This window comes from Streptomyces sp. NPDC046881, from assembly GCF_040645015.1.
GTDB lineage: Bacteria > Actinomycetota > Actinomycetes > Streptomycetales > Streptomycetaceae > Streptomyces.
Genome location: NZ_JBEYXJ010000012.1, coordinates 56357 through 113313, shown reverse-complemented (window position 1 = coordinate 113313; position 56957 = coordinate 56357). Strand labels below are relative to the sequence as shown.

Sequence of the window (56957 nt, the reverse complement as noted above, 5' to 3'; positions counted from 1 at the left end):
AAGGGAGGCACGCCGCATGACCGCCATCGACGGCGCCGCGCTGCTCAACGAGGTGGAAGCCTTCCACCGCCGCTTCAACGTCTTCCCCACCGAGGCCGCGTACGTCGCGGTGACCCTGTGGGACGCCCACGCCCACCTCCTGGACGCGTTCGACTCCACCCCGCGGCTCGCGTTCCTCTCCCCCGAGCCGGGGTCGGGCAAGTCCCGGGCGTTGGAGGTGGTGGAAACCCTCGTCCCGCGCTCCATGGCGGCCGTAGACGCGTCCGCCGCCGCCCTGTTCCGGTCCGTGTCCGGCATCGACGGCGGCCGGCCCACGATCCTGTTCGATGAGATCGACACCGTCTTCGGCCCCAAGGCCGGAGAAAACGAGCAGCTCCGGGGATTCATCAACGCCGGCCACACCCGCGGCCGGCCCATGTACCGGTGCGTCGGGGACGGCGCCAACCAGCAAGTGCAGGCCTTCCCCTCCTACTGCGCCCTCGCCGTCGCCGGTCTCGGTAACCTCCCCGACACGATCATGACCCGCTCCGTCATCATCCGCATGCGCCGCCGCGCCCCGAACGAGACGGTGGAACAGTTCCGCACCCGCATCCACGTGCGGGAAGGCAACGCACTGCGTGACCGTCTGGCCAAGTGGGCGGAAGCCATCCAGAAGCAGGTCATGGACGCGTTCCCGGAGATGCCCGACGGGGTCACCGACCGGCCCGCGGACGTGTGGGAACCCCTCCTGGCCGTCGCGGACGCGGCCGGCGACGACTGGCCGAAGCGGGCACGGGAAGCCTGCCTCACCCTGGTTAAAGCCTCCCGGGTCAACGACAAGGGCAGCATCGGAATCCGACTGCTCACCGACCTGCGTGACCACGTCATGAGCGGCATCGACCGCCTGCCCACCGTCGCCATCCTGGACCGGCTCAACGCCATGGACGACGCCCCGTGGGCGGACATGGGCGGCAGGCCGCTCGACTCCCGCCGCCTGTCCCGGATGCTCTCCGAGTACGTCACCGCCGACGGAGACCCGATCACCTCCCGCAACATCAAGACCGGCGGAGGCGTCCTCAAGGGCTACTACGCGACCGATCTGCACGACGCCTGGTCCCGCTACTGCCCCCCGCCCCGGGAAAGTCCGCTACCTCCGCTACCCGGCGCCGAAAACACGGTCTGACCAGCACAGACCCGGTAGCGGATACCGCCCACGCGATCCGCTACCGGGCCGCTACCCATCCGCTACCGCTACCCCATCCGCTACCACCGACAGGCCCCTGACCTGCGCGGTAGCGGAGGTAGCGGAAGTAGCGGACCTCCCGGAAGGGGGCCCAGTGCCCCGATGCGCTGCTGAGGAGAGATCCACGTGAACAGCACCGCCGTCGCCCGCATCGACCGCCTGCTCTACACCCCGGAGGAAGCCGCCGAAGTGCTGAGCTTCGGTCGTTCCACCGTCTACGAACTGATGGCCGCCGGAGAGCTGAAGTTCGTCAAGCGGGGCCGCTCGCGCCGCATCAAGCGGTGCCACCTCGAAGAGTTCGTCAACGCCCTGGAAGCGCAGTCCTGCTGAGCACGCGCGATGTGGCCCCGGACCGTCGGTCCGGGGCCACATCGCGTTCGGAGGAGTACATGAGCCCCCGTAAGGCCAACATGGAGTCGTCCATCTACCTGGGCGCTGACGGCTGGTGGCACGGCCGCGTCACGATGGGCGTCAAGAACGACGGAAGCCCCGACAGACGCCACCGACGCGCGAAGACCCCAGCGGAGGTGCGCCGCAAGGTCCGCGAGCTGGAAGCGCTGCGCGACAAGGGCCGCGCCCCGAAGGCCGGCCGCAAGCCGACCGTCGCGCAGTGGATGGAGACCTACCTGACCGAGATCGCGAGCCTGAAGCTCAAGCCGCGTTCCCTGGACGACTACTGGTCGAAGACCCGCAACGACATCATCCCCGGCGTGGGGCAGCACCGGCTCGACAAGCTCGCCCCGGAGCATCTGGAACGGATGTACCGCGCCATGCTGGACGAGGGACACGCCCCGTCGCACGTCCTCAAGGTGCACCGCATCCTGTCCCGCGCGCTCAAGATCGCCCACCGCCGTCGGATCATCAGCGAGAACGTAGCGACGCTGGTCGACCCGCCGACCGTCGATGAGACCGAGGCGAACCCCTTCACCACCGAGGAAGCCAAAGCGTTCCTGGAAGCCGCGGCGAAGCGGCCCACCTTCATGCGGTGGTGCGTCGGCGTCGGCATGGGGTTCCGGCAGGGCGAGACGCTCGGCCTGCGCTGGTCGTACGTCGACCTGGAGAACGAGCTGTTCCACCCCCAGTGGCAGCTCCAGCGCCTCACCTGGCGGCACGGCTGCAAGGACCCGCACGGCTGCGGTGCTCGCCTGCACCGGTTCGAGCCCTGCCCGCCGAACTGCCAGACGCACAAGGGCTACAAGCGCGGATGCCCGAAGCCTTGCCCGAAGGGGTGCACCCGGCACGCGAGCGCGTGCCCGGAGCGCAAGAACGGCGGACTCGTCTTCACCCGGCCGAAGACGAAGAAGAGCCGGAATCCGGTGCCGATCCCTCCACCGTTCGTCCCGTACCTGGTCGAGCACAAGGAACGGCAGGACGCCCTGCGAGTGGCGGCGGGTGACTCCTGGGAGGAGTGCGGCGCCGTCTTCACGCGGCCGGACGGCCGGCCGATCGACCCACGGGCCGACTGGGAGGAGTTCAAGGAGCTGCTGACGGAAGCCAGGATTGACGACCGCCGGCTGTACGACGGGAGTCGCCACACCGCCGGCACGATCCTCAATGAACTGGGGGTCGACATGCCGACCATCATGGAGATCCTGCGGCACACCCAGATCAGCCAGACCCGGCGATACGTGAAGGGGCGCTCGCACCTCTCGAAGGACGCGATGCGCCGCATGGGTGACGCCTTCATGCCCCGCCAGGAACCCCCGACTGAGACCAGAACTGAGACCGGCGACAGCCGTGCGGCCCGTGCGCGGCGCCGCCGTCGCGTCCGCTGAACGACGAAAGACCAGCTAGGAACGTCCTAGCTGGTCTTTCCAGTGGAGCCGCTTTCGGGATTCGAACCCGAGACCTACGCATTACGAGTGCGTTGCTCTGGCCATCTGAGCTAAAGCGGCGCGCTGCCTGCACCAGGGTGCGATCGGCAACGTCGGTAAGTCTACACAGTTTCCGAGGGTGCTTCGTACCCGCCCGGGAGGGGGTGGTTCCGGGGCGGGTGGGAGGGGTCAGGAGCAGCGTTTTCCGGGGGGTGGCGGGGTGCCGTGGAGGAGGTAGGCGTCGATCGCGGTGTCGATGCAGGCGCTGCCGCGGCCGTACGCCGTGTGGCCGTCGCCGTCGTAGGTCAGGAGGCGGGCCGAGGAGAGCTGGGCGGCCAGGGACCGGGCCCAGCGGTACGGCGTCGCCGGGTCGCGGACCGTGCCGACCACGACGATCGGTGCCGCCCCCTTCGCCGCGATGCGGTGCGGCTCGCCCGTCGCCCGCACCGGCCAGTACGTGCAGTTCAGCGCGGCCCAGGCCAGGCCCGGGCCGAAGACCGGGGACGCCTTCTCGAACGCGGGCAGTGCCTTCTCGACGTCTTCGGGTCCGCTGAAGGCCGGCGGCAGGTCCAGACAGTTCACGGCGGCGTTGGCCATCATCAGATTGCTGTAGCGGCCGTCGGCGTCCCGCTCGTAGTAGCTGTCGGAGAGGGACAGCAGGCCGGAGCCGTCGTTCTCCTTCATCGCCGAGGTCAGCGCCTCGCGCAGCTGCTCCCAGGAGCCCTCGTCGTACATGGACGCGATCACCGCGGTGGTGGCCAGCGCCTCCCCCAGCCTGCGGCCGTCCGCGTCGCCCGCCGGGATCGGGTGGGCGTCCAGCTTGCGGAAGAACGCCTGCAGGTGGTCGCCGACCTGCGCGGGCGTCGTCCCCCTGCCGCCGAGCGGGCAGTCGGAGTGCCGGACGCAGTCCTTCGCGAAGGCCCGGAACGCCGTCTCGAAGCCGGCCGTCTGGTCCAGGTTCAGCCTGCGGGCGTCCAGGGACGGGTCCATCGCCCCGTCCAGCACTATCCGGCCGACCCGCCCGGGGAACAGCCCGGCGTACGTCGCCCCGAGGAGCGTGCCGTACGACGCCCCGACGTAGTTCAGCTTCCGGTCGCCGAGCACCGCCCGCAGGATGTCCATGTCGCGTGCCGCCTCGACGGTGGAGACGTGCCGCAGCAGCCGCGCCGAGCGGGCCCCGCAGCTCTCCGCGAACTTCCGGTCGGCCGCGACCAGCGCGTCCCGTTCCCTCGCGTCGTCGGGGGTCGTGTCCGTCTGCGTGTACGCGTCCATCTGCCGCCCGTCCAGGCATTCGACGGGCTCGCTGCGGGCGACGCCCCGCGGGTCCACCGCCACCATGTCGTAGCGGGCGCGGACCTGCGCCGGGTAGCCGACGCCGGCGTACTGCTGGAGGTACTCGACCGCCGAACCACCCGGGCCACCCGGGTTGACCAGCAGGGAGCCGAGCGGCTCGCCCTTGCCGGTGGCCTTCTTGCGGGCGACGGCGAGCCGGACGTCACCCGCGTCGGGCTTGTCGTAGTCCAGCGGGGCCCGCATCGTCGCGCACTGGAACCCGGGGACACCGCAGTCGCGCCACCGCAGCCGCTGGTCGTAGTACCGCGCCAGCGCCGACGGTGTCGCACGCGGCAGCTCGGCGAGCGCCGCCTCCACCCTCCCGCCCACCGACGGGGACGAGTTCCCGGACGAGCAGGCGGACACGAGCAGGGCGGCGGCCGCGAGGAAGCCGGCCGTCAGGCGGATTGCCGGCCGGGTGCGGGTGCGCCGGTGCCGGGGGGAGCGGGGGGATGGCCTGGTACGCATCGGACGAGCGTAACCCTGAGCGACGACGTGAGTGCGGTGCGTGGAGAAGGGTGGCTCGTACGGGGGACAACGCCGGGTCGGCTCCTACGCGGCGCGGGACCGGGGTCGCCCCTGCGAGTGACATCCCCACGGGTGACATGGTGCGCGGCGCCTCACCCCGCCCGCAACGCCATCGTCATCGCCTCCACCGCCAGCAGCGGAGCCACATTGCGGTCCAGGGCCTCGCGGCACGCGGCGATCGCCTCGATGCGGCGGAGCGTGGACTCGGGGGTGCTGCCGCGGGCCAGCCGCTCCAGGGCGTCCTCGGCGTCGGCGTTGGCGATCGCCACGCGGGTGCCGAGCTGCAGGGCGAGGACGTCGCGGTAGAAGGCGGTGAGGTCGCCGAGGGCGACGTCCAGGCTGTCGCGCTGCGTACGGGTTCTACGGCGCTTCTGCATGTCCTCCAGGTCCTTCATCACCCCCGCCGTGCCGCGCGGCAGCCGGCCGCCCTGGACCGCGCCGAGCGCCGCCTTCAGCTCCTCGGTCTCCTTGCCGTCCATCTCCTCGGCGAGCTGCTTGGCGTCCTCGGCGGCCGCGTCGACCAGTTCCTGCGCGGCCTTGAGGCAGGCACCGACCTCGTCCAGCCGCAGCGGCAGCTTGAGCACGGCGGCACGGCGCTCGCGGGCCGCCGGGTCGGTGGCCAGCCGCCGGGCACGGTCGACATGGCCCTGGGTGGCGCGGGCGGCCGACGCGGCGACCGCGGGCTCGATGCCGTCGCGCCGGACGAGCATGTCGGCGACCGCCTCGACCGACGGGGTGCGCAGGTTCAGGTGGCGGCAGCGGGAGCGGATGGTCGGCAGGACGTCCTCGATGGACGGGGCGCACAGCAGCCAGACCGTGCGGGGGGCGGGCTCCTCGACGGCCTTGAGGACGGCGTTGGCCGACTTCTCGTTCAGCCGCTCGGCGTCCTCGACCAGGATGATCTGCCAGCGGCCGTTCGCCGGGGAGGTGAACGACTTGCGGACCGTGTCCCGCATGTCCTTGACCAGGATCTCGGCGCCGACCGCGGCGACCGTCGTGACGTCCGCGTGGGTGCCGAGCAGCGCGGTGTGGCAGCCGTCGCAGAAGCCGCAGCCGGGGGTGCCGCCGAGAGCGCGGTCGGGGCTCACGCACTGCAGGGCGGCGGCGAAGGCCCGCGCCGCCTGGTTCCGGCCCGCGCCCGGCGGGCCCGTGAACAGCCAGGCGTGGGTCATCTTCGACGCCTCGGGCAGCGGTTCGTCCGCGGCGGCGGCCGTGACGAGGGCGTCGGCGTCCCGCGCGGCCGCGTCGAGCACCGCGCTCACCTTCTCCTGCCCGACGAGGTCGTCCCACACGGTCATGGGTCACGCCGCCCTTCCGTCACATCCCGCATTCCGGACTCCATTGTGCGGGTGGGGACTGACAACGGGTGCGGGCGGAGGGTGCGGGGGCGGTGAGTGCGGGGACGGTGGGACGGGGGTGAGGGCGCGGGTGCGGGCACGTCTGGCCGGTGCGGGGGGCGTCTGTCAGGTGGCGGAGCTCGTGTGCCCGGTGCCGGGGTTACGACTGTCCGGTGGCGGAGCTACGTGTGCCCGGTGCCGGGGTTACGACTGTCCGGTGGCGGAGCTACGTGTGCCCGGTGCGGGGCTACGCCTGCCACGGCGCCCCCGTCCATGGTCAGGGGCGCCTGTGACCGGCCGGCACCGACGGCCCGGCCCGGCGGCGGAGGGGCTGCCGCCGGCGTCGGCGTCCGGCCCCGTTGTCCGCCGCCGGCGTCGGCGGGGAGCTACGGCCGTAGCCGGCGCGCAGAGGCACCGCCCCTCCGATGTCCCGGGCGCCCGGCGTCGCCGGCCGCCCGGGCTCGTGCCGCTCAGCCCCGGCGGCCCCGGCCGCGGCCCTTGCGGCCCTGTTCCTCGCCGGCGCCCTGGTCGCCGTACTCGCCCTCGTCGTAGGAACCCAGCAGCTCGTCGGCCAGCGTCGGCAGGTCGTCGAGCGGGGTCTCCTCGGCCCAGTCGGAGCGCTGTCGGGTGCGGGGCGTGCCGTCGGCGTCGAGCTGCGGCATCTCACGCGTGCGCGGCTCGGAGCCGTCGGGACCCGCGGCGGGCTGCTCGTCCCGGAAGAAACCGGGCGGCACCCGGTCCGACGGGGCGTCGTCCCGTACGGGCGGCAGCACCGCGGTCTCGTCCGCCGCACCCGGAGCCACCGACGGCAGCTCGGCCGTCTCGTCGGCGGGCACCGGCGGCAGCACGGCCGTCTCGTCCGCCGCGGCCGACGGCACCCGCGGCAGCACCGCGGTCTCGTCGGCCGGTCCGGTGGCCACCGGCGGCTGCGGCAGCTGGGTGGTCACCTCGGCGTCGGAGTGGGCGCCCCGGGCGTCACGGGGGACGCGCTCCTCGCGCACCGGACGCAGCACCGTCGTCTCCTCGTCCGTGCCCCGGGTGTCCGTCCCGCGCGCGGCCGCGTCCGGCGACACCACCGGTGTGGGGACCGTCACCGCGTCCGGGACCACGCCCGGTGCCGCGGGCAGGGGCGCGCTGGGCCTGCGGGCCGCCGCGTCGGCGGCCGCCGCGGCCTCGGCGGCCTGCCGGCGGGCCTCCTCGGCCCGCAGCAGCGCCTCCTCCGCCTTGCGCTGCGCCTCCAGGCGCCGGGCCTCCTCCTCGGCGCGCAGACGGGCCTGCCGGGCTTCCTCCTCCGCGCGCAGCCGGGCCTGCCGGGCCTCTTCCTCGGCGCGCCGCCGGGCCTCCTCCTCGGCCTCCTTGCGGCGCCGCTCCTCCTCGGCCCTGCGGCGGGCCTCCTCCTCGGCGCGTGCCTTCTCCTCGGCGAGCAGCCGCTGCCGCTCCTCCTCCGCGCGCCGGCGCGCTTCCTCGGCCCGCTGCCGGGCCTCCTCCGCCTGCCGTTCCGCCTCGCGCCGCTGCGCCTCCTCCAGCTCGCGGCGCTTGCGCTCCTCCTCCTCGGCGCGCAGACGGGCGAGCTGCTCCTGGCGCTCGCGCTCCAGGCGCTCCTCCTCGGCCTTGCGGGCGGCCTCTTCCTCGGCCTTGCGGCGGGCCTCCTCCTCGGCCTTCCTGCGGGCCTCCTCCTGGGCCTTGATCTCGGCCTCGGACAGCGGCAGCACGATGTCCAGGCGGTGCCGGATCACGGTGGTGACGGCCTCGGGCTCCTGCCCGGCGTCCACGACCAGGTAGCGGCCGGGGTCGGAGGCGGCCAGCGTGAGGAAACCGGCCCGCACGCGCGCGTGGAACTCCGCGGGCTCCGACTCCAGCCGGTCCGGCGCCTCGGTGAACCGCTCGCGGGCGGCCTCCGGGGAGACGTCCAGCAGGACGGTGAGGTGCGGGACGAGCCCGTTGGTGGCCCAGCGGTTGATGCGGGCGATCTCGGTCGGGGACAGGTCGCGGCCGGCGCCCTGGTAGGCGACGGACGAGTCGATGTAGCGGTCGGAGATCACCACCGCGCCGCGCTCCAGGGCGGGGCGTACGACCGTGTCGACGTGCTCGGCGCGGTCGGCGGCGTACAGCAGCGCCTCCGCGCGGTGCGACAGGCCTGCCGAGGACACGTCCAGCAGGATCGAGCGGAGCCGCTTGCCCACCGGGGTGGCACCGGGCTCGCGGGTGAGCACGACCTCGTGGCCCTTGGCGCGGATCCACTCGGCGAGGGCCTCGGCCTGGGTGGACTTGCCGGCGCCGTCGCCGCCCTCCAGGGCGATGAAGAAGCCGCTCGCCGCCGGCGCGGTGACCGGGTCGTCGCCGCCGAGCAGCGCGTCCCTGAGGTCGTGGCGCAGCGGCACCCCGGACCGGTCGTCGACCTTGGCGAGCACCAGCGCGGCCACCGGCAGCAGCAGCGCGCCGACCAGCATCAGCGTGAAGGCGGCACCGCCGTGCGCGAAGACGAACTTGCCGTTCTCCAGCCGGTGCGGGCCGATCAGCGCGGCGACCAGGGGCGCGACCAGGGCGCCGAGCGCTATGAAGACGCGGACCACGGCGTGCAGGTGCTCGGTGGTACGCGCCCGGCGGTGGTCCTCGGTCTCCTGGTCGAGCAGGGTGTGCCCGGTGTGGGCGGCCACGCCCGCGCCGACGCCGGCCAGCGTGACGATCAGCAGGACGGTGGTGACGTCCGGGACCAGCCCGGCGGCCAGCAGCGCGATGCCGGTGACGGCGATCGCCAGGGCCAGCAGGCGGCGGCGGGAGAGCGAGGGCAGCAGCGCGGGGGCGGACCGGACACCGATGGCGACACCGCCGGTCAGGCCCAGCACCAGCAGCCCGTAGAGCACCGGGCCGCCGCCGAGGTCCTTGGCGTGCAGCACGCACACCGCGACGGCCGCCGCGATCGCGCCGGCGACCCCGGCACAGGCCGGGACGAGCAGCGGGATGGCGCCCGTGCGGCCCTTGTCGACGCCGGTGCCGGTGCGCGGGCGGCGCAGGCCCTCCAGCGGGGACCGCGCGCGCGGGGTGCGCGTGTCGGGCAGCTCCAGGTAGACCAGCACGGACAGCGAGGCGGCGAACAGGCCCGCCGCCACGTACGACCCGAGGGCCGCGTGGTGCTGGTCGAACCAGGCCACTCCGGTGCCGAGCAGGTTGTTGAGCAGGGCGGCGACGATCAGGGCGGCGGCGGCCAGCGGGATCGCAAGGAAGGTCGTACGCAGCGACAGGCGGCGCAGCGCGTCCAGGTGGTCCGGCAGCGGCCGTACCGTCGCGCCCTCCGGGGGCGGGGCCGGCAGCAGGGCGGGGGCGGCACTCTCCCGGCACACGGTCCACAGCCGCTCGGCGACGCCGGTGACGAAGGCCGTGACCAGCAGCACCGCGAGCGCGTCGTCCGGGGTCCAGTCGATCCACAGGGGGGCGATGATCAGCAGGGCGGCGCGCAGGCCGTCGGCGCCGACCATGGTCCAGCGGCGGTCGAGCGGGCCCTCCTGGGCGGTGAGCGAGGTCAGCGGGCCGAGGAGGACGGCGCCGAAGAGCAGCGCGGCGAGGATGCGGGCCGCGAAGACCGTCGCCACTGCGAACGCCACGCCCCGGTAGCCGCCGCCGAAGGCTCCTTCGGCTATGGCCGCCTGGAGGACCAGGAGGACCAGCACGAAGAGGGAGAGGGCGTCACCGACTCCGCTCACCAGCTGCGCGCTCCACAAGCGCCTCAACTGCGGTCGGCGCAGCAGGGAACGGACGGCGCGCTCGCGGGAGTCCGCGACCAGGGCGTCGTCCGGTGCTGTGGTGTGGGCCGTTGGCTGCTCGGCTCGCGTCATGCGTTCAGCCTATCCGCAGCCGCTGACACCACACCTCGCGTGTCCGCACGAGTGCGCCCCGGTACCGAGACGGTACCGGGGCGTTCGTTTCGCGGACCCGGCCGGCGGGTGCGCCGCCGGGCCGGAGCGAGGTCAGTCCTCCGTGCCCGAAGCCGTCGCCTTGGAAGCCGTCGCCTTCTTCGCGGTGGTCTTCTTGGCGGTCGTCTTCTTCGCGGCAGCCGTCGTCTTCTTCGCGGCCGTCTTCTTGGCGGCGGTCTTCTTCGCCGGTGCGGTCTTCTTCGCCGCCGCCTTCTTCGCGGTCTTCTTGGCCGGAGCCTTCGCCCGCTTCTCGGCGAGCAGCTCGAAACCACGCTCCGGAGTGATCGTTTCGACGCTGTCGCCGGAGCGGAGGGTCGCGTTCGTCTCGCCGTCGGTGACGTACGGGCCGAAGCGGCCGTCCTTGACCACGACCGGCTTGCCGGAGACCGGGTCCTCGCCCAGCTCCTTCAGCGGCGGCTTGGCGGCGGCCCGGCCACGCTGCTTCGGCTGGGCGTAGATCGCCTGCGCCTCCTCCAGCGTGATCGTGAAGATCTGGTCCTCGGCCTGCAGCGAGCGCGAGTCCGTGCCCTTCTTCAGGTACGGGCCGTAGCGGCCGTTCTGCGCGGTGATCTCCTGGCCGTCGGCGTCGGTGCCGACGACGCGCGGCAGCGACATCAGCTTCAGCGCGTCCTCGAGCGTCACCGTGTCGAGTGACATGGACTTGAAGAGCGAGGCCGTCCGCGGCTTGACCGCGTTCTTGCCCGACTTCGGGGTGCCCTCGGGGAGGACCTCCGTGACGTACGGGCCGTAGCGGCCGTCCTTGGCGACGATCGTGTGCCCGGTGGCCGGGTCGGTGCCCAGCTCGAAGTCGCCGCTGGGCTTGGCCAGCAGTTCCTCGGCCAGCTCGACGGTCAGCTCGTCCGGTGCCAGGTCGTCCGGGATGTCGGCGCGCTGGTGCTGCTCGGTGTCCTTCTCGCCGCGCTCGATGTACGGGCCGTAGCGGCCGACGCGGAGGACGATGTCGTTGCCCACCGGGAACGACGACACCTCGCGCGCGTCGATCGCGCCCAGGTCGGTCACCAGTTCCTTGAGGCCGCCGAGGTGGTCCCCGTCGCCGTTGCCGGCGTCGGCCGCGCCGCCCGTGGCCGTGCCCTCACCGAAGTAGAAGCGCTTCAGCCACGGCACGGCCTTGGCCTCGCCGGCCGCGATGCGGTCGAGGTCGTCCTCCATCCTGGCCGTGAAGTCGTAGTCCACGAGCCGCCCGAAGTGCTTCTCGAGCAGGTTCACCACGGCGAAGGACAGGAAGGACGGGACGAGTGCCGTGCCCTTCTTGAAGACGTAGCCGCGGTCGAGGATGGTGCCGATGATCGACGCGTACGTCGACGGGCGGCCGATCTCGCGCTCTTCCAGCTCCTTGACCAGGCTGGCCTCGGTGTAGCGGGCCGGGGGCTTGGTGGCGTGGCCGTCGACCGTGATCTCCTCGGCGGACAGCGCGTCGCCCTCGGAGACCTGCGGCAGCCGGCGCTCGCGGTCGTCCAGCTCGGCGTTCGGGTCGTCGGCACCCTCGACGTAGGCCTTCAGGAAGCCGTGGAAGGTGATCGTCTTGCCGGAGGCGCTGAACTCGACGTCGCGGCCGTCGGCGGCAGCACCGCCGATCTTCACCGTGACGCTGTTGCCGGTCGCGTCTTTCATCTGGGAGGCGACGGTCCGCTTCCAGATCAGCTCGTACAGCTTGAACTGGTCGCCGGTCAGTCCGGTCTCCGCGGGCGTGCGGAAACGATCACCCGAGGGACGGATCGCCTCGTGGGCCTCCTGCGCGTTCTTGACCTTGGCGGCGTAGACGCGCGGGGTGGCCGGCAGGTACTCGGCGCCGTACAGCTGCGTGACCTGGGCGCGGGCCGCGGTGACCGCGGTGTCGCTCAGGGTCGTGGAGTCCGTACGCATGTACGTGATGTAGCCGTTCTCGTACAGCTTCTGGGCGATCTGCATGGTCGCCTTCGCGCCGAAGCCGAGCTTGCGGCTGGCCTCCTGCTGCAGCGTCGTCGTACGGAACGGGGCGTACGGCGAGCGGCGGTACGGCTTGGACTCGACGGACCGCACGGAGAAGCGGGTGTTCTCCAGGGCGGCGGCGAGGGCACGGGCGCTCGCCTCGTCGAGGTGCAGGGTGTTCGCGCTCTTGAGCTGTCCCACGGAGTCGAAGTCGCGGCCCTGCGCGACCCGCCTGCCGTCGACGGTCTGCAGGCGGGCGACCAGCGACGACGGGTCCGACGGGTCTCCCGCGCGGCCGGTCGCGAAGGTGCCCGTCAGGTCCCAGTACTCGGCGGAACGGAACGCGATGCGCTCGCGTTCCCGCTCGACGACGAGTCGTGTGGCGACCGACTGGACACGGCCGGCCGACAGCCGGGGCATGACCTTCTTCCAGAGGACCGGCGAAACCTCGTACCCGTAAAGGCGGTCGAGGATGCGGCGGGTCTCCTGGGCGTCGACCAGCTTCTGGTTGAGCTGGCGCGGGTTGGCGACGGCCTCGCGGATGGCGTCCTTGGTGATCTCGTGGAACACCATGCGCTTGACCGGGATCTTCGGCTTCAGGACCTCCTGGAGGTGCCAGGCGATCGCCTCGCCCTCCCGGTCCTCATCGGTGGCGAGGAAGAGCTCGTCGGAGTCCTTCAGCAGGTCCTTGAGCTTCTTGACCTGGGCCTTCTTGTCCGCGTTGATGACATAGATCGGCTGGAAGTCATGGTCGACGTCCACACCGAGCCGGCGCACCTCGCCGGTGTACTTCTCCGGCACCTCCGCGGCGCCGTTGGGAAGGTCGCGGATGTGCCCGACGCTCGCCTCGACGATGTAGCCGGGGCCGAGGTAGCCCTTGATCGTCTTCGCCTTGGCAGGCGACTCGACGATGACGAGTCGGCGACCGCCCTGTGCGGTCTCGCTGGTCGGGGACAACTTCGCTCTTCTCTCCGGTCGACGCTGGGGGCCTCCCCAGGCCTTGGTCCCGGGGTCGCGGCGTACTGCTGGCTCGTGTGACGCTGCGGAGTGTGACGCTACATCCCGCCCCCGTGTCAAACGGGAAAAGCCCACAACGGCCACTCGAACGGTAACCCGACTACCGCCATTCCTGCCGCCCGGACTGCCAGGCTGCCCCCGCACCCCTGTCCGGAGCGTGACGCTCCCCTCACTCCGTGGACATGGTGCGCGCCCGCCTCAGAGGCGGGTCAGGCAGTACGCGGAGAGGGCCAGCGCGGCCGTGGCGGCCACGCCCGCGACGGTGGCCGAAGCGACGCGGTTCACACCGACGGCCACCGGCTCCCGGCGCCGCACACGTGTCCCGGTCCAGGCCAGCAGACCGGCCCCGAACAGGGCGAACACCACTCCCGCGAAGATCGCCGGACCGCTCTCCATCGTCCGTCCGCCCCTGTCCGCCATCGGTTCCGCCCAGCGCGGGGAGGGTGGCATGCGCGGGCGGCGAACAGGCGACATCGAGGTGAACGGAAGGCCTGCCTGTATTCGAACTCGTGTCCGAATCAAGCTGTGCCGCATCCCGCACCCATATTTTTCCGGCCGTTTTCCGGCAGCGGGTCCGCTCCGGCCACCGTCGGCATGTTCCGAGCGCGCGTGCCCCAGGCATACGACAGTGCCCACGCCCCGATCAGAAGATGATCGGACCGCGCCTACGACGGCTGGGGCACCCGGGGTACCGCAGCTGCCCGGCCCCCTCTCACGGCACCCCGGCGCCCGGTCAGCCCACCGGCTCCAGGAAGCCCTGCTCCACCAGCAGCCGGATCTGCGCGGGCGTGCGGTCGCGGAGCAGCACCGGGTCCTCGCCGACGAGCTGCGCGATGGCGTCCAGGATCCGGCCGGCGCTGAGCGTGCCGTCGCACACGCCCGCGAACCCGGCGCCGACCGTGTCCACCTTCGTCGCCCGGCGCACCCCGCGGTGCTGGCGCAGCACCACGTGCTCCGGGTCCTCGGCGCCGGGCAGCCCGACCTGCTCCTGGACCACCTCGGCGGCGAGCCGGAAGTGGCTGTCCAGCAGCGCCGCGTCGTCGTGCGCCCGGAGGTAGTCGAGCCGGTCGAAGTGCGCCCGGATCGTCTCCCCGAGCGGCTGCTCGACCGGGTGCGGCCACTCCTCCACCGTGACGACGGGGTCGGCGGACCCGGTCCTGCGCAGAGTGATCCAGCCGAAGCCGACCGCCCTGACCTTGCGCGCCTCGAACTCGTCGAGCCAGGCGTCGTACCGCGCCTGGTACTCCGCCGGGTCCCCGCGGTGGTCACCGGCGTCCCTCAGCCACAGCTCGGCGTACTGCGTGACGTCCTGTACCTCGCGCTGCACGATCCAGGCATCGCACCCGCGCGGCACCCACGACCTGAGTCTGTCCTGCCAGTCCTCCCCCGCCACGTGCTGCCAGTTCGCGAGGAACTGCGCGAACCCGCCCTCGTTCAGCCGTTCCCCCGCCTCCTGAACGAGCGAGCGGCACAGATCGTCCCCGCCCATGCCACCGTCCCGGTACGTCAGCCGGGCCCGCGGGGAGATCACGAACGGCGGGTTGGAGACGATCAGGTCGAACGTCTCGTCGCTCCGGACCGGCTCGAACAGCGACCCCTCCCGCAGGTCGGCGGCGGGCGCGCCGGACAGCGCCAGGGTGAGCGCCGTGATGTGCAGCGCGCGCGGGTTGAGGTCGGTCGCCGTCACGCGCGTGGCGTGCTGCGCGGCGTGCAGTGCCTGGATGCCGGAGCCGGTGCCGAGGTCCAGGGCGGAGGTGACGGGCGTGCGGACGGTGATGCCGGCGAGGGTCGTGGAGGCGCCGCCGACGCCCAGCACGACCCGCTCGTCGTGCCGGCCGATGCCGCCGGCCCCGCCGACCGCGCAGCCGAGGTCGGAGACGATGAACCAGTCCTCGCCGCCGGGACCGCCGTACGGCCGTACGTCCACGGCGGCGGCCACCTCGTCGCCGCCCACGCGCGTGAGCCAGCCGGCCTCCAGCGCGTCCTCGACCGGCAGAACGTCCGCCACGCGCGCGTGGGGCACCGGCTGCTGGAGCAGGAACAGCCGTACCAGCGTCTCCAGCGGCGAGTCGCCACGGGTCGCCCGGAGCGCGGGCACGGTCTCGCTGCGGGCCAGCGCCGCGTACGCGGCGGGGCCGAGCAGGTCGAGCAGCCCGTCGGCGGTGAAGGAGGCGGCCAGCAGCGCGTCCCTCAGGCGCGCGGCGCTGTCGGGCCGGTCGGGAGCGGGCAGGGGAGCGAGTCCGGAGTCAGTCACGCCCCCATTGTGGCCCGGGACGGCCGCCCGGGGCCGACTGCGCGCGCGGCCGTCCGCCGACGTCAGCCGGCGGTCGCCGGGGCCTTCGGGGAGGCGGCGGAGGAAGCGGCGACCTTGCAGCTGGGCTGCTTGGCCATCGCCTTCTTGACGTCCTCCTGCTCCAGCCGCTTCAGCGCCTGGGTGCCGCTGTCGCTCTGCTTGCCGATCTCCTTGGACTGGCTGGCGACGTCCTTGAGGCCGCGGGCGAACTTGCCCTGGTCCTTGGTGTCGAGCCCGTCGACCTTCTTCTTCAGCTCGGCGTACGACGAGGAGAGGCCGGCGAGGTTCTTGGCGGCGTCCTTCTGCAGCTTGGCTCCACCGTCGACACCGGGGGGCGCGCCGGCGGTGTCGAGGGCGTCGGCGAGCGCCTTGTAGCCGTCGGCCATGTCCTGGAAGGCCTCGGCGTACGTCTTCTGCGCGCTCTTGGGCGGGAGGTTGCTGTCCGTGGCGATGGCCGCGATCGCGGCGTTGGCCGACCTGATCTTGGCGTTCGGCGCGGGAACCGCGTCGCACACCGTCTTGGCCCAGGACACCAGCTTGGGGTCGGGTCCCTCGTCACCGCCGCTGCTGCCGCTGCATCCCGACACCGCCACTACCAGTACCGCACCGCCGGACAGTGCGGCCGCGAGCTTCTTGTTCACCGGATCGGTCCCTTCCATGGCTCTCGGCCCCCGGAATCTACACGGCGAACACACCCCCACCCCCTGCCGGGCAAGCCATAAGTCGTCTTTTGTGACCTTTCGCACCATGGGAGAGAAGGCTCACGGCGGGACGCGCCGACACGGAAGCGGGCGGCCGGCGCGTCAGTACGCGCCGTCCGCCCGCCCGTTGACCAGGCCGTGCCGACCGGTCCTACGAAGCGACCGCGGCATCCGCCGAGTTGGCGACCCGCTGGGCGCCGTCGTCGTCACCGACGGCGATCCCGCGCCGCTTGGAGATGTACACGGCCACGACGATCACCAGCAGTGCGAGGACCGCGATCCCGATCCGCACGCCGAGGTTCTTGTCGTCGCCGTAGGAGAACTTGATCACCGCCGGTGCGATGAGCAGCGAGACCAGGTTCATGACCTTCAGCAGCGGGTTGATCGCGGGGCCGGCGGTGTCCTTGAAGGGATCGCCGACCGTGTCCCCGATCACCGTGGCCGCGTGCGCCTCGCTGCCCTTGCCGCCGTGGTGGCCGTCCTCCACCAGCTTCTTGGCGTTGTCCCAGGCGCCACCGGAGTTGGCCAGGAACACCGCCATCAGCGTGCCCGCGCCGATCGCGCCGGCGAGGTAGGAGCCGAGCGCGCCGACGCCGAGCGTGAACCCGATGAAGATCGGCGCCATGACGGCGAGCAGACCCGGCGTGGCCAGCTCCCGCAGGGCGTCCCTGGTGCAGATGTCGACGACCTTCCCGTACTCGGGCTTCTCGGTGTAGTCCATGATCCCGGGGTGCTCGCGGAACTGCCGCCGCACCTCGAACACCACCGAACCCGCCGAGCGGGACACCGCGTTGATGGCCAGTCCGGAGAAGAGGAAGACGACCGCCGCGCCCGCGACCAGGCCGACGAGGTTGTTGGGCTGCGAGATGTCCAGCGACAGGCTGAGCGGCGAGCCCGGACCGGTCAGCTTCACGCCGACGTCGTGCACGTTGGTGGTGATCGCGTCGCGGTACGACCCGAACAGCGCCGACGCGGCGAGGACGGCGGTGGCGATGGCGATGCCCTTGGTGATGGCCTTGGTGGTGTTGCCGACCGCGTCCAGGTTGGTGAGCACCTGCGCGCCCGCGCCCTCGACGTCGCCGGACATCTCGGCGATGCCCTGGGCGTTGTCGGAGACCGGCCCGAAGGTGTCCATGGCGACGATCACGCCGACCGTGGTGAGCAGGCCGGTGCCGGCCAGCGCCACCGCGAACAGCGCCAGCATGATCGACGTACCGCCGAGCAGGAACGCGCCGTACACGCCGAGCCCGATGAGCAGCGCGGTGTAGACGGCCGACTCCAGGCCCACCGAGATGCCGGAGAGGACGACGGTGGCGGGTCCGGTGAGGGAGGTCTTGCCGATGTCCCGTACCGGGCGGCGGTTGGTCTCGGTGAAGTAGCCGGTCAGCTGCTGGATGACGGCGGCGAGCAGGATGCCGATGGCCACCGCGACCAGCGCGAGGATGCGCGGGTCGCCGTCCTTGCCCTTGATCGCCGCGTCGGTGACCCCGTTGAGGGCGGAGTACTTCGACGGCAGATAGACGAAGACCGCGATCGCGACCAGCGCGAGAGAGATCACCGCGGAGATGAAGAAGCCGCGGTTGATCGCCGTCATGCCGCTGCGGTCGGCGCGGCGCGGGGCGACCGCGAAGATGCCGATCATCGCGGTGAGCACGCCGATGGCGGGCACCAGCAGCGGGAAGGCCAGTCCGGAGTCGCCGAAGGCGGCCTTGCCCAGGATCAGCGCGGCCACCAGGGTCACGGCGTACGACTCGAAGAGGTCGGCCGCCATGCCCGCGCAGTCGCCGACGTTGTCGCCCACGTTGTCGGCGATGGTCGCGGCATTGCGCGGGTCGTCCTCCGGAATGCCCTGTTCGACCTTGCCGACCAGGTCGGCGCCGACGTCGGCGGCCTTGGTGAAGATGCCGCCGCCCACCCGCATGAACATCGCGATCAGGGCGGCGCCGAGGCCGAAGCCCTCCAGCACCTTCGGCGCGTCGGCGGCGTACACCAGCACGACACAGGAGGCGCCCAGCAGGCCGAGCCCCACCGTGAACATGCCGACGACGCCGCCCGTGCGAAATGCGATCTTCATCGCGGTGTGCGAGACGGTGGTGAGATCCTTTTCCGGTTCGCCTTCCGCCGGGGTTGCTTCCCGGGCCGCCGCGGCGACCCGCACATTGCTGCGCACGGCGAGCCACATGCCGATATAGCCGGTGGCCGCCGAGAACAACGCTCCGATCAGGAAGAACACCGAGCGGCCGGCCCGCTGATTCCAGTCGTCCGCGGGCAGCAGCATGAGCAGGAAGAAGACGACGACGGCGAATACGCCGAGCGTGCGCAACTGCCGGGCGAGATACGCCTTGGCACCTTCCTGGACCGCCTCGGCGATCCGTTTCATGCTGTCGGTGCCCTCGCCGGCCGCCAGCACCTGGCGGACCAGGATCCCCGCGACCACCAGCGCGGCCACGGCGACCGCCGCGATGACGGCCACGATGATCCGGTTGTCGTCGGTCAGGACCGCGGCTGCGAGAGAAGAGGGGTGACCCAACTGACGTGGGGTAGAAAGCCCCGCCATTCGTCCTCCTTGACGCTTGGGCTGAGCTCAAGATGTGGACGGATTGTAGGTACCGCCGGGTGATCTAAACAGGGGACGGTAAACGGAATTGGCCTGCATGCACCTACAGCGAACCCGAAAGAAGTAATGCCCCTGAGGCATTGACGGCCAGTTGGTTGCTTGATCAAATTATCGGGATTTTTGATCGTGAATTCCTTCACGAATTCCCGGGGGCATCCGGAAAACGCGACAGGGGCCCTGCTCAGCAGGGCCCCTGTGCGATTGCTCGGGTCCGGACCGGTCCGGCCGGCCGGACGGGTCAGGCGAGTGCGGCGGCCGGCGGTGCGGTCGGCCAGGTCATGCGGATCAGGCCGCCGTTGCGCCCGGTGCTGACCTCCACGTCGTCGACGAGGCCGCTGATGACCGCGAGGCCCATCTCGTCCTCCTCGACCTCCGCGTCGCCGTCCTGCGCGGCACCGGGCGTGTCGCCGCCCGGAGCGGCGTGCGGCGCCTCGTCGCCGACCTCGATGGAGAACTGTTTCTCCTCTTCGATCAGCGCCACCTTCACCGGTGCCGTGACGCCGCTGTTCTGGTGCAGTCCGACGGCACGGGAGCAGGCCTCGCCCACGGCGAGCCGCACCTCGTCCAGGACGGCCTCGTCCACCCCGGCCCTGCGCGCCACCGCTGCCGCCACCAGCCGGGCGGTCCTGACGTGCTCGGGCAGCGCGCTGAAGCGGAGTTCGACGGTGGCCATGCATCCCCCTCGCGACTACGGGCGTGCGGTCGGGGGCGGGGCCGCCGGGCGCCCGCACCCCAGGTGTACTTCTGTGCCCCGGCCCGCCTCCTGCGCATCCTCTGCGTCGGTCCGGGACGGGACCGGCCGGACGGGACCGGCCGGCGTCCGGGCCCCGCAGGAGCCCGTCGCCGGCAAGTGGTCCGGATCGGTCGTGACCGATCAGTCGGTGACCGATCAGTCGGTGGCCGCCACCGCTTCCTCGACCGAGGTGTGGATCGGGAACACCTTGGTGAGGCCGGTGATCCGGAAGATCTTGAGAATGCGCTCCTGGTTGCAGACCAGGCGCAGCGAGCCCTCATGGGCCCGAACCCGCTTCAGGCCGCCGACCAGCACGCCGAGCCCGGTGGAGTCGAGGAAGTCCACGCCCTCCATGTCGACGACGAGGTGGAAATTCCCGTCGTTCACCAGCTCGACCAGCTGCTCGCGCAGCTTGGGCGCGGTATATACGTCGATTTCGCCACCGACCTCGACGACCGTACGATCGCCGACGGTACGGGTCGACAGGGACAGGTCCACGGATCCTCCAGCACCTTGCTATCGAGCGGTTCGCCCCTCGGGCACCTCGGCTTGCGGCCCCCGGGACGCTACGCCAGCCGCGATGGCATTCAATCACTTACCGGCAGGCGTGCACGACGCCTTGACTCCATTGTCCGTCACGCCAGTGACACACTCGGTGCCGATGGCCAAGAATCACCGATCCGATCGACCCCAGGCCCACGCGGCCTCCCGCCCGTCTCCGGGCACAGTCCTGGACCGGCTCGCCTCCGGGCCGAGCCGGGCTGCGCGCATCACTCATACGGAGCACTTGCCCCCGCGCGCGGGTCGCCATGCCGTCTGGCCTGAGCGGATTCGGTCCGAGGTGATCGCGGCCGTCCAGGCGTGCGGCATCCAGCACCCGTGGGCGCACCAGGCGCTGGCCGCGGAGCACGCCCTGGACGGCGACTCGGTGGTCGTCGCCACCGGCACCGCCTCCGGCAAGTCCCTCGCCTACCTCGTGCCCGTCCTGTCCACCCTTCTGGGCGGTGCCGAGGCGCCGAACGGCCGCGGCGCGACCGCCCTCTACCTGTCCCCCACCAAGGCGCTCGCGGCGGACCAGTGCCGGTCGGTGAAGGAACTTTCACAACCTCTCGGCACCTCGGTACGCCCGGCCGTGTACGACGGCGACACACCGGTCGAGGAACGGGAGTGGATCCGCCAGTACGCCAACTACGTCCTGACCAACCCGGACATGCTGCACCGCGGGATACTCCCCGCCCACCCGCGCTGGTCCTCCTTCCTGAAGTCGCTCAAGTACGTCGTCATCGACGAGTGCCACACCTACCGGGGCGTCTTCGGCTCGCACGTCGCCCAGGTGCTGCGCCGGCTGCGCCGCCTGTGCGCCCGCTACGGCTCCTCTCCCGTGTTCCTGCTGGCCTCGGCGACCGCCGCCGAGCCCGCCGTCGCCGCCCGGCGGCTGACCGGCCTGCCGGTCGTGGAGGTCGCCGACGACGCCTCCCCGCGCGGGGAGCTGGTCTTCGCCCTCTGGGAACCCCCGCTGACCGAACTCCAGGGCGAGCGGGGTGCACCCGTACGGCGTACCGCCACCGCCGAGACGGCCGATCTGCTGACCGACCTGACCGTCCAGGGCGTGCGCTCGGTCGCCTTCGTGCGTTCCCGGCGCGGCGCCGAGCTGATCTCGGTGATCGCCCAGGAGCGGCTCGCCGAGGTGGACCGCTCCCTGGTCCGGCGTGTCGCGGCCTACCGGGGCGGCTACCTCCCCGAAGAGCGCCGCGCGCTGGAACGCGCGCTGCACTCCGGCGAGCTCCTCGGCCTCGCCGCCACGACGGCCCTGGAGCTGGGCGTGGACGTCTCGGGCCTGGACGCGGTGGTGATCGCCGGCTACCCGGGCACACGCGCCTCCCTGTGGCAGCAGGCGGGCCGCGCCGGCCGCTCCGGCCAGGGCGCCCTCGCGGTCCTCGTCGCCCGCGACGACCCGCTGGACACCTTCCTGGTCCACCACCCCGAGGCCCTGTTCGACCGGCCGGTGGAATCGACCGTCCTCGACCCCGACAACCCCTACGTCCTCGCCCCGCACCTGTGCGCCGCCGCCGCGGAGCTGCCGCTGACCGAGGAGGACCTGGACCTCTTCGGCCCCGCCTGCGCGGACGTGCTGCCGCAGCTGGAGGCCGCGAAGCTGCTCCGGCGCCGGACCAAGTCCTGGCACTGGACCCGGCGGGAGCGGGCCGCCGATCTCACCGATATCCGCGGCGCCGGCGGCCGTCCGGTGCAGGTCGTCGAGTCCGGCACGGGCCGTCTGCTCGGCACGGTCGACGCGGGCGCCGCGCACTCCACGGTCCACGAGGGCGCCGTCCACCTGCACCAGGGCCGCACCTACCTGGTGCGCTCCCTGGACCTGGAGGACTCCGTCGCCCTCGTCGAGCAGGCCGACCCGCCATACTCGACGGTCGCCCGCGACACCACGTCCATCTCCATCCTGGAGACGGACACCGAGGTCCCGTGGGGCGCCGGCCGCCTCTGCTACGGCTCCGTGGAGGTCACCAACCAGGTGGTCTCCTACCTCCGCAGACGCCTGATCACCGGCGAAGTGCTGGGCGAGACGAAACTCGACCTCCCTCCTCGTACGCTGCGCACGCGCGCGGTGTGGTGGACGGTCACCGAGGACCAGCTGGACGAGGCCCGGATCACCCCGGAGATCCTCGGCGGCTCCCTGCACGCCGCCGAGCACGCCTCCATCGGCATGCTGCCCCTCTTCGCGACCTGCGACCGCTGGGACATCGGCGGCGTCTCGATCCCGCTGCACCCCGACACGCTGCTCCCGACGGTCTTCGTCTACGACGGCCACCCCGGCGGCGCGGGCTTCGCCGAGCGCGCCTTCCACACCGCCCGCGCCTGGCTCTCGGCCACCCGCGAGGCCATCGCCTCCTGCGAGTGCGAGGCCGGCTGCCCGTCCTGCATCCAGTCCCCCAAGTGCGGCAACGGCAACGACCCACTGCACAAGAGGGGCGCGGTCCGCCTGCTCACGGTGCTGTTGCGGGGGGCACCGGAGGAGAAGCCGACGGGGGATGGGGAGCTGCTGGGTTAGGGGTTGGGTCCAGGGCCCGGGGGGCGGGGGGCTCGGTCTACGGGTGGCGATGGTTAGGGCTGGGTCCGTGGGCCGGGGGATGGCTTAGGGCGGGGTCCACGGGCCGGGGCTGGCGACTCGCGGGCTCGGTGGCTCGGCGGCTCGCGGGCTGAACGGCTGACGGCTCACGGCTCACGGCTCACGGCTCACGGCTCACGGCTCACGGCTCACGGCTCACGGCTCACGGCTCACGGCTACCAGCCTCCGGGCTGCTCGGCGTCTCCCGGCACCGGGGTGTCAGGCGCGCGCGGCAGGGCGGGCGGTGCGACGCGGGGTCCGCCCGGTGCGCTGGGCGGCAGCGGAGCCGGCGGTCCCGGCGGTCCCGCTCTCGCCCTGACCTCCGCAGTGAACGGCCCCCGTCCCGCGGTCGCCGTCACCTCCGAGGTGTCGCCCACGATCGCGCAGCGCACCAGCCGCACCTCCTGGGCCGCCACCAGCCGCTCGGCCCGGGCGCAGGCCGCCGTGCCGCCCTCGGCCCAGTGGTCCGCCGCCGCGAGCGCGGCCAGGTCGGCGCCGCCGGCCGCCCGGTGCCGTTCGACGACGGCCTGCCCGAGCGCGAGCACGGCACCGAACACCACGCACAGCACGGCGATCGCCCCCAGACTCCAGACGGTGGCGGACCCGCGATCGGAGTCGTGCCCCTGCCCCATGTCCCCAGCGCTGCTGCGTGGCGCCTCAGCGCCGCCCCGCCGGCCGTTCCACCGCCGGTGCAGGCATCCGACCCGCCCCCGGCCATCGGCGCGTCCGTGCCCCCGGCCCGCTTCACCCCCACGCGTCACGGCCCCGCCTCCCCCGCTCCCGGCGCCGCCCCCACCGTGTCCTCGGCGAGCGCCACGGCCTCCTCCCGTACCTCGAACGGCAGCCCGCTCAGCACCGGTGGTCTGGCCACCACCGTCACGCGGACCCGGTCGCCCTCGCGGGCGACGGTCACCCGTGCTCCCCGCGGTGCCGCTTCCCGGGTCACCGTCACCACCGCGTCGGCCGGGTCCTGACGGGCGGCGGCCCGGGCGCCCGCGCGGGCCGCGTCCACGCACTCGATCTGCGCCGCCACCACGAGCAGCCCCCAGACCAACGCCATCGTGAACGCCACCAGCACGGACAGCACCACGGCCGCCTCCGCGGTCACGAACCCCCGGTCACCGCCCCGCTCACATCCGCGCACTGAGCGCCTTCTTCACGATGTCCTGCAGCTCCGCCTGGACCTGACCGCTGTTGACGACCTTGTAGAGCACGAACGCGAACGCGACGGCCGCGATGATGCCCATGGCGTACTCGGACGTCACCATTCCGGTGTCCTTGCGGCCCGCCCCGCGCAACCGGAGCACCGCTTTCCTGATCTTTCCGAACATTCCAACCCCCGTGAGGCTTCGATCCGTTGCCGTTTCGGCGCTTACCTGATGTCCGTGTGCTGGTCCGCTCCCGTCCTCCTCAGCTGCCTCCCATCACCCCGCCCGCCAGTCCGATCACGACCGGCAGCACCCCGACCGCGATGAACGCGGGCAGGAAGCACAGGCCGACCGGCGCCGAGATCAGTACGGCCGCCCGGCGTGCCCGGGCCGTCGCCGTCCGGGCCCACTCCGCGCGCGCGTCCGACGCGAGGCGGGAGACCGGGCCGACCGCGGGCAGCCCCGACTGACCGGCCCGCTCCAGCAACCGCGCCAGCACGTCCGCACCGGGCAGCGCCGCCAAGCTCCGCCAGGCGTCCGCCGGTTCACCGCCGAGCCGGACCTCCGCCGCGCCGCGCGCCAGCGCCTGGCCGACGGGGCCACCGAGGGCCTCGCCCACCGCCTGGGCGGCGATCACCGGACCGGCACCGGCCGCGATGCAGGCGGCCAGCAGGTCGGCGGCGAGCGGAAGTTGGCGCGCCGCCCCGGCGGTGTCGATCACCTCCTGCTGACCGGAGGAGGTCTGCCGGCCCCGCCACCGCCACAGCGCTGCCCCCACGCCCAGCCCGAGCAGGCCCCCGGTGACCCCGCCGACCAGCACCCACACACCGCACGCCGCACCGGCCGCCGAAAGCCACCGCCGTACCGCACCGGGGATCACGAACGGCCTTCTGGCCGTGGGGACTCCGTGCCCCAGCAGCTCAGCCGCCCGGCGCCGCGCCCGACGCCGACGCCGCGCCAGCTCCAGCCATCGGGCGGCCCAGCCGAGGGCCAGCGCGGCGGCCACCGCCGTCCCCAGCCTGTGGACGACTTCCCCGCTCATACCGTCCGCCCTTCCCCCGCCACCCGGGCCTCCGGACCGCTCGCCGCATCGCCCACCAGCCGCCTCCCCCTGTCTCCACCCGCCGCCTCGCGCACCGCCCGCCTCATACCGACCGCCCTTCCGTCGCCCACACCCGCACCTAGCGCCACCTCTCACACCGCCGTCTCACACCACCCGCCTCACACCGCCTCCGCCCCCCGCACGATCCGCACCGCCCACCACATCCCGGCCACCTCGAACACCGCCCCGGCCGTCAGGCAGCCGAGGCCGGCCCCGCTGTGCAGCAGGATCCGCAGGGGGTCCGCGCCCATGGCCGTACCGAGGAGCAGGCCGAGGGCGGGCAGTGCGGCGAGCAGCACCGCGGTGGCGCGGGCGCCCGACAGCTGGGCGTGCAGGTCGGCGCGTTGGTCGCGCTCGGCACGCAGCGCCCCGTCCAGCCGGTCCAGGCCGGCCGCCAGCCCGGCACCCCGGTCCACAGCCACCCGCCAGCACGCGGCGAGTCCGAGCAGGCCTTCCGCGCCCGGCTGCCGCGCCGCCGCCGCCAGCGCGCCGGGCACGTCCCCGCCGAACCGTGCCGCCGCCACCACGGCGGCCTGTGCGTCGCCGAGCCCGCCGGAATCCCGCGCGGCCCGCAGCAGCGCCTCCCCCGGCTGCCGGCCCGCCCGCACCTCCCCGGCGAGCGCCCCGCACAGGGCGATCACCGTGTCGGCCCGCTGCTCCCGTGTACGCCGGGCCTGCCGGGCCAGCCGCATCCGGCGGAGCACCGGGACCCCGGCCGCCCCCGCGACGACCGGAATCACCGAGGAACCCAGCAGGGCGAGCACGAGCCCGGCGACGAGCGCCCACCACTCGGCTCCCCACCGGCCGCACCGGCGCCGCAGTTCCGCGAGGGCCTGCTCCCAGGCGGGCGGCCCCGTCGCCACCACCCCGCCGCCGGCCAGCAGCAGCCGTGCCCGCCGCATCCCGTAGTGCCGCCCGCCCAGCAGCCAGGCCAACGCACCGAAGCAGACCAGCGCGGCCCCCATGGACGTCTCACCGATCATTCCGGTCACCTCTCCCGCGCTCCACGAACCTCGTCCGTCATCCCGGACTCACCGGTCGCTCCCGGACCCGCGAAGGCTCCCTCCAAAGCCGCGGAACCCCCCAGGAGTTGCCGCAGCCGCTCCCATCCCCGCTCCCGTACGAACGCCCGCTCGCCCCATCGCAGGGCCGGTACCGTCCGCACCAGCCCGGTGCCGTCCCGCTCCAGCACATGCACCTCGGCGATCCGGCGCCGCCCGGACCGGTCCCGTACGAGGTGCACCACCACCGAGAGGGCGGCCGCCAACTGGCTGTGGAGCGCGGCCCGGTCCAGTCCGGCGGCCGTGGCCAGCGCCTCCAGCCGGGCCGGCACATCGGCGGCGGCGTTGGCATGGACCGTGCAGCAGCCGCCCTCGTGACCGGTGTTGAGGGCCGCGAGCAGGTGCACGACCTCCGGTCCGCGTACCTCGCCGACGACCAGCCGGTCCGGCCGCATCCGCAGCGCCTGCCGCACCAGGTCCTCCAGGCTGACCAGGCCGGCGCCCTCCTGGTTGGCGGGCCGGGTCTCCAGCCGGACGACGTGCGGGTGCTCCGGCCTCAGCTCGGCCGAGTCCTCGGCGAGCACGATCCGCTCACCCGGTCCGACGAGCCCGAGCAGGGCGCTCAGCAAGGTCGTCTTGCCACCTCCGGTGCCACCGCTGACCAGGAAGGACAGTCGTGCCTTGATCAGCGCTCGCAGGATCCGGTCGCCGCCGGGCGGCACCGTGCCGGCCGCGACGAGCTCCTCGACGGTGAAGGCCCGGGGCCGCACGACCCGCAGGGCCAGGCAGGTGCAGCCGACGGCCACCGGGGGCAGCACCGCGTGCAGCCGGGTGCCGTCGGGGAGCCGGGCGTCCGCCCAGGGCCGGGCGTCGTCCAGCCGGCGTCCGGCCACGGCGGCCAGCCGCTGCGCGAGACGTCGTACGGCCGCCGCGTCGGGGAAGGTCACCGTCGTCAGCTCCAGACCGCCGCCGCGGTCCACCCACACCCGGTCGGGAGCGGAGACCAGGACGTCGGTGACGTCGGGGTCGGCGAGGAGCGGCTCCAGGGGACCGGTGCCGACGAGTTCGGAGCGCAGGTGTTCGGCCGCGCCGAGCACCTCCGCGTCGCCGAGCACGCGGCCTTGTTCGCGCAGTGCCTGGGCCACGCGCGCGGGGGTGGGTTCGGCGCCGCTCTCGGCGAGCCAGCGGCGGACGCCGTCGAGCAGGGCCGCGCCGTCGGCCCGGTCGAGTCCCGGCAGGGTCATCGGGTGCCTCCCGCCTCGACCAGGGCGCGTTCCCAGAAGTGCGCGCAGAAGCGGGCGAGCGGGCCGCGTCCGGTCGCGCCCGGGGGTTTCGCGCCGCCCCGTGGACGCAGCAGCGCCGGTTCGACGGGCACCTCACCGGCCAGCGGCAGGGAGAGCAGCCGGGCCACCTCGTGGTCGTCCAGGCCGGGGGCGTACGGCCCGCGGACCGCCACCCGCAGGTCGCGCACGACCATGCCGACGGCGGAGGCGACGCGGCCGGCCGCCGCGACCGCCCGCAGTTCGGCCGGGACGACGAGGAGGGCGAGGTCGAGCTGGGCGAGGGCTTCGGCGACCCCGTCGTCGAGACGGCGGGGCAGGTCGACCACGACCGTGCCGCCGCGCCGCCGCGCGGCGGCCAGCACCGCACGGACCGCGGGCGGCGGAACGGCGACGCAGTCACCGCGGTCCCAGCTGAGCACGCGCAGGGAGTGCAGTTCGGGCAGCGACTCCTCAAGCGCGCCGCCGCCGACCCGGCCGCGGGAGGCGGCGAAGGCGGGCCAGCGCAGTCCTTCGGTGCTCTCGCCGCCGAGGAGTACGTCGAGTCCGCCGCCGAGCGGATCGGCGTCCACCAGGAGTGTGCGCAGTCCCTCACGCGCGGAGGTGACGGCGAGCGCGCACGCGAGCGTGGACGCGCCGGCCCCGCCCCGGCCGCCGATCACCCCGACGGTGAGGGCCGGACGGCCGATGCCCTCGGCGACGTCGGCGATGCGGTCGACCAGCCACGGCTCGCCGTCGGGAAGCATCAGGACATGGTCGGCGCCGATCTGGACGGCTCGTTTCCACACCCCCGAGTCGTCCTGATCGCGGCCCACCAGCACCACGCCGGGCCGCCGCGCGGCCCCGCGCACCCGGCGGGCTGCGTCGTCGCCGACGAGCACGAGCGGCGCGGTCGCCCAGCGGTCGTCGGATTCCGGTACGCCGTGGTGGACCTCGGGTGTGGCGCCTGCCGCCGCGCACAGGCGCAGCAGATCGTCCAGGAGAGCGGCGTCCTCGGTGACGATGAGCGGCCGTCCGGGCCTGGCTGCGGGGCCGGGCGGCGGATCGTGTGTGACGGTTCCGGTCACGGGTGTTCCCCCTTCGCTGCACGGGCCGCGCAGCCTCCGCGACCGCGCGATTCCCAAAGGTGTGAAGAACCGGCAAGCGGCCTCCATATGAACGGCCGACAGAAACCGGCCATACGCGCTCCGGCAATCGGAACCGGCCATGAACTCGCCGCGGCCGGAGTGCGCTGGAATCACGGTGCAGCGATCCGCGAAATGATGTGGATCTTGCTCGAAAACTGTGGACAGGCCGGGGCCTGTGAATATCTTCGTCACCCATACCGGTGACCCCTGTACTGATCCGTGTGCGACTTCCACAGAGCAGTCTTTCGATTACGGTGCGTGACCGAACGTGGGCATGACGAAGGGGCGGCCGCAACGGCGCGCCGCCGGCCGTACAGCCGCGTGAGGAAAGGGGAGGAGCGAGAAAACGCGTCCGGACATGCGACGACCCCCGCCGGGGGGGAGAGCGGGGGTCGTCCCCACGGCCGACTCGGGGGGGGAGGAGTCGGACCGGGTTAGCACGGTCGCGAACGATCCGTGACTTCCATGGTGTACCCGAGAGCCCTCTCAGGCAAACCCACGCGCCCCACCTTACGCCGAATGGTGGGCGCCTATGCTCAGGGGCGTGGAAAACCACTCCTTGCCCCGCGCAGCGGCCTTCTTTGACCTGGACAAGACGGTCATTGCGAAGTCCAGCACGCTCACCTTCAGCAAGTCCTTCTACCAAGGCGGGCTGATCAACCGCAGGGCCGCGCTGCGTACCGCATATGCCCAGTTCGTCTTCCTCGCCGGCGGCCTGGACCACGACCAGATGGAGCGCATGCGCGAGTATCTCTCCGCACTGTGCCGCGGCTGGAACGTCCAGCAGGTGCGGGAGATCGTCGCCGAGACCCTGCACGATCTGATCGACCCGATCATCTACGACGAGGCCGCCTCCCTCATCGAGGAGCACCACGCGGCCGGCCGGGACGTGGTGATCGTGTCCACCTCGGGCGCCGAGGTGGTCGAGCCGATCGGCGAGCTGCTGGGCGCGGACCGGGTGGTCGCCACCCGCATGGTCGTCGGCGAGGACGGGTGCTTCACCGGCGAGGTGGAGTACTACGCCTACGGCCCGACCAAGGCCGAGGCCATCAGGGAGCTGGCCGCGTCCGAGGGCTACGACCTCGACCGCTGCTACGCCTACAGCGACTCGGCGACCGACCTGCCGATGCTCCGGGAGGTCGGACACGCGCACGCCGTGAACCCGGATCGCGCGCTGCGCCGCGAGGCACTCGCCCGCGGGTGGCCGGTTCTGGAGTTCCGCCACCCGGTCCCGCTCAAGAAGCGGCTGCCCGGGTTCTCCGTCCCGCCCCGCCCGGCACTGGTCGCGGCGGCGGCGATAGGCGCGGCGGCGGCGACCGCCGGCCTTGTCTGGTACGCCAACCGGCGACGCGGACCGGCGTGAACGGACGACCGTTTCGCCCTGTTTGAACCTGGAAGTAAAGAAGTGCGGGCTGGGGTTCCGCTTCCTCCCGGCTCGCGGTACAAAGAAGGTAGGCCCGCGAGACCAAAGGACATCCGCGAGGATCCCCTACCACTACGCACTTGGCCCCACGGACCCCGCATGAACACCGGGCACCCACGCGACGTCGACCCGTCGATTACGGGCCAGCCGCACCAGGTACGGGCAAAGCACCCCGACCTGATGGGCGACATATCGAGGACGCTTGGTAACCCGGTGAGCATGCCAGCGGCGGTACGAGAACTCGTACCGCCGCAACCCTTTTCCGCAGTCCTGCGGCCTCCTCAGGCCGCGCCGCGCTGCAGCGCCTCGCACACCGCGGTCGACTCGCGCACACCCAGCTCGACGGCCCGGCCGCAGTGGGCGATCCAGGCCGCCATGCCCTCGGGGGTGCCGGAGGTGTACCCGTCCAGGGCGGCCAGGTAGGAGGCGCGGCCCAGTTCGGCGTGGCCGACCTCGGCCGGACAGACCGCCTTCGGGTCCAGGCCGCTGCCGATCAGCACGATCCGCTCGGCCGCGCGCGCGACCAGGCCGTTGTGGGACGTGAAGGGGCGCAGCGCGAGCAGTTCGCCGTGGACCACGGCGGCCGTCACCAGCGCGGGCGCGGAGGTGCCCGCGATGATCAGGTCCGCCAGCCCCTCCAGCCGGCCCGACACCTCCTCGGCGCCCGGCAGCGGCAGCTCGACCAGTGGCTCGTCCACCGGCTCGCCGGCCTGGCGCGGCCTGCCGACCTGGTCGCCCCCGCTCGCCGCGGCCACCAGGTGCAGCCGGGCCAGCACCCGCAGGGGCGACTGGCGCCAGATGGACAGCAGCTGCCCCGCCTCGGCGGTGAGCCGCAGCGCCGCGCCCATGACGCGGGCCTCGGGGTCGACGCCGAAGTCGGTGCGCCGGCGCACCTCCTCCAGGGCCCAGTCCGCGCCGGAGAGCGCCGCCGAGCCGCGGGCACCGCGCAGGGCCGCCTCGGAGGTGATCTCGTTGCTGCGGCGCCGCATGACCCGGTGTCCGTAGACCCGGTCCACGGCCTTGCGCACGGTCTCCACGGACTCGGCCACACCGGGCAGTGCGCCCAGGGCCGCGAGCGGGTCGGCGGTCGCGCCTGTCGTACTCATGAGTACGACACTACGCATCCCACCGGCCCGCCCCACGAAGGAGTGGTCTTCTTCACTTTCTCGTGACACGTACAGCTATCGCCCGACTACCCTTGGTGAACATGAAAATTGCTTTCGTCGGGAAGGGCGGCAGTGGCAAGACCACGCTCTCCTCCCTCTTCATCCGGCACGTCGTGGCCACGGGCGCCCCCGTGGTCGCCATCGACGCGGACATCAACCAGCACCTCGGCCCCGCGCTCGGCCTCGGCGAGCGGGAGGCGGCCGCACTGCCCGCCATGGGCGAACAGCTTCCGCTGATCAAGGACTACCTGCGCGGCCACAACCCGCGCATCGCCTCGGCCGCGACGATGATCAAGACGACCCCGCCCGGCGAGGGCTCACGCCTGGTCCGGGTGCGCGAGCCCAACCCGGTCTACGACGCCTGTGCGCGTCCGGTGGAACTCGACGGCGGCGCCGTCCGTTTGATGGTCACGGGCCCCTTCACGGACGCCGACCTGGGGGTCTCCTGCTACCACTCCAAGACGGGAGCGGTGGAGCTGTTCCTGAACCACCTCGTCGACGGCCCCGACGAGTACGTCGTGGTCGACATGACGGCCGGTTCGGACTCCTTCGCCTCCGGCATGTTCACCCGCTTCGACATGACGTTCCTCGTCGCCGAGCCGACCCGGAAGGGGGTCTCCGTCTACCGCCAGTACAAGGAGTACGCCCGCGACTTCGGCGTCGCCCTGAAGGTCGTCGGCAACAAGATCCAGGAGCCGGACGACATCGACTTCCTGCGCGCGGAGGTCGGCGACGACCTGCTGGTGACGGTCGGGCGCTCGGACTGGGTGCGTGCCATGGAGAAGGGCCGGCCGCCCCGGTTCGACCTCCTGGAGGAGCCCAACGCCCGCGCCCTGGAGACGCTCCGGGCCACGGCGGACGCCACCTACGAACGGCGTGACTGGGAGCGCTACACCCGCCAGATGGTGCACTTCCACCTGAAGAACGCCGAGTCCTGGGGGAACGAACGCACCGGGGTCGACCTGGCGGCGCAGGTCGACCCCCACTTCGTGCTCGGCGAAAGCGTGGCGACGCCGGCCTGACGTCTACAGCTTGTCCGCCGGCGCCCCGGGCACGCCCTTGGGCGCCGGGGCCGGGCGGCCGGACAGGAAGGACGCCCAACCCTGCCGGGGCGCCTCGCCGACCTCCAGGGTGCGCAGTTTCGCCAGGGTCTGCGGGTCCTGGGCGTCCAGCCAGTCGGCCAGCTGGTGGAAGGAGACACAGCGCACCTCTGGCTTGGTGCACACCTCCTTCACCACGTCCTCGACGGCGCGCATGTAGGTGCCGCCGTTCCAGGACTCGAAGTGGTTGCCGATGATCAGCGGCGCTCGGTTGCCGTCGTAGGCGCGGTAGAAGCCCTTGAGGAGGCCGTCGCGCATCTGGTCGCCCCAGTAGTCGAACTTGTCGGGGTCGCCCTGGGTGTCGGTGCCGGACTGGTTGACCATGAAGTTGTAGTCCATGGTCAGCTGCTCATAGGTGTGGCCGGGGAAGGGGACCAGCTGCATGGACAGGTCCCACAGGCCCTGCTTCTTCTTGGGCCACAGCTGGTTGTTCACTCCGCTGGAGTCGTAGCGGAAGCCCAGCCGGCGGGCGGCCTTCATGAAGTTCTTCCGGCCTTCCAGGCAGGGGGTGCGGGCGCCGATCAGCTCCTTGTCGTAGTCGAAGGGGAGCGGGGCCGCCTGCTTCATGCCGTTGTTGGTCCGCCAGGACTTCACGAACTTCTTGGCCTGGGCGACCTCGCTCTCCCACTCCTCCACCGACCAGGTGCCGACCCCGCCGTCGGGGCCGCAGAAGTGGCCGTTGAAGTGGGTGCCGATCTCGTTGCCCTCCAGCCAGGCCAGCCGTACCTGCTCCAGGGTGTCGGCGATGCCCTGCTCGTCGTTGAACCCGATGTCGGAGCTGCCCGGTGCGTGCTGGGGCGGCTTGTAGAGCTCGCGTTTCTCCTTGGGCAGCAGGTACACGCCGCTCAGGAAGTAGGTCATCGTCGCGTTGTTCTCCTTGGAGACCTCGCGGAAGTGCGAGAACAGCTTCTGGCTGTCCTCGCCCGCGCCGTCCCACGAGAACACGACGAACTGCGGCGGCTTCTGACCGGGGCTCAGGCGCTCGGCTCGGGGCAGATTCGGTTGGGACCCGGTGTACGCGGTGGATCCGTCACCGATCGGCCGCAGGACGCTGCCCGGCGCCGGCGCCCCCTGCCCCGGGCCGGGCGCCCCTTCCTTCGTGCCGCTGGAGTCGGTCGCGCAACCGGCGAACGACGCCGCACAGGCCGCGGCGACCATGGCGCCGACGGCGATCCTCTGGGTGGCGGCCATCTTCCGCCCACCTTCTTCCTTCTCTCAGGCACACGCTGGCGAGGGCCGTTTTCTGGGGATATGCCGGGCTTGCACCGGCAGCGCCGCCAAGGTCGCACGTGATCGAGAAGGAATTAGTACGACAAGCCGATCAACTGCTCACTTCACTCCAGCGAGCGATCATCTGCCCCGTTTGCCCCTAAAAGCTATGCTCTGGCTTTACGTGCCATTACGGTTCTTTTACCGAGCGTTGAACCATCCCGCCGCTGCACGCCGTGACCCACGGCCGCGACCGAGCCCGCCCATCGCCGCGGGTCCCACCCAGTCCGCGACCGCGCCGCCCCGGAGGAGACGGGAACATGCCAGCCTGCGCACCCCCTCACACCCAGCACCCCCACCCGCCGCACAGCCCCGCACCCGCACCCCGCCGCTTCCGCGTGGCGGGCCCCGACCTGTCCGCGGCCGTCGCGGTCTTTCTGATCGCCCTGCCGCTCTCCCTCGGCATCGCCCTGGCCACCGGCGCCCCGCTCCAGGCCGGCCTCGTCGCCGCCGCGGTCGGCGGGATCGTCGTCGGCCGGCTGGGCGGCTGCCCCCTGCAGGTCAGCGGCCCCGCCGCCGGACTCACCGTGGTCACCGCCGACCTGATCCACCGTTACGGCTGGCGGGCGACCTGCGGCATCACCGTCCTCGCCGGCCTGGCCCAGCTCGGCCTCGGCTGCCTGCGGGTGGCCCGCGGCGCGCTCGCCGTCAGCCCGGCCGTGGTGCACGGCATGCTCGCCGGCATCGGCATCACCATCGCCGTCGCCCAGCTGCACATCGTCCTCGGCGGCAGCCCGGACAGCTCCGTCCTCGCCAACCTGCGGCAACTGCCCGCCCAGTTGGCCGACCTGGATCCGGCCGCCGTGTCGATGAGCGCCCTGACCCTGGCCCTGCTCATGGCCTGGCCGCGACTGCCCGGCCGGGCGGGCCGGTTGCTACGCCGGGTGCCGGCCGCCCTCGTCGCGGTCACCGGAGCCTCCGCGACCGCCGCCCTCGCCGGACTGGCCCTGCCCCGGGTGGAGCTGCCGTCCTGGCACAGCCACGCCCTGGCCGGACTGCCCGAGGGCCCGGCGCTCGGGATCGCGGCCGCCGTGCTCACCACCACCCTGGTGTGCAGCGTGCAGTCGCTGCTCGGCGCCGTGGCCGTGGACAAGCTGGTCGCCGCCCGGCCCGGCCCGCAGCCCCTCGTCGGCCGCTCCGACCTGGACCGCGAACTGCTCGGCCAGGGTGCCGCCAACATCGTCTCCGGGGCCCTCGGCGGACTGCCGATCGCGGGCGTGGCCGTGCGCAGTACCGCGAACGTGAAATCGGGTGCGGTCAGCCGGAACTCCACGATGCTGCACGGCGTTCTCGTAGTAGTCGCCGCGCTGCTGATGGTCCCGGTCCTGGAGGAGATCCCGCTCGCCTCCCTCGCCGCCCTGGTGATGGCCGTCGGCATCCAGATGGTGTCCCTGCACCACATCCGCACGGTGACACGCCACCGCGAAGTGCCGGTCTACGCCGCGACCACCCTCGGCGTGGTGGCCCTCGGCGTCCTGCAGGGCGTGCTCCTCGGGGTCGCCGTGGCGGTCGCCCTCGCCCTGCACCGCCTCGCCCGCACCCGTATCACCCACGAAGAGAAGGAAGGAGTCCACCACGTACAGATCCGAGGCCAGCTGACCTTCCTCGCGGTGCCCCGGCTCAGCCGAGCCCTGCATCTCGTACCCCAAGGCGCCCACGCCGTCGTGGAGTTGGACGGTTCGTTCATGGACCACGCGGCGTACGAGTCACTGCAGGACTGGCGCAGTGCCCACACCGCGCGGGGAGGCACGGCCGACCTGGCGGGCCGGCGCGGCGGGATCCGGACCGCCGAGCGGGCCCCGGCAACCGAGTGCCGGTGCCGTCCCTGGACCCCCTGGCGCAACCACCAGTCCTGCTTCGCCGCGGCAGCCGCCGCCCCGGCCGGGCAGGAGGCCGGCCGGGAACTGGCCCGTGGGATCAGCTCGTTCCAGCGCAACACCGCCCCGCTGGTGCGCGAGGAGCTGGCGCGGCTCGCCCGGGAGGGCCAGCGACCGTCCCAGCTCTTCCTCACCTGCGCCGACTCCCGCCTCGTCACGTCGATGATCACCGCCAGTGGTCCCGGCGACCTGTTCGTCGTCCGCAACGTCGGCAACCTGGTGCCGCCGCCGGGCGAGGAGCACGGCGACGACTCGGTGGCCGCCGCCATCGAGTACGCCGTGGAGGTGCTCGGGGTGCGCTCCATCACGGTGTGCGGCCACTCGGGGTGCGGGGCGATGCAGGCGCTGCTGGCCAGCGGGACCGACCAGGCGGACGGCCCGCTGCGGCGGTGGCTGCGGCACGGGGTGCCGAGCCTGGCGCGGACGGCCGGCGATCTCCGCGACCGGCCCCGGCTGGCCGGGCGGGCCCCCGCGGACGCGGTGGAGCTGCTGTGCCTGACCAACGTCGTCCAGCAGCTGGCGCACCTGCGGGCGCACGCACCGGTCGCCCGGGCGCTCGCGAGGGGGGAGCTGGAGCTGCACGGCATGTATTTCCACGTGGGCGAGGCACAGGCGTACCTGCTCGCGCGAACGGAAGGAGGAACGGTGTTCGAGGACGTCACCGAAGGCGTCGGCGGAGGTGAGGAGGCATCCGGAGGCCTCCGGGCCACCACTCCCGGATAGGTCTAAACCAATTTTTCCGCCGACCCTTGTCACCGACCCCCGGCGTCTGATGAGCTGTGGCCTGGGACACAACGGACACCCTTGGAAAGGGAGATGTCGTGAGCAACGAGAGCCTGGCCAACCTGCTCAAGGAAGAACGCAGGTTCGCGCCGCCCGCCGACCTGGCAGCGCACGCCAACGTCACCGCGGAGGCGTACGAACAGGCCAAGGCTGACAGGCTCGGCTTCTGGGCCGAGCAGGCCCGCCGGCTGACCTGGGCCAAGGAACCGACCGAGACGCTGGACTGGTCGAACCCGCCGTTCGCGAAGTGGTTCAAGGACGGCGAGCTGAACGTCGCGTACAACTGCGTGGACCGGCACGTGGAGGCCGGGCACGGGGACCGCGTCGCCATCCACTTCGAGGGCGAGCCCGGCGACAGCCGCGCGATCACGTACGCGGAGCTGAAGGACGAGGTCTCCCGGGCCGCCAACGCCCTGCTGGAGCTGGGCGTACGCAAGGGCGACCGGGTCGCCATCTACATGCCGATGATCCCGGAGACCGCGATCGCGATGCTGGCCTCGGCCCGGATCGGCGCGGCCCACTCGGTCGTCTTCGGCGGCTTCTCGGCGGACGCGCTCGCGACGCGGATCAAGGACGCGGACGCCAAGGTCGTCATCACCGCCGACGGCGGCTACCGGCGCGGCAAGCCGTCCGCGCTCAAGCCGGCCGTGGACGAGGCGATCGGCAAGGTCGACAACGTCGAGCACGTGCTGGTGGTGCGCCGCACCGGCCAGGAGGTCGCCTGGGACGGCGAGCGGGACGTGTGGTGGCACGAGCTGGTGGGCCGGCAGTCCGCCGAGCACACCCCGGAGGGGTTCGAGGCGGAGCACCCGCTGTTCATCCTCTACACCTCGGGCACGACGGGTAAGCCGAAGGGCATCCTGCACACGTCCGGCGGCTACCTCACCCAGGCGGCCTACACCCACTGGGCGGTCTTCGACCTCAAGCCGGAGACGGACGTGTACTGGTGCACGGCCGACGTCGGCTGGGTGACCGGGCACTCCTACATCGTGTACGGCCCGCTGGCCAACGGCGCGACGCAGGTGATGTACGAGGGCACCCCGGACACCCCGCACCAGGGCCGGTTCTGGGAGATCGTGCAGAAGTACAAGGTCACGATCCTCTACACCGCGCCGACGGCGATCCGGACGTTCATGAAGTGGGGCGACGACATCCCCGCCAAGTTCGACCTGTCCTCCCTGCGCGTCCTCGGCTCGGTGGGCGAGCCCATCAACCCCGAGGCGTGGGTCTGGTACCGCAAGCACATCGGTGCCGACAGGACGCCGGTCGTGGACACCTGGTGGCAGACCGAGACCGGCGCCATGATGATCTCGCCGCTGCCCGGCGTCACCGAGGCCAAGCCGGGTTCCGCGCAGCGTCCGCTGCCCGGCATCAACGCCACCGTCGTCGACGACGAGGCGAACGAGGTGCCGAACGGTGGCGGCGGTTACCTGGTGCTGACCGAGCCGTGGCCGTCGATGCTGCGCACCATCTGGGGCGACGACCAGCGGTTCATCGACACCTACTGGTCCCGCTTCGAGGGCACGTACTTCGCCGGGGACGGCGCGAAGAAGGACGACGACGGCGACATCTGGCTGCTGGGCCGGGTGGACGACGTGATGCTCGTCTCCGGGCACAACATCTCCACCACCGAGGTGGAGTCCGCGCTCGTCTCGCACCCGTCGGTCGCCGAGGCCGCCGTCGTGGGCGCCGCGGACGAGACCACCGGCCAGGCCATCGTCGCGTTCGTGATCCTGCGCGGCACGGCCTCGGAGACCGAGGCGCTGCTCGGCGAGCTGCGCGACCACGTCGGCGCCACGCTCGGCCCGATCGCCAAGCCCAAGCGGATCCTGCCGGTGGCGGAGCTGCCGAAGACCCGCTCCGGCAAGATCATGCGCCGGCTGCTGCGGGACGTCGCCGAGAACCGCCAGCTCGGTGACGTGACCACGCTGACGGACTCCTCGGTCATGGACCTCATCCAGACCAAGCTGCCCGCGGCACCCAGCGAGGACTGAACGGCACCTCGGGGGGCACCCGGCCGGCGAACGTGCCGGGTGGCCCCCGGGCGTCTACGGTGAAGATCACCGGACCCGGCGCGCGGCACTTTAGGTAAACTAAGCAAAGTGTCGTAGGACGCGGCACGCCAGGTGCGCCGGGAAGTCTGGTCGGCATGTGAATTCCGCCTGCCCGGAGGTCTCCCGTGACCGCGCCCCGCACCAGCCCCCGCAAGGTCCTCGGCCGTCTGTCCCTGCCCGAGCGGACCTTCGTCGCGGACGCGCTGCGCACCGAGACGCTCGGCGGTGTCCTGCTCCTCCTCGCCGCCGTGGCCGCGCTGCTCTGGGCGAACATCCCCGGCCTGCACCACAGCTACGAGACGGTCGGCGACTTCCACCTCGGCCCCGGCGCACTCGGCCTCCACCTCTCGATCGCCCACTGGGCCGCCGACGGCCTGCTCGCCGTGTTCTTCTTCGTCGCCGGCATCGAGCTGAAGCGCGAGCTGGTCGCCGGGGACCTGCGCGACCCCAAGGCGGCCGTGCTGCCCGTGGTGGCCGCGCTGTGCGGGATGGCCGTACCGGCGCTCGTCTACACGCTCAGCACCCTCGCCGGGGGCGGTTCCACGCAGGGCTGGGCCGTGCCCACCGCCACCGACATCGCCTTCGCGCTCGCCGTCCTCGCGGTCATCGGCACCTCCCTGCCCAGCGCCCTGCGCGCCTTCCTGCTCACCCTCGCGGTGGTCGACGACCTCTTCGCGATCCTGATCATCGCGGTGTTCTTCACCGACCGGCTGAACTTCGCCGCGCTCGGCGGGGCCGCCGCCGGCCTCGCCGTCTTCTGGGTGCTGCTGCGCAAGGGCGTACGCGGCTGGTACGTGTACGTGCCGCTCGGGGTCGTCGTCTGGGCGCTGATGTACAACAGCGGCGTGCACGCCACCATCGCCGGCGTGGCGATGGGCCTGATGCTGCGCTGCACCACCCGGGACGGTGAGGAGCGCTCGCCGGGCGAGCACGTCGAGCATCTGGTGCGGCCCCTGTCGGCCGGGCTCGCCGTACCGCTGTTCGCGCTGTTCAGCGCCGGTGTGTCGATATCCGGCGGGGCGCTCGCGGACGTGTTCACCAGGCCCGAGACGCTCGGCGTCGTCCTCGGCCTGGTCGTGGGCAAGACCGTCGGCATCTTCGGCGGCACCTGGCTGACCGCCCGCTTCACCCGGGCGGAGCTGAGCGAGGACCTGGAGTGGGCCGATCTGTTCGCGGTGGCGTCCCTCGCCGGCATCGGGTTCACGGTCTCGCTGCTCATCGGCGAGCTGGCCTTCGAGGGCGACGCCGTACTGACCGACGAGGTGAAGGCGGCCGTCCTCACCGGCTCGCTGATCGCGGCGGCGTGCGCCACCGTGCTGCTGAAGCTGCGCAACGCCAAGTACCGCAGGCTGTGCGAGGACGAGGAGCGCGACGAGGACCGCGACGGCATCCCGGACGTGTACGAGCAGGACGACCCGGCGTACCACCTGCGCATGGCCGAGATCCACGAGCGCAAGGCGGCCGAACACCGGCGTCTGGCGGCCGAGCGGGCAGCCGAGACGCGCCACGGTCTTGCGGAAGTGCCGGGCGGGGCAGGCGATGAGGACGACCGTCCGGCATGATCTGACGAGACGGTACAAATCAAGACGGTACGCAAGACGGTTACGAGAGACCTCAGAGGGAGAACGCGATGAGCGCACCCGACGGCAGCCCGGTCGGCGCCGAACGCAGCATCGGCCAGCTGTTCGCCTCGGCGACGACCGAATTGTCGGCGCTGGTGCACGACGAGATCGCACTGGCCAAGGCCCAGCTCAAGCAGGACGTGAAGCGCGGCGCGGTGAGCGGCGGGGCGTTCTCCGTCGCCGGCGCGGTGCTGGTCTTCTCCCTGCCGATGCTCAACTTCGCCCTGGCGTACGGCATCAGGACCTGGAGCGGCTGGAACCTGGCCGTCTGCTTCCTGCTGTCCTTCGCGGCCAACGTGCTCGTCGCCGGATTCCTCGCGCTGCTCGGCGTGATGTTCGCGAAGAAGGCCAAGAAGGGCCGCGGCCCGCAGAAGGTGGCCGCCTCGATGAAGCAGTCCGCGGGCGTGCTGCAGAACGCCAAGCCGCATCCGCGGCGCCCGGAGCTGACCGGGGAGCCGACTCCCGCGGCCATCGAGGCTGTGGCACGCTCGTCGTCATGACGGAACCCGCCGCCCCCTCGGCCGTACGGATCGAAGGTCCCTGGACCCACAGGGACGTCGCCGCGAACGGCGCGCGTTTCCACATCGCCGAACTCGGCGACGGGCCCCTGGTCCTGCTCCTGCACGGCTTCCCGCAGTTCTGGTGGACCTGGCGGCACCAGCTGACCGCGCTCGCCGACGCGGGCTACCGGGCGGTGGCGATGGACCTGCGGGGCGTCGGCGGCAGCGACCGCACACCCCGCGGGTACGACCCCGCCAACCTCGCGCTGGACGTCACCGGCGTCATCCGCTCGCTCGGCGAGCCGGACGCCGCGCTGGTCGGCCACGACCTCGGCGGCTACCTGGCGTGGACGGCGGCGGCCATGCGGCCCAAGCTGGTCCGGCGCCTGGCCGTGGTCTCCATGCCCCATCCGCGGCGCTGGCGCGCGGCGATGCTGCGTGACGCCCGGCAGACGGCCGCCAACTCCTACATCTGGGGGTTCCAGCGGCCGTGGCTGCCCGAGCGCCAACTGACCGCGGACGACGGCGCGCTGGCGGGCCGGCTGATCCGGGACTGGTCCGGGCCGCGGCTGCCGGAGGACGCGGTGGTGGAGACGTACCGGCGGGCGATGTGCATCCCCTCCACCGCGCACTGCTCGATCGAGCCGTACCGCTGGCTGGTGCGCTCCCTGGCCCGCCCGGACGGCGTGCAGTTCTACCGCCGCATGAAGCGGCCCGTGCGGGTGCCGACGCTGCATCTGCACGGCTCGCTGGACCCGGTGACGCGCACGCGCAGCGCGGCCGGTTCGGGCGAGTACGTCGAAGCGCCGTACCGCTGGCGGCTGTTCGACGGCCTCGGTCACTTCCCGCACGAGGAGGACCCGGTGGCGTTCTCCACCGAGCTGGTCAACTGGCTGAAGGACCCCGAGCCCGACCGGTGACGGTGCGGTGACGATCCGGTGCGCGGAGTATCCGATTCCTGAACGCTTGTCCCCCGAACGGCCACATGCCCGCCGCATAGGCCAATTGGGGGGCGCGCGGGCGGTTATCGACCTTCGGGCGGGGGCACACGTCCGGGTATGGGCTGGACGCACGACTACAGTGACGCACCCCGCAACCGCCGCTCGGCCACGGGCCTGAGCACGCCTCAGCGAGGCACCCCGCAACTCGCGGAAGCGGACCCCCGGGTGGGGATCCCGCGCATCCTGCGCCGCCGGGCCCGCTGGGTCTCGGTGCGCCTGCGTCACCCGCGGGGCTGAGCGCCACCGCCCTCACAGGGCGCAGCTGTCGGTACCCACCTGCTCGTTCGCCGCACGTCCCCGCTGCACGTCGGGCTTGATCTCGTCCGCCGTCAGGGCGTAGCCGGTGTCCGCGTCGTCGAGGGACTTGGCGAACACCACGCCGTACACCTTGCCGTCCGGTGTGAGCAGGGGGCCGCCGGAGTTGCCCTGGCGGACGGTGGCGTACAGGGAGTAGACGTCGCGGCGGACCGTGCCGCGGTGGTAGATGTCCGGGCCGTTGGCCGTGATGCGCCCGCGTACGCGCGCGGCGCGCACGTCGTACGAGCCGTTCTCGGGGAAGCCCGCCACGATCGCGCCGTCACCGCCGGCCGCGTCCTGGTTGGTGAACCGCAGCGCGGTGGCCTTCAGGTCCGGTACGTCGAGTACCGCGATGTCGCGCTTCCAGTCGTACAGCACGACCTTCGCGTCGTACTTGCGGCCCTCTCCGCCGATCTGCACGCGCGGCGCGTCCACGCCGCCGACGACGTGCGCGTTGGTCATGACGCGGCGGTCGGCGAAGACGAAGCCGGTGCCCTCCAGTACCTTGCCGCAGCTCTGGGCGGTGCCGGTGACCTTGACGATGGAGCGCTGGGCGTGGAAGGCCACCGGGCTGTTGGCGAGGGCCGGGTCGGGCGGCTGCACGTCCTTGATCGGCTCGTTGGAGAACGGGCTGAAGACCTGCGGGAAGCCGTTCTGCGCGAGGACGGCGGAGAAGTCCGCGAACCAGGTGTCGGCCTGCGCGGGCAGCGCCCGGGAGACACCGAGGAGCACCTTGGAGCCGCGGACCTCCTTGCCGAGCGTGGGCAGAGTCGTACCCGCCAGGGCGGAGCCGATCAGCCAGGCGACCAGGAGCATGGCGATGACGTTGACCAGCGCGCCGCCGGTGGCGTCCAGGGCGCGGGCCGGGGACCAGGTGATGTACCGGCGCAGTTTGCCGCCGAGGTGGGTGGTCAGGGCCTGGCCGACGGAGGCGCAGACGATCACCACGACGACGGCCACGACGGCGGCGGTGGTGCCGACCTCCGCCTTGCCGGTCACGGCGTCCCAGATGACGGGCAGCGTGTAGACGGCGACGAGACCGCCGCCCAGGAACCCGATCACCGACAGGATGCCGACGACGAAGCCCTGGCGGTACCCCACCACCGCGAACCACACGGCCGCGACCAGCAACAGGATGTCCAGCACGTTCACGTACGACACCCTGTCATGCGTGCCAGTCGAGCGGGACCTGCTTCCCCCGGTCCCAGGGGCGCTCCCAGCCCGCGTAGTGCAGCAGGCGGTCGATCACTCCGGCCGTGAAACCCCACACCAGGGCCGATTCGACCAGGAATGCCGGACCGCTGTGGCCTCTGGGGTGGACGGCGGTGGCGCGGTTGGCGGGATCCGTGAGATCCGCCACGGGAACGGTGAAGACCCGTGCCGTCTCGTTCGGGTCGACCACGCCGACCGGGCTGGGCTTGCGCCACCAGCCGAGCACGGGCGTGACGACGAAGCCGCTGACCGGGATGTACAGCCTCGGCAGCACGCCGAAGAGCTGCACGCCGGACGGGTCGAGCCCGGTCTCCTCCTCCGCTTCGCGCAGCGCGGCCCGCAGCGGCCCCTCGCCCTGCGGATCGCCGTCCTCCGGGTCCAGCGCGCCGCCGGGGAAGGACGGCTGGCCGGCGTGCGAGCGCAGCGAGCCCGCGCGCTCCATGAGCAGCAGCTCCGGGCCGCGCTCGCCCTCGCCGAACAGGATCAGCACGGCCGACTGCCGTCCCGAGCCGTTCTCCGGCGGCAGGAAGCGGCTCAGCTGGAGCGGCTGGACCGTGTCGGCGGCGTGCACGACGGGCTCCAGCCAGTCCGGCAGCCCTTCCCTGCTGAACGTCACCGGACCGCCCTGTGTGTCGCTTGCCCTCGTCATCGCCACCCCCGCCGCTCTGCCCTCTCCAACGCCCGAGGCCCCCGAGATCGTTCCGTCACGCGGCGCCCAGGGGCGGCGCCGGTTTGCCGCCCGCGTCGAGGTAGGCCTGCGGGGGCTTGAGCCGCTGGCCGGGGAAGCCGCCCTTCTCGTACTTCAGCAGCTTCCCGGCCTTCTCGGGGTCGGTCTCGCCCTCGCCGTAGGCCGGGCAGAGCGGAGCGATGGGGCAGGCGCCGCAGGCGGGCTTGCGGGCGTGGCAGATGCGGCGGCCGTGCCAGATCACGTGGTGGGACAGGTCGGTCCAGTCGCTCTTCGGGAAGAGCGCGCCGACGGCGGCCTCGATCTTGTCGGGGTCGGTCTCGTCGGTCCACTGCCAGCGCCGGACCAGCCGCTGGAAGTGGGTGTCCACGGTGATCCCGGGCCGGCCGAAGGCGTTGCCGAGGACGACGAAGGCGGTCTTGCGGCCGACGCCGGGCAGCGTGACCAGGTCCTCCAGCTTCCCGGGCACCTCGCCGCCGAAGTTGTCGACGAGCGCCTTGGAGAGCCCTATGACCGACTTGGTCTTGGCCCGGAAGAAGCCGCAGGGCCGCAGGATCTCCTCGACCTCCTCCGGGTCGGCGGCGGCGAGGTCCTCGGGGGTGGGGTACCTGGCGAAGAGCGCCGGGGTGGTCTGGTTGACGCGCAGGTCGGTGGTCTGGGCCGACAGCACGGTGGCGACGACCAGCTGGAAGGGGTTCTCGAAGTCCAGCTCGGGGTGGGCGTACGGGTAGACCTCGGCCAGTTCGCGGTTGATGCGGCGGGCGCGGCGGACCAGCGCGGTGGGGGACTCGCCGGACGGCGGCCTGACGGCGGTCTTCCTGACGGGCGCGGCCTTCTTGGCGGGCTTTTCGACGGACGCGGCCTTCTTCACGACGGCGGGTGCCTTTTTGGTCGATTTGCCTTTTTTATTACTTCCTCCGGGGCTCTGTTCGCCCACAGCGGAATCGCGACGTGCAACCACCCGCCCAGCCCCCTTGTCCTGTGCTCTCACCGGCGATTTGGACACCCGGCCAGCCTAAAGCCCGGCACCGACATCCGCCCCGGACCCCGCGCAGCGGCGCCCGATCGGACCCCTGACGCTTACCCCGGGACACCTGTGCGGCATCCTTGTGACAGATCACACTGTTTGGACCGTCCGGCAAAATGGGGAACACGGTCCCCTGGCACATGGGGGAGCAAGATCCCCTGAGCAGGTCGACAAGGAGAGAACTCGTGGACGACGTTCTGCGGCGCAACCCGCTCTTCGCGGCTCTCGACGACGAGCAGGCCGCGGAGCTTCGCGCCTCCATGAGTGAGGTGACCCTCGCACGCGGCGACTCCCTGTTCCACGAGGGAGACCCCGGGGACCGGCTGTACGTCGTCACCGAGGGCAAGGTCAAGCTGCACCGCACCTCCCCCGACGGCCGCGAGAACATGCTCGCCGTCGTCGGCCCCGGCGAGTTGATCGGCGAGCTGTCGCTGTTCGACCCGGGCCCCCGTACGGCCACCGCGACCGCGCTGACCGAGGTCAAGCTGCTCGGCCTCGGCCACGGCGACCTCCAGCCCTGGCTGAACGCCCGCCCCGAGGTGGCCGGCGCTCTGCTGCGCGCCGTCGCCCGCCGCCTGCGCAAGACCAACGACGCCATGTCCGACCTGGTCTTCTCCGACGTCCCCGGCCGCGTGGCACGCGCCCTGCTGGACCTCTCGCGCCGCTTCGGCGTGCAGTCCGAGGAGGGCATCCACGTCGTCCACGACCTCACCCAGGAGGAGCTGGCCCAGCTGGTCGGCGCCTCCCGCGAGACCGTGAACAAGGCGCTCGCGGACTTCGCCCAGCGCGGCTGGCTCCGCCTGGAGGCGCGGGCCGTGATCCTGCTCGACGTGGAGCGGCTCGCCAAGCGCTCGCGCTGACACCGGTCCCGGCCGTACGACACGGGGGCCCGCTTCCCGGAAGCCGGCCCCCGTCGTCATGCCCGCCGAGGCCGCCCGCGCCGAAAGTCGGCTGCCCAGGGCCGCGGCGGACGGCACAGTGGGCCCATGACCGTGCTCCCCGCCCCCACAGGCCTCGACGCCCAGGGCCTGCTGGCCCGCGAAGGCTCCCTCGCGCGCGTGCAGCCCGCTTTCCGCCCGGTCGTGGCCGCCGTCCGCGACCGGCTGCCGGCCGTCTTCGGCGCCCGTCTGCACAGCGCCTACCTCTACGGGTCGATCCCGCGCGGCACCGCGCGCGTGGGGCGCAGCGACCTGGACCTGCTGATCGCCCTGCGCGAGGAACCGGCCGACGCCGACCGGGCCGCCGTACAGGCCCTCGGCGAGGCGCTCGACCAGGAGTTCCGGCAGATCGACGGCGTCGGCACGCTGCTCTGCGGCCGGGAGCGGCTGCTGAGCGACCTGGAGCGGTACGACCTGGGCTGGTTCGTCGCCTGCCTGTGCACCCCGCTGCTCGGCGAGGACCTCGCCGCCCACCTGCCCCGCTACCGCCCCGACTCCCTGCTGGCCCGCGAGACCAACGGCGACCTCGGGCGGTGGCTGCCCCGCTGGCGCGAGCGGATCGCGCGGGCCGAGGACACCGAGGAGGCCCGCCGGCCGCTCGTGCGGTTCATGTCCCGCCACCTCGTCCGCACGGCCTTCACGCTCGTCATGCCCCGCTGGCAGGGCTGGACCAGCGACCTGCGCGAGATGGCCGAGGTGTTCGGCGCCTACTACCCCGAACGGGCCGCGAAGCTGCGTACGGCGGCCGCGTACGGCTACGAGCCCGTCGGCGACCCGCAGGTGCTGCGGTCGTACGTCGACGACCTGGGCCCCTGGCTCGCCGCCGAGTACGCGCGCGTGCACGGCGTGAAGGCACCCCGCCCGGACTAGAGCCTTTCGCTAGATCAGCCCGTGCTCGCTCAGGTAGTCCATCTGCGCGCGTACCGACAGTTCCGCCGCCGGCCACAGCGAGCGGTCCACGTCGGCGTACACGTGGGCGACGACCTGGGCCGCCGTGCGGTAGCCGTCCTCGACCGCGGTCTCCACCTGGGCGAGCCGGTGGGCGCGGTGGGCGAGGTAGAACTCGACGGCGCCCTGCGCGTCCTCCAGGACCGGCCCGTGGCCCGGCAGGACGGTGTGCACGCCGTCGTCCACCGTCAGGGACCTCAGCCGCCGCAGCGAGTCCAGATAGTCGCCGAGCCGGCCGTCGGGGTGCGCCACGACCGTCGTACCGCGCCCCAGGACGGTGTCGCCGGTCAGCACGGCCCGGTCGGCCGGCAGATGGAAGGACAGCGAGTCCGCGGTGTGCCCGGGGGTCGGTACGACCCTCAGCTCCAGGCCGCCGACGGTGATCACGTCACCGGCGGCCAGGCCCTCGTCGCCGAGCCGCAGCGCCGGGTCGAGGGCACGCACGCGCGTGGCGGTCAGCTCGGCGAACCGGGCGGCGCCCTCGGCGTGGTCGGGGTGGCCGTGGGTGAGCAGGGTCAGGGCTATGCGTTTGCCGGCCTTCTCGGCCGTGTCCACGACGTTGCGCAGATGGCCGTCGTCCAGCGGGCCCGGGTCGATCACGACGGCCAGGTCGGAGTCGGGCTCGGCGACGATCCAGGTGTTGGTGCCGTCCAGGGTCATCGCGGAGGCGTTCGGCGCGAGGACGTTGACCGCGCGCGCGGTGGCCGGGCCGGAGATGACGTCGCCCCGGGGCTGGCCCGGCAGCGCGCTTGCATCGGTCATGCGGGGCCTCCACCGGTGGTCTGAGCGGGTGTCGGGGCGGTCGGTACGTGTTTGGTGAACTCGTCGTGCCCGGGCCAGGACAGGACGATCTCGCCGTTTTCGAGGCGGGCCCGGGCCAGCACCGGGGTCATGTCGCGCGCGGGCGCGGCGGCCAGCGCCTCGGCGGCGCTGCCGTAGGGCAGCAGCTGGCGCAGGGTGGCGACGGTGGGCGGCATCATCAGCAGCTCGCCCTTGTCGTAGCCGGCGGCGGCCTCCTCGGGGCGGATCCACACCGTGCGGTCGGCCTCCGTGGAGGCGTTCCGGGTGCGCTGCCCCTCGGGGAGGGCCGCCACGAAGAACCAGGTGTCGTAGCGGCGAGCCTCGAACTCCGGGGTGATCCAGCGGGTCCAGGCGCCCAGCAGGTCCGAGCGCAGCACCAGGCCGCGCCGGTCGAGGAACTCGGCGAAGGACAGCTCGCGCGCCACCAGGGCGGCGCGGTCGGCCTCCCAGTCGTCGCCGGTGGTGTCGCCGACGACCGAGTCCGGGTCGGGCCCGGCGAGCAGGACGCCGGCCTCCTCGTACGTCTCGCGTACGGCAGCGCAGACGATCGCCTGGGCGCCCGCCTCGTCGACGCCGAGCCGCTCGGCCCACCACGCGCGCGCGGGGCCCGCCCAGCGGACCCGGCGGTCGTCGTCACGCGGGTCGACACCGCCTCCCGGGTACGCGTACGCGCCTCCGGCGAAGGCCATGGAGGCGCGTCTGCGCAGCATGTGGACGACCGGTCCGGCGGGGGTGTCCTTCAGCAGCAGCACCGTGGCCGCGCGCCTGGGGGTCACCGGGGTGAGCGTGCCTGCCGCGAGCGCGCGGATGCGGTCGGGCCACTCCGGGGGATACCACTGACCGTTCGCCATGGCCGGAGGCTATCCCGTGTAGGGCGAATGTTCGAGAGGTACCCGAGGTCAGTGGGGTTACTGCGCGAGTTCCACCTGGATCTCGACCTCGACCGGCGCGTCCAGCGGCAGCACCGCGACGCCGACCGCGCTGCGGGCGTGCACGCCCTTGTCGCCCAGGACCTCGCCGAGCAGTTCGCTGGCGCCGTTGACGACACCCGGCTGCCCGGTGAAGTCGGACGCCGAGGCGACGAAGCCGACGACCTTCACCACGCGCGCGATGCGGTCCAGGTCACCGACGACGGACTTCACGGCGGCCAGTGCGTTCAGCGCGCAGGTGCGGGCCAGCTCCTTGGCCTCCTCCGGCGTGACCTCGGCGCCCACCTTGCCGGTGACCGGCAGCTTGCCCTCCACCATCGGCAGCTGGCCGGCGGTGTAGACGTATGCGCCGGACTGCACGGCCGGCTGGTAGGCGGCCAGCGGCGGTACGACGGCCGGCAGGGTCAGGCCCAGTTCGGCCAGCTTGGTCTCGACCGCGCTCACGCCGGGTTCTCCTGCTTCTCGCGCTTGAGGTAGGCCACGAGCGACTCCGGGTTCGGACCCGGCACGACCTGCACGAGCTCATAGCCCTGATCGCCCCAGCTGTCCAGGATCTGCTTGGTGGCGTGGATGAGCAGCGGCACGGTCTGGTATTCCCACTTCTTGGTCATGGGGGCGACTGTAGCCGCTGTGACCCGGGGGGCCGGCGGCCCACCACGGCCCCCGTTATCCACAGCCTCCCGCGTGAGTGTCGGCCGGACTGGTTAGGCTCGAAGACGTGAGCAGGCTCCAGGTCGTCAGCGGCAAGGGCGGGACCGGAAAGACGACGGTCGCCGCCGCACTCGCGCTGGCCCTCGCGACCGAGGGGAAGCGGACGCTTCTCGTGGAGGTCGAGGGCCGGCAGGGCATCGCACAGCTCTTCGAGACGGAAGCGCTTCCCTACGAGGAGCGGAAGATCGCGGTCGCTCCGGGCGGAGGCGAGGTGTACGCCCTCGCGATCGACCCCGAACTGGCCCTTCTGGACTATCTCCAGATGTTCTACAAGCTCGGCGGTGCGGGCCGGGCGCTGAAGAAGCTCGGCGCGATCGACTTCGCCACCACCGTCGCGCCCGGGCTCAGAGACGTCCTGCTGACCGGCAAGGCGTGCGAGGCCGTGCGCCGCAAGGACAGGTCCGGACGGTTCGTGTACGACTACGTCGTCATGGACGCCCCGCCGACGGGCCGCATCACCCGCTTCCTGAACGTCAACGACGAGGTGGCGGGCCTCGCGAAGATCGGCCCGATACACAATCAGGCGCAGGCCGTCATGCGGGTGCTGAAGTCGCCGGAGACGGCGGTGCACCTGGTGACGCTGCTGGAGGAGATGCCGGTCCAGGAGACCGCCGACGGCATCGCCGAACTCCGCGCGGCCCGGCTCCCGGTGGGCCGGGTCATCGTGAACATGGTCCGGCCGGAGGTGTTGGACGCGGCCGATCTGGAACTCGTACGGACCGTGGAGCGTTCATCGGTCGCACAGGCGCTCTCGGCGGCCGGTCTGGGCGGGGCCCGGCGCGGCGGGAACGCCGAGAAGCTGGTGGACCCGCTGCTGGCTCAGGCCGCGGAGTACGCCGAGCGGTACGCACTGGAGCAGGAGCAGCGCGCGGTCCTGGCCGAGCTGGGCCTGCCGCTGCACGAACTGCCGCTGCTCGCTGAGGGCATGGACCTCGCGGGCCTGTACGAACTCGCCACCGAGCTGCGGAAGCAGGGGTTGTCATGAGTCCGGACCCGGCCGAGGCACCCGAGACGGCCGCGGGGCCCGAGCAGGGCCGCCGCCTCACCCCCGCGCGCGTGCTGGACGTGGACCCGCTGCTGGACGACCCGAAGACCCGGATCGTGGTGTGCTGCGGCGCGGGCGGGGTCGGCAAGACGACGACCGCGGCGGCCCTGGGGCTGCGGGCGGCCGAGCGGGGCCGCAAGGTGGTCGTGCTGACCATCGACCCGGCCAAGCGGCTGGCCCAGTCGATGGGCATCGACTCCCTCGACAACGTGCCGCGCCGGGTGAAGGGCACCGAGGGCGGCGGCGAGCTGCACGCCATGATGCTCGACATGAAGCGCACCTTCGACGAGGTCGTGGAGGCGCACGCGGACCCCGAGCGGGCCGCCGTGATCCTGGCGAACCCCTTCTACCAGTCGCTCTCGGCGGGCTTCGCGGGCACGCAGGAGTACATGGCGATGGAGAAGCTGGGCCAGCTGCGGGCGAAGGACGAGTGGGACCTGATCGTGGTCGACACCCCGCCCTCCCGCTCCGCGCTGGACTTCCTGGACGCGCCCAAGCGGCTCGGCTCCTTCCTGGACGGCCGGCTCATCCGTCTGCTGACCGCTCCGGCGAAGCTCGGCGGCCGCGCGGGGATGGCGTTCCTCAACGTCGGCATGTCGATGATGACCGGCACGCTGGGCAAGCTGCTGGGCGGCCAGCTGCTGAAGGACGTCCAGACGTTCGTGGCCGCGATGGACACCACCTTCGGCGGTTTCCGTACGCGCGCGGACGCCACCTACAAGCTCCTGCAGGCGCCCGGCACGGCGTTCCTGGTGGTGGCGGCGCCGGAGCGGGACGCGCTGCGCGAGGCGGCGTACTTCGTGGAGCGGCTGGCCGCGGAGAACATGCCGCTGATGGGCCTGGTGCTCAACCGGGTCCACGGCAGCGGCGCCGGCCGGCTGTCGGCCGAGCGGGCCCTGGCCGCCGCGGAAAATCTTGAGGACCCCCGCATTGTCGATCAGGGGGACGGGAAAGCTGGACTTCGTAACTCTCCCGACACGTACGGCAGTTCACAATCTCCCGCACCCGAGACCGCAGACACCGCTTCCGAGGAAGGCTCCCCCGCCGACGCGGAACACTCCGTCGACCGGCTCACCGCGGGTCTGCTCCGGCTGCACGCCGACCGCATGCAGCTGCTCTCGCGTGAGCAGCGCACGCGGGACCGTTTCACCGCCCGCCACCCCGAGGTGGCGGTGGTCGAAGTACCCGCGCTGCCCGGCGACGTCCACGACCTCGCGGGCCTGCGCGACATCGGGCACCGACTGGCTGCCGGGCGCCCGGAGGACCCGTAGGCCGCAGGTGAGCACGACGGCACACACGGGCGGGCGGCCGGTCGCCGCGCCCTGCACGGCCCACGCGGGCGACACGCGACGAGGGTCGCGGGCGCGCGAGTGGCGGCCGAGGCGCACGAACGGCGGTCGCGGGCGCGCGTGGCCTGCGGCGCAGGAAGCTCCGCACAGCATGACCGTCGCGGACGCGTCCCACACGAGGGGCGCGACGTCCGCACACGGCGGTCACAAGTACGACGTGAACGGCGGTCGCGACTCCGCACACGGCGGTCACTGGCACGCCGTATGCAGCAGTCCTGACTCCGCGCACGGCGGGCACAGGCACGCCGTGAACGGCGCTCGCGGAGGTGGCGGTTGCCGGTGGCGGGCTTGCCCGGACCATGTGCCCGGGGTATGCCCCAGGTGGGTGGCCGAGGGGGGTGCCCTCAGCTCACCGCCGCGTAGTTCTCGTACACCTCGTCGCTGTCGAGGGGCACGATCCCGACGCCCCGCTCGTACTCCAAGCGGGCGGTTTCCAGCAGTCTGCGCCACGAGGTGACGGTGGGCCGGCGGCGCAGCAGCGCGCGGCGCTCCCGCTCCGTCATGCCTCCCCACACGCCGAACTCGACGCGGTTGTCCAGCGCGTCCGCCAGGCACTCGGTGCGTACCGGACATCCGGTGCACACCGCCTTGGCCCTGTTCTGCGCTGCTCCCTGAACGAACAGTTCATCCGGATCGGTAGTGCGGCAGGCAGCCTGCGCACTCCAGTCGGTTACCCAGCCCATACCGGCGCCGTCCTCTCCCGAATCGAGGCTCCCCCACGGCGGCAGCGGCATATTCACCGCCGCCAGTTGAGGACGTTACGGAAGGTGGGCACAGCGCAACACCCCCTGCGGGCCCAATCTTGAATGGCCCGAACGGACTATGGGTAAGCGGCAGATCACCCGCGGGAGTGAGCTGGCGACATGCGTGATCATCCCGGCAAACCGGGACAGTCGTGGTACGTCATACCGGGGCGCCAGGCGACACACGCGGCGGAATCGGGCTCGCCCCCGGGGGAAGCGGGACGCTCCCTGCGGATCTCCGGCTGGGTCCGGAACGATTCGGGGTCGCCGGACGTATAGCTACATGACCGCACTGCTGTGACAGTTGAGAGCAGCTTAGGCCAAGGCCTGGGCGTGTGTCCGGCGAATGGGAACGCAGACCCCCCGCTTTGCCGTGCCGTGATGCGGTCGCTCCTTCGGAACGCTCAACAGTACGGATTAGGCTGCCCCCATGCCAAAGAAGCGCCCGGGCGGCGGTCTGTCGCCCATGCAGCAGGCCGCCAAGTTCCTCGGTGTCAGTGTGCTCGCCGGAGCCGTGATGGCCGGCATCGCGCTGCCCGCGGCCGGCGCGCTGGGCCTCGCGGCCAAGGGCTCGGTCAAGAGCTTCGACGAGATCCCGGCCAACCTGAAGAGTCCCCAGCTGAGCCAGCGCACCACGATCCTGGACAACCGGGGCAAACAGATCGCGACCGTCTACTCCCGCGACCGTACGGTGGTCGACCTCAAGGACATCTCGCCGTACATGCAGAAGGCGATCGTCGCGATCGAGGACTCGCGCTTCTACAAGCACGGCGCCGTCGACCTCAAGGGCGTGCTGCGCGCCCTGAACAAGAACGCCCGGGAGGGCGGGGTCGCCCAGGGCGCCTCCACGCTCACCCAGCAGCTGGTGAAGAACTACTTCATCGAGGAAGCCGGCGACGACCCGACCAAGGTCGCCGAGGCCACCCAGCAGACGCTGGGCCGCAAGATCCGCGAGCTGAAGTACGCGATCCAGATCGAGGACAAGCTCGGCAAGAAGAAGATCCTCGAGAACTACCTGAACATCACCTTCTTCGGCGAGCAGGCCTACGGCGTCGAGGCCGCCTCCCAGCGGTACTTCTCCAAGCACGCCAAGGACCTGAACCTGCAGGAGTCGGCGCTGCTGGCCGGCATCGTGCAGTCCCCGAGCCGGTACGACCCGGTGAACGACGAGGCGGAGGCCACCAAGCGGCGCAACACCGTCCTGCAGCGCATGGCGGAACTGGGCGACATCTCCCAGAAGGAGGCCGACCAGGCCAAGGAGAAGCCGCTCGGCCTGCACACCAGCCGTCCCAAGAACGGCTGCATCACCGCCGCGAAGAGCGCCGGCTTCTTCTGTGACTACGTCCGCCAGATCGTCCTCACGGACCCGGTCTTCGGCAAGACCAGGGAGCAGCGGGCCAAGCTGTGGAACCAGGGCGGCCTGACCATCCGCACCACGCTCGACCCGCAGGCCCAGAAGTCCGCGCAGGCGTCCATCAAGGACCACGTCTACAAGAGCGACGCCGTGGCCACCGCCGCGACCATCGTCGAGCCCGGCACCGGCAAGATCCTCGCGATGGGCCAGTCCCGCCCGTACGGCGTCAACGTCAAGAACGACGAGACGACGATCAACCTGTCCGTCAACTCGGACATGGGCGGCGGCGCCGGGTACCAGCCCGGTTCCACGTTCAAGCCGATCGTCGCCGCGGCGGCCGTCGAGGGCGGCAAGCCCCCGACGCAGGAGTACTCGTCGCCGTACGAGATGCCGTACCCGAGCCCGGTGTCCGCGTGCAACGGCAAGATGTGGCGCGACGACCCGTACAAGCCGACCAAGCTGACCAACGAGAACGAGTCGGAGCGCGGCCCGTACGGCATGAAGGAGGCGACCGCGAAGTCGGTCAACACCTACTACGTGCAGCTGATCAGCGACATCGGCATCTGCCCGGTCGTCGACATGGCCAAGAAGATGGGCGTGCAGCGCGCGGACGGCCGCAAGATCCAGCAGGCGCCGTCCATCGCGCTCGGCACCCAGGAGGTCTCGCCGCTGACCATGGCGAACGCGTACGCCACCTTCGCCGCGCGCGGGATGTACTGCACCCCGGTCGCCATCGAGTCGATCACCCAGAAGGTCGGCAGCGACCAGAAGTCCCTGGAGGTGCCGAAGTCGACCTGCTCGCGGGCGATGTCGGAGAACACCGCGGACACGGTCAGCACGCTCCTCAAGGGCGTGGTCGAGGACGGCACCGGCCAGGAGGCCGGTCTCGGCAGCCGCCCGAGCGCGGGCAAGACGGGTACGACGGACGAGCGCTTCGCGGCCTGGTTCGTCGGCTACACCCCCAACATGGCCGGCGCGGTCTGGGTCGGCGACCCGCAGCACAAGCGCAAGATGACCAACATCACCATCGGCGGCGTCCCGCACGACAAGGTCTACGGCGGTGAGGTCCCGGGCCCGATCTGGCGCGACATGATGAGCGGCGCCCTGGAGGGCAAGTCCGTGGAGGAATTCCACCTGGTCGACATCCCCGACGCCACCCACGAGGGTGATGATCAGGGAAAAGGCCGAAGGGGGACGGAGGACGGCAACAACGGGGACACGGCGGGACAACTGATCGGCGGACTGATCGGCGGCCCGACGGACGGGGGAACGCCGGGCACGGCCGCAACGGGTGACACCACCGCCGGCGCCCTCGGCGGCACCTTCCCGACGCCGACGTTCTCCATCCCCGAGAACTTCATCCAGGGCCAAGGGAACGGCGGGAACAACGGCAACGGGTTCGGTGGCGGCCGGGGATAACCGGTCGACGGTACGACCGCGGGGCCGCACCCTGTATCGGGTGCGGCCCCGCCGTCGTGGTCGTGGCGCTCCGGCTCCGCGGTCGTACTCGGCGCGGCGGGTGCGCTTGAGCAGCCGCTCAGCCGTGGGTCCGCTGCCGGGCCATGGGTTCGCTGGTCAGCCCCGGATGCGCTGATAATCCACGGATCCGCTGGTCACCCCATGGATCCGCCGGTCAGCCCTGGAGCAGCTTCTTCACCGCAGCGGCGACGCGGCCGCCCTCGGCCTGGCCGGCCACCTTCGGGTTCACGATCTTCATGACGGCGCCCATGGCCCGCGGCCCCTCGGCACCGGCCGCCTTCGCCTCCTCCACGGCCTGGGTGACGATCGCGGTCAGCTCCTCGTCGGACAGCTGCTTGGGCAGGTACTCGGCGAGCAGCTCGCCCTCCGCCTTCTCCCGCTCGGCCTGCTCGGGCCGGCCACCCTGTGCGAAGGCCTCGGCCGCCTCGCGGCGCTTCTTCGCCTCGCGGGTGATCACCTTGAGGACCTCGTCGTCGGAGAGCTCCCGCTTCTCCTTGCCCGCGACCTCCTCCTTGGTGATCGCGGTGAGCGTCAGCCGGAGCGTCGAGGAGCGGAGCTCGTCGCGCTCCTTGATCGCGGCGTTGAGGTCGTCCTGCAGCTTCGACTTGAGCGTGGTGGTCATGACCCGATTGTCGCAGGTACACGGCCGCTCACGCCCGCGCATTTAACCGGGCGGCCGGTCTCGCCGCACCCAACCGGTCTGACACGATGGGCACATGCGCGCGCGATACGGAATCCCCCTTGGCATCGTGGCGGCCGGCGCCGCCGGCCTGGTGTATGCGGCGGGCTTCGAGGCCCGTTCCTTCCGACTCCGACGGGTCACCGTCCCCGTCCTGCCCCCGGGCATGCGTCCGCTGCGTGTGCTGCAGGTCTCCGACATCCACATGGTGAGCGGCCAGCGCAAGAAGCAGCGCTGGCTGCAGTCGCTGGCCGGGCTGCGCCCCGACTTCGTGATCAACACGGGCGACAACCTGTCGGACCCCGAGGGCGTCCCCGAGGTCCTGGACGCGCTCGGCCCGCTGATGGAGTTCCCGGGCGCGTACGTCTTCGGCTCCAACGACTACTACGGCCCCAGGCTCCGCAACCCGGCCCGCTACCTGCTGGAGAAGACAAGCGGACGGCACGGCCTGAACGGCAACCCGCCGGTGGTCGGCGCGATCCACAACCCGTGGGAGGACCTGCGGGACGGCTTTGACGCGGCGGGCTGGCTGAACCTGACGAACACGCGGGGGGTCCTCAAGATCGAGGGCGCCTCCATCGAGCTGACCGGCCTGGACGACCCGCACATCAAGCGCGACCGGTACGCCCAGGTGGCGGGCGGCCCGTCCGGTACGTACGACTTCTCGCTCGGCGTGGTCCACGCGCCGTACCTGCGGGTGCTGGACGCGTTCACGGCGGACGCCTATCCCCTGGTCCTGGCCGGCCACACCCACGGCGGCCAGCTGTGCATCCCCTTCTACGGCGCCCTGGTCACCAACTGCGACCTGGACACGGACCGCGTGAAGGGCCTCTCCACGCACACGGCGGAGGGCCACACCTCCTACCTCCACGTCTCCGCAGGCTGCGGCACCAGCCGCTACACCCCGGTCCGCTTCGCCTGCCCCCCGGAGGCGACGCTGCTGACGCTGGTGGGGCGGGAGTAACGGGACGCCGGGAGGCGTGGGCAAGGCCTGCCTGGGGGGCGGAGCGGCTTGACGGCTGGGCTGGCCGCGCTGGGCGAGGGGGACCGCCGGAGCGCCGCGGTGGGCCGGACGGCCGAGGGTCAGCCGGACCGCCGCGGGGTTGAGCCGGACGACCGAGGGTCAGCCGAAACACCGCGGGGTGAGCCGGACGACCGAAGGCGTACCGGACAGCCGCGGTATGTGCCGGACGACGGCCGAGACTGAGCCGAACAGCCGAGGGGGTGGGCCAGCCGGCCGTAACCCACCCGGACTAGTCCACCTGGCCGCACCCCTCCCCCGCTCCTAGCGTGAGGGCATGACCGCCCCGATACCCAGGGAGATCCCGGAACTGCCCGCGGTCCCGGGTCCGCCCCTGCTGCTCCCCGCCCCGGTCCCGGCCACGGCGGTGGTGGCGCCGGTCCGCCGCCCCCGGGCCGCGGTGTTCCGCCTCCTGACCGCCGTGGCGGCGGCAGTCGGTGTCGCCCTGGAACTCCTGCTGGGCCCGCCGGCCCGCGTCCTGAGCTACTTCAGCGTCCAGACCAACGTCCTGCTGGCGGTGGTCATGTTCCTGTCGGCCAGACGGGCCTGGCACGCCCGTCGCCCGCTCCCCTCGGCGGTGACAGGCGCCACACTCCTGTACGCCCTGACCACCGCCCTCGTCTACCACCTGCTCCTGGGCCACACGACGCCCCCGTTCTCCATGACGGGCGCGACGACGGCACCGGAGCGCTGGCACGCCCAGTGGGCGGCCCTCCAGATCCTCCACACGC

The 56957-nt window shown here is 72.2% G+C and carries 48 protein-coding genes and 1 tRNA gene (2 of these 49 running past the window's edge); 20 read left to right on the top strand and 29 right to left on the bottom strand.

The annotated features are described in order from the left end of the window. The 4 genes from ABZ923_RS09150 to ABZ923_RS09135 all read left to right on the top strand — a co-directional run. Positions 1-20, top strand: partial view of a hypothetical protein gene (locus tag ABZ923_RS09150; protein ID WP_361468761.1) — the final stretch only. The gene continues 394 nt to the left of window position 1, outside the view; the window shows 20 of its 414 coding nt (coding positions 395-414); its start codon lies off the left edge, out of view; it ends in the stop codon at positions 18-20. Continuing rightward, the gene (locus ABZ923_RS09145) at positions 17-1162 is read left to right on the top strand and encodes a DUF3631 domain-containing protein (protein WP_361468759.1); all 1146 of its coding nucleotides are present in this window, start codon (positions 17-19) and stop codon (positions 1160-1162) included. Before ABZ923_RS09150 ends, ABZ923_RS09145 begins: the two co-directional genes overlap by 4 nt. Positions 1163-1348: 186 nt before the next feature. Further along, positions 1349-1552, top strand: a complete 204-nt coding sequence (locus tag ABZ923_RS09140) for a helix-turn-helix domain-containing protein (RefSeq protein ID WP_361468756.1) — start codon at positions 1349-1351, stop codon at positions 1550-1552. A gap of 59 nt (positions 1553-1611) precedes the next feature. Continuing rightward, positions 1612-2997: a tyrosine-type recombinase/integrase gene (locus tag ABZ923_RS09135; protein ID WP_361468753.1), complete on the top strand. Its 1386-nt coding sequence runs from the start codon at positions 1612-1614 to the stop codon at positions 2995-2997. 43 nt (positions 2998-3040) lie between these two features. Here ABZ923_RS09135 and ABZ923_RS09130 read toward each other — a convergent pair. From ABZ923_RS09130 to bldG, 11 genes are all read right to left on the bottom strand, one after another. Next, positions 3041-3117, bottom strand: a tRNA-Thr gene (locus ABZ923_RS09130). A 108-nt stretch (positions 3118-3225) separates the two neighbouring features. Continuing rightward, positions 3226-4836: an alpha/beta hydrolase gene (locus ABZ923_RS09125; protein WP_361468750.1), complete on the bottom strand. Its 1611-nt coding sequence runs from the start codon at positions 4834-4836 to the stop codon at positions 3226-3228. 152 nt (positions 4837-4988) lie between these two features. Next, positions 4989-6194 (bottom strand): DNA polymerase III subunit delta', encoded by a 1206-nt coding sequence (locus ABZ923_RS09120; protein WP_361468748.1) that lies wholly within the window; start codon positions 6192-6194, stop codon positions 4989-4991. Between the two features lie 509 nt (positions 6195-6703). Further along, on the bottom strand, positions 6704-10066 hold the full coding sequence (tmk, locus tag ABZ923_RS09115) for a dTMP kinase (protein WP_361468745.1): 3363 nt from the start codon (positions 10064-10066) through the stop codon (positions 6704-6706). A 132-nt stretch (positions 10067-10198) separates the two neighbouring features. After that, positions 10199-13030 carry a type I DNA topoisomerase gene (gene topA, locus ABZ923_RS09110; RefSeq protein ID WP_361468742.1) on the bottom strand — a complete coding sequence of 944 codons (2832 nt, stop codon included), beginning with the start codon at positions 13028-13030 and terminating at the stop codon, positions 10199-10201. Positions 13031-13288: 258 nt separating this feature from the next. Beyond that, positions 13289-13486, bottom strand: a complete 198-nt coding sequence (locus ABZ923_RS09105) for a hypothetical protein (RefSeq protein ID WP_361468741.1) — start codon at positions 13484-13486, stop codon at positions 13289-13291. Positions 13487-13823: 337 nt separating this feature from the next. Further along, positions 13824-15344: a class I SAM-dependent methyltransferase gene (locus tag ABZ923_RS09100; protein ID WP_361468739.1), complete on the bottom strand. Its 1521-nt coding sequence runs from the start codon at positions 15342-15344 to the stop codon at positions 13824-13826. Positions 15345-15406: 62 nt separating this feature from the next. Next, on the bottom strand, positions 15407-16024 hold the full coding sequence (locus ABZ923_RS09095; protein WP_361468737.1) for a small secreted protein: 618 nt from the start codon (positions 16022-16024) through the stop codon (positions 15407-15409). Between the two features lie 211 nt (positions 16025-16235). After that, a complete protein-coding gene (locus tag ABZ923_RS09090; RefSeq protein ID WP_361468734.1) occupies positions 16236-18641 on the bottom strand; it encodes a sodium-translocating pyrophosphatase in 2406 nt (801 codons plus the stop codon). Between the two features lie 298 nt (positions 18642-18939). Continuing rightward, positions 18940-19374, bottom strand: a complete 435-nt coding sequence (locus tag ABZ923_RS09085; RefSeq protein ID WP_361468732.1) for an ATP-binding protein — start codon at positions 19372-19374, stop codon at positions 18940-18942. A gap of 216 nt (positions 19375-19590) precedes the next feature. Then, positions 19591-19932 (bottom strand): anti-sigma factor antagonist BldG, encoded by a 342-nt coding sequence (gene bldG, locus ABZ923_RS09080; protein WP_010986038.1) that lies wholly within the window; start codon positions 19930-19932, stop codon positions 19591-19593. Between the two features lie 82 nt (positions 19933-20014). Between bldG and ABZ923_RS09075 the strand changes: the two genes are divergently transcribed. Continuing rightward, positions 20015-22498, top strand: coding sequence for a DEAD/DEAH box helicase (locus ABZ923_RS09075; RefSeq protein ID WP_361468730.1), 2484 nt, complete (start codon positions 20015-20017; stop codon positions 22496-22498). A gap of 233 nt (positions 22499-22731) precedes the next feature. Here ABZ923_RS09075 and ABZ923_RS09070 read toward each other — a convergent pair whose 3' ends face one another. The 7 genes from ABZ923_RS09070 to ssd form a co-directional block, all read right to left on the bottom strand. Beyond that, entirely contained in the window at positions 22732-23187 is a 456-nt protein-coding gene (locus tag ABZ923_RS09070) for an Rv3654c family TadE-like protein (protein ID WP_361468727.1), read from the bottom strand. 125 nt (positions 23188-23312) lie between these two features. Continuing rightward, entirely contained in the window at positions 23313-23663 is a 351-nt protein-coding gene (locus ABZ923_RS09065; RefSeq protein ID WP_361468789.1) for a TadE family type IV pilus minor pilin, read from the bottom strand. Between the two features lie 22 nt (positions 23664-23685). After that, entirely contained in the window at positions 23686-23886 is a 201-nt protein-coding gene (locus ABZ923_RS09060) for a DUF4244 domain-containing protein (RefSeq protein ID WP_361468724.1), read from the bottom strand. A 79-nt stretch (positions 23887-23965) separates the two neighbouring features. Further along, positions 23966-24745 (bottom strand): type II secretion system F family protein, encoded by a 780-nt coding sequence (locus ABZ923_RS09055; protein ID WP_361468722.1) that lies wholly within the window; start codon positions 24743-24745, stop codon positions 23966-23968. Positions 24746-24924: 179 nt separating this feature from the next. After that, positions 24925-25788 carry a type II secretion system F family protein gene (locus tag ABZ923_RS09050; RefSeq protein ID WP_361468719.1) on the bottom strand — a complete coding sequence of 288 codons (864 nt, stop codon included), beginning with the start codon at positions 25786-25788 and terminating at the stop codon, positions 24925-24927. 5 nt (positions 25789-25793) lie between these two features. Then, complete coding sequence (locus ABZ923_RS09045; protein WP_361468716.1) at positions 25794-27050, bottom strand: TadA family conjugal transfer-associated ATPase; 1257 nt, start codon at positions 27048-27050, stop codon at positions 25794-25796. Then, the gene (ssd, locus tag ABZ923_RS09040; RefSeq protein ID WP_361468713.1) at positions 27047-28153 is read right to left on the bottom strand and encodes a septum site-determining protein Ssd; all 1107 of its coding nucleotides are present in this window, start codon (positions 28151-28153) and stop codon (positions 27047-27049) included. The genes ABZ923_RS09045 and ssd overlap by 4 nt, the downstream gene beginning before the upstream one ends. A gap of 592 nt (positions 28154-28745) precedes the next feature. Here ssd and ABZ923_RS09035 point away from each other — a divergent pair. Continuing rightward, positions 28746-29576, top strand: coding sequence for an HAD-IB family hydrolase (locus tag ABZ923_RS09035; RefSeq protein WP_361468711.1), 831 nt, complete (start codon positions 28746-28748; stop codon positions 29574-29576). Between the two features lie 341 nt (positions 29577-29917). On the opposite strand, the gene ABZ923_RS09030 is transcribed toward ABZ923_RS09035, so the two are convergent. Beyond that, entirely contained in the window at positions 29918-30742 is an 825-nt protein-coding gene (locus tag ABZ923_RS09030) for an oxidoreductase (RefSeq protein ID WP_361468708.1), read from the bottom strand. Between the two features lie 101 nt (positions 30743-30843). Here ABZ923_RS09030 and ABZ923_RS09025 point away from each other — a divergent pair, with 101 nt between their 5' ends. Then, on the top strand, positions 30844-31824 hold the full coding sequence (locus tag ABZ923_RS09025; protein ID WP_361468705.1) for an ATP-binding protein: 981 nt from the start codon (positions 30844-30846) through the stop codon (positions 31822-31824). 3 nt (positions 31825-31827) lie between these two features. Here the strand turns inward: ABZ923_RS09025 and ABZ923_RS09020 are convergent, their stop codons facing one another. Further along, positions 31828-33093: a hypothetical protein gene (locus tag ABZ923_RS09020; protein WP_361468703.1), complete on the bottom strand. Its 1266-nt coding sequence runs from the start codon at positions 33091-33093 to the stop codon at positions 31828-31830. A 338-nt stretch (positions 33094-33431) separates the two neighbouring features. On the opposite strand from ABZ923_RS09020, the gene ABZ923_RS09015 reads away from it, so the two are divergent. From ABZ923_RS09015 to ABZ923_RS08990, 6 genes are all read left to right on the top strand, one after another. Continuing rightward, positions 33432-35771: a SulP family inorganic anion transporter gene (locus ABZ923_RS09015; protein ID WP_361468700.1), complete on the top strand. Its 2340-nt coding sequence runs from the start codon at positions 33432-33434 to the stop codon at positions 35769-35771. A 98-nt stretch (positions 35772-35869) separates the two neighbouring features. Next, positions 35870-37825: an acetate--CoA ligase gene (gene acs / locus ABZ923_RS09010; protein ID WP_361468697.1), complete on the top strand. Its 1956-nt coding sequence runs from the start codon at positions 35870-35872 to the stop codon at positions 37823-37825. 185 nt (positions 37826-38010) lie between these two features. Continuing rightward, complete coding sequence (gene nhaA, locus ABZ923_RS09005; RefSeq protein ID WP_361468694.1) at positions 38011-39447, top strand: Na+/H+ antiporter NhaA; 1437 nt, start codon at positions 38011-38013, stop codon at positions 39445-39447. A gap of 68 nt (positions 39448-39515) precedes the next feature. Continuing rightward, entirely contained in the window at positions 39516-40007 is a 492-nt protein-coding gene (locus ABZ923_RS09000) for a phage holin family protein (protein ID WP_361468691.1), read from the top strand. Continuing rightward, positions 40004-40927 carry an alpha/beta hydrolase gene (locus ABZ923_RS08995; RefSeq protein WP_361468688.1) on the top strand — a complete coding sequence of 308 codons (924 nt, stop codon included), beginning with the start codon at positions 40004-40006 and terminating at the stop codon, positions 40925-40927. The genes ABZ923_RS09000 and ABZ923_RS08995 overlap by 4 nt, the downstream gene beginning before the upstream one ends. A 138-nt stretch (positions 40928-41065) precedes the next feature. Next, complete coding sequence (locus ABZ923_RS08990) at positions 41066-41245, top strand: hypothetical protein (RefSeq protein ID WP_358645516.1); 180 nt, start codon at positions 41066-41068, stop codon at positions 41243-41245. Positions 41246-41257: 12 nt separating this feature from the next. On the opposite strand, the gene ABZ923_RS08985 is transcribed toward ABZ923_RS08990, so the two are convergent. From ABZ923_RS08985 to nth, 3 genes are read right to left on the bottom strand one after another with little or no spacing between them, the layout of a single operon-like run. Then, positions 41258-42457 (bottom strand): MarP family serine protease, encoded by a 1200-nt coding sequence (locus ABZ923_RS08985; protein WP_361468685.1) that lies wholly within the window; start codon positions 42455-42457, stop codon positions 41258-41260. Between the two features lie 13 nt (positions 42458-42470). Beyond that, a complete protein-coding gene (locus tag ABZ923_RS08980; RefSeq protein ID WP_361468682.1) occupies positions 42471-43166 on the bottom strand; it encodes a CoA pyrophosphatase in 696 nt (231 codons plus the stop codon). Positions 43167-43221: 55 nt separating this feature from the next. Then, positions 43222-44073, bottom strand: a complete 852-nt coding sequence (gene nth, locus ABZ923_RS08975; protein ID WP_361468679.1) for an endonuclease III — start codon at positions 44071-44073, stop codon at positions 43222-43224. 341 nt (positions 44074-44414) lie between these two features. On the opposite strand from nth, the gene ABZ923_RS08970 reads away from it, so the two are divergent. Both ABZ923_RS08970 and ABZ923_RS08965 read left to right on the top strand, forming a co-directional pair. Beyond that, positions 44415-45089 (top strand): Crp/Fnr family transcriptional regulator, encoded by a 675-nt coding sequence (locus tag ABZ923_RS08970; protein WP_014674022.1) that lies wholly within the window; start codon positions 44415-44417, stop codon positions 45087-45089. A gap of 126 nt (positions 45090-45215) precedes the next feature. Next, a complete protein-coding gene (locus ABZ923_RS08965; RefSeq protein ID WP_361468677.1) occupies positions 45216-46037 on the top strand; it encodes a nucleotidyltransferase domain-containing protein in 822 nt (273 codons plus the stop codon). Positions 46038-46046: 9 nt separating this feature from the next. Here the strand turns inward: ABZ923_RS08965 and ABZ923_RS08960 are convergent, their stop codons facing one another. The 4 genes from ABZ923_RS08960 to ABZ923_RS08945 are packed head-to-tail and all read right to left on the bottom strand — an operon-like array spanning position 46047 to position 48456. Beyond that, entirely contained in the window at positions 46047-46877 is an 831-nt protein-coding gene (locus ABZ923_RS08960) for an MBL fold metallo-hydrolase (protein ID WP_361468674.1), read from the bottom strand. Beyond that, a complete protein-coding gene (locus ABZ923_RS08955) occupies positions 46874-47767 on the bottom strand; it encodes an NUDIX hydrolase (protein ID WP_361468672.1) in 894 nt (297 codons plus the stop codon). The genes ABZ923_RS08960 and ABZ923_RS08955 overlap by 4 nt, the downstream gene beginning before the upstream one ends. A gap of 57 nt (positions 47768-47824) precedes the next feature. Next, positions 47825-48289, bottom strand: coding sequence for a RidA family protein (locus ABZ923_RS08950; RefSeq protein ID WP_361468669.1), 465 nt, complete (start codon positions 48287-48289; stop codon positions 47825-47827). Beyond that, positions 48286-48456, bottom strand: coding sequence for a hypothetical protein (locus ABZ923_RS08945; protein WP_189982103.1), 171 nt, complete (start codon positions 48454-48456; stop codon positions 48286-48288). Before ABZ923_RS08945 ends, ABZ923_RS08950 begins: the two co-directional genes overlap by 4 nt. A 107-nt stretch (positions 48457-48563) precedes the next feature. Here ABZ923_RS08945 and ABZ923_RS08940 point away from each other — a divergent pair, with 107 nt between their 5' ends. After that, positions 48564-49541: an ArsA-related P-loop ATPase gene (locus tag ABZ923_RS08940; RefSeq protein WP_361468666.1), complete on the top strand. Its 978-nt coding sequence runs from the start codon at positions 48564-48566 to the stop codon at positions 49539-49541. Beyond that, entirely contained in the window at positions 49538-50872 is a 1335-nt protein-coding gene (locus tag ABZ923_RS08935) for an ArsA family ATPase (RefSeq protein WP_361468663.1), read from the top strand. The genes ABZ923_RS08940 and ABZ923_RS08935 overlap by 4 nt, the downstream gene beginning before the upstream one ends. A 422-nt stretch (positions 50873-51294) precedes the next feature. Here ABZ923_RS08935 and wblA read toward each other — a convergent pair whose 3' ends face one another. Beyond that, positions 51295-51633, bottom strand: a complete 339-nt coding sequence (gene wblA, locus ABZ923_RS08930; protein ID WP_179851885.1) for a transcriptional regulator WblA — start codon at positions 51631-51633, stop codon at positions 51295-51297. A 490-nt stretch (positions 51634-52123) separates the two neighbouring features. Here wblA and ABZ923_RS08925 point away from each other — a divergent pair, with 490 nt between their 5' ends. Continuing rightward, on the top strand, positions 52124-54466 hold the full coding sequence (locus ABZ923_RS08925; RefSeq protein WP_361468661.1) for a transglycosylase domain-containing protein: 2343 nt from the start codon (positions 52124-52126) through the stop codon (positions 54464-54466). Positions 54467-54680: 214 nt separating this feature from the next. Here the strand turns inward: ABZ923_RS08925 and ABZ923_RS08920 are convergent, their stop codons facing one another. Continuing rightward, positions 54681-55148: a GatB/YqeY domain-containing protein gene (locus ABZ923_RS08920; RefSeq protein WP_361468659.1), complete on the bottom strand. Its 468-nt coding sequence runs from the start codon at positions 55146-55148 to the stop codon at positions 54681-54683. Positions 55149-55242: 94 nt separating this feature from the next. On the opposite strand from ABZ923_RS08920, the gene ABZ923_RS08915 reads away from it, so the two are divergent. Beyond that, positions 55243-56169, top strand: coding sequence for a metallophosphoesterase (locus tag ABZ923_RS08915; protein ID WP_361468656.1), 927 nt, complete (start codon positions 55243-55245; stop codon positions 56167-56169). 334 nt (positions 56170-56503) lie between these two features. Then, on the top strand, positions 56504-56957 hold the 5' portion of the coding sequence (locus ABZ923_RS08910) for a Pr6Pr family membrane protein (protein ID WP_361468653.1). Its footprint extends 305 nt past the window's final position; 454 of the gene's 759 nt are visible here — the first part of the coding sequence; the start codon lies at positions 56504-56506; its stop codon lies beyond the right edge, outside the window.

Excerpts from the sequence above, each read along its gene's own strand:
- ABZ923_RS08980 (WP_361468682.1), bottom strand. The coding sequence starts at position 43,166 with ATGACGAGGGCAAGCGACACACAGGGCGGTCCGGTGACGTTCAGCAGG.
- ABZ923_RS09050 (WP_361468719.1), bottom strand. The coding sequence starts at position 25,788 with ATGATCGGTGAGACGTCCATGGGGGCCGCGCTGGTCTGCTTCGGTGCG.
- ABZ923_RS08935 (WP_361468663.1), top strand. The coding sequence starts at position 49,538 with ATGAGTCCGGACCCGGCCGAGGCACCCGAGACGGCCGCGGGGCCCGAG.
- ABZ923_RS09045 (WP_361468716.1), bottom strand. The coding sequence starts at position 27,050 with ATGACCCTGCCGGGACTCGACCGGGCCGACGGCGCGGCCCTGCTCGAC.
- ABZ923_RS09000 (WP_361468691.1), top strand. The coding sequence starts at position 39,516 with ATGAGCGCACCCGACGGCAGCCCGGTCGGCGCCGAACGCAGCATCGGC.
- ABZ923_RS09015 (WP_361468700.1), top strand. The coding sequence starts at position 33,432 with ATGCCAGCCTGCGCACCCCCTCACACCCAGCACCCCCACCCGCCGCAC.
- ABZ923_RS09105 (WP_361468741.1), bottom strand. The coding sequence starts at position 13,486 with ATGGAGAGCGGTCCGGCGATCTTCGCGGGAGTGGTGTTCGCCCTGTTC.
- ABZ923_RS08965 (WP_361468677.1), top strand. The coding sequence starts at position 45,216 with ATGACCGTGCTCCCCGCCCCCACAGGCCTCGACGCCCAGGGCCTGCTG.
- ABZ923_RS09075 (WP_361468730.1), top strand. The coding sequence starts at position 20,015 with ATGGCATTCAATCACTTACCGGCAGGCGTGCACGACGCCTTGACTCCA.
- ABZ923_RS08920 (WP_361468659.1), bottom strand. The coding sequence starts at position 55,148 with ATGACCACCACGCTCAAGTCGAAGCTGCAGGACGACCTCAACGCCGCG.
- ABZ923_RS08960 (WP_361468674.1), bottom strand. The coding sequence starts at position 46,877 with ATGACCGATGCAAGCGCGCTGCCGGGCCAGCCCCGGGGCGACGTCATC.
- ABZ923_RS08945 (WP_189982103.1), bottom strand. The coding sequence starts at position 48,456 with ATGACCAAGAAGTGGGAATACCAGACCGTGCCGCTGCTCATCCACGCC.
- ABZ923_RS09055 (WP_361468722.1), bottom strand. The coding sequence starts at position 24,745 with ATGAGCGGGGAAGTCGTCCACAGGCTGGGGACGGCGGTGGCCGCCGCG.
- ABZ923_RS08995 (WP_361468688.1), top strand. The coding sequence starts at position 40,004 with ATGACGGAACCCGCCGCCCCCTCGGCCGTACGGATCGAAGGTCCCTGG.
- ABZ923_RS09025 (WP_361468705.1), top strand. The coding sequence starts at position 30,844 with ATGAAAATTGCTTTCGTCGGGAAGGGCGGCAGTGGCAAGACCACGCTC.
- ABZ923_RS09030 (WP_361468708.1), bottom strand. The coding sequence starts at position 30,742 with ATGAGTACGACAGGCGCGACCGCCGACCCGCTCGCGGCCCTGGGCGCA.
- ABZ923_RS08955 (WP_361468672.1), bottom strand. The coding sequence starts at position 47,767 with ATGGCGAACGGTCAGTGGTATCCCCCGGAGTGGCCCGACCGCATCCGC.
- ABZ923_RS09020 (WP_361468703.1), bottom strand. The coding sequence starts at position 33,093 with ATGGCCGCCACCCAGAGGATCGCCGTCGGCGCCATGGTCGCCGCGGCC.
- ABZ923_RS09060 (WP_361468724.1), bottom strand. The coding sequence starts at position 23,886 with ATGTTCGGAAAGATCAGGAAAGCGGTGCTCCGGTTGCGCGGGGCGGGC.
- wblA (WP_179851885.1), bottom strand. The coding sequence starts at position 51,633 with ATGGGCTGGGTAACCGACTGGAGTGCGCAGGCTGCCTGCCGCACTACC.
- ABZ923_RS08990 (WP_358645516.1), top strand. The coding sequence starts at position 41,066 with ATGGGCTGGACGCACGACTACAGTGACGCACCCCGCAACCGCCGCTCG.
- tmk (WP_361468745.1), bottom strand. The coding sequence starts at position 10,066 with ATGACGCGAGCCGAGCAGCCAACGGCCCACACCACAGCACCGGACGAC.
- ABZ923_RS09035 (WP_361468711.1), top strand. The coding sequence starts at position 28,746 with ATGCTCAGGGGCGTGGAAAACCACTCCTTGCCCCGCGCAGCGGCCTTC.
- ABZ923_RS09135 (WP_361468753.1), top strand. The coding sequence starts at position 1,612 with ATGAGCCCCCGTAAGGCCAACATGGAGTCGTCCATCTACCTGGGCGCT.
- ABZ923_RS08925 (WP_361468661.1), top strand. The coding sequence starts at position 52,124 with ATGCCAAAGAAGCGCCCGGGCGGCGGTCTGTCGCCCATGCAGCAGGCC.
- ABZ923_RS08915 (WP_361468656.1), top strand. The coding sequence starts at position 55,243 with ATGCGCGCGCGATACGGAATCCCCCTTGGCATCGTGGCGGCCGGCGCC.
- ABZ923_RS09145 (WP_361468759.1), top strand. The coding sequence starts at position 17 with ATGACCGCCATCGACGGCGCCGCGCTGCTCAACGAGGTGGAAGCCTTC.
- ABZ923_RS09070 (WP_361468727.1), bottom strand. The coding sequence starts at position 23,187 with ATGGGGCAGGGGCACGACTCCGATCGCGGGTCCGCCACCGTCTGGAGT.
- ABZ923_RS09125 (WP_361468750.1), bottom strand. The coding sequence starts at position 4,836 with ATGCGTACCAGGCCATCCCCCCGCTCCCCCCGGCACCGGCGCACCCGC.
- ABZ923_RS09090 (WP_361468734.1), bottom strand. The coding sequence starts at position 18,641 with ATGGCGGGGCTTTCTACCCCACGTCAGTTGGGTCACCCCTCTTCTCTC.
- ABZ923_RS09085 (WP_361468732.1), bottom strand. The coding sequence starts at position 19,374 with ATGGCCACCGTCGAACTCCGCTTCAGCGCGCTGCCCGAGCACGTCAGG.
- ABZ923_RS09120 (WP_361468748.1), bottom strand. The coding sequence starts at position 6,194 with ATGACCGTGTGGGACGACCTCGTCGGGCAGGAGAAGGTGAGCGCGGTG.